This is a genomic window from Sphingorhabdus sp. (assembly GCF_044374345.1).
GTDB lineage: Bacteria > Pseudomonadota > Alphaproteobacteria > Sphingomonadales > Sphingomonadaceae > Sphingorhabdus_B.
The window spans coordinates 1-57,671 of record NZ_JBILOS010000002.1; the positions used below are offsets into that span (position 1 = coordinate 1).

Annotated in this window: 47 protein-coding genes, 1 tRNA gene and 1 riboswitch (1 of these 49 running past the window's edge); of the genes, 31 read left to right on the top strand and 17 right to left on the bottom strand. The window is 57.1% G+C overall.

The window, feature by feature from the left end:
* From ACIQ5B_RS00295 to ACIQ5B_RS00400, 22 genes are all read left to right on the top strand, one after another.
* Positions 1-967: penicillin-binding transpeptidase domain-containing protein (locus tag ACIQ5B_RS00295; protein WP_397597259.1), on the top strand; the 967-nt coding region annotated here is incomplete at its 5' end.
* Positions 967-2,394, top strand: a complete 1,428-nt coding sequence (locus ACIQ5B_RS00300) for a UDP-N-acetylmuramoyl-L-alanyl-D-glutamate--2,6-diaminopimelate ligase (RefSeq protein ID WP_397597260.1) — start codon at positions 967-969, stop codon at positions 2,392-2,394. The genes ACIQ5B_RS00295 and ACIQ5B_RS00300, both read left to right, overlap by 1 nt.
* Complete coding sequence (murF, locus tag ACIQ5B_RS00305) at positions 2,391-3,776, top strand: UDP-N-acetylmuramoyl-tripeptide--D-alanyl-D-alanine ligase (RefSeq protein ID WP_397597261.1); 1,386 nt, start codon at positions 2,391-2,393, stop codon at positions 3,774-3,776. The genes ACIQ5B_RS00300 and murF overlap by 4 nt, the downstream gene beginning before the upstream one ends.
* Positions 3,776-4,846, top strand: coding sequence for a phospho-N-acetylmuramoyl-pentapeptide-transferase (gene mraY, locus ACIQ5B_RS00310; RefSeq protein WP_397597262.1), 1,071 nt, complete (start codon positions 3,776-3,778; stop codon positions 4,844-4,846). Before murF ends, mraY begins: the two co-directional genes overlap by 1 nt.
* Positions 4,843-6,132 carry a UDP-N-acetylmuramoyl-L-alanine--D-glutamate ligase gene (gene murD, locus ACIQ5B_RS00315; RefSeq protein ID WP_397597263.1) on the top strand — a complete coding sequence of 430 codons (1,290 nt, stop codon included), beginning with the start codon at positions 4,843-4,845 and terminating at the stop codon, positions 6,130-6,132. The genes mraY and murD overlap by 4 nt, the downstream gene beginning before the upstream one ends.
* Complete coding sequence (locus tag ACIQ5B_RS00320) at positions 6,129-7,343, top strand: FtsW/RodA/SpoVE family cell cycle protein (RefSeq protein ID WP_397597264.1); 1,215 nt, start codon at positions 6,129-6,131, stop codon at positions 7,341-7,343. Before murD ends, ACIQ5B_RS00320 begins: the two co-directional genes overlap by 4 nt.
* 5 nt (positions 7,344-7,348) lie before the next feature.
* On the top strand, positions 7,349-8,530 hold the full coding sequence (gene murG, locus ACIQ5B_RS00325; protein WP_397597265.1) for an undecaprenyldiphospho-muramoylpentapeptide beta-N-acetylglucosaminyltransferase: 1,182 nt from the start codon (positions 7,349-7,351) through the stop codon (positions 8,528-8,530).
* Positions 8,527-9,933 carry a UDP-N-acetylmuramate--L-alanine ligase gene (gene murC / locus ACIQ5B_RS00330; protein ID WP_397597266.1) on the top strand — a complete coding sequence of 469 codons (1,407 nt, stop codon included), beginning with the start codon at positions 8,527-8,529 and terminating at the stop codon, positions 9,931-9,933. The genes murG and murC overlap by 4 nt, the downstream gene beginning before the upstream one ends.
* A complete protein-coding gene (gene murB / locus ACIQ5B_RS00335) occupies positions 9,930-10,826 on the top strand; it encodes a UDP-N-acetylmuramate dehydrogenase (protein WP_397597267.1) in 897 nt (298 codons plus the stop codon). Before murC ends, murB begins: the two co-directional genes overlap by 4 nt.
* The gene (locus ACIQ5B_RS00340; RefSeq protein ID WP_397597268.1) at positions 10,823-11,746 is read left to right on the top strand and encodes a D-alanine--D-alanine ligase; all 924 of its coding nucleotides are present in this window, start codon (positions 10,823-10,825) and stop codon (positions 11,744-11,746) included. Before murB ends, ACIQ5B_RS00340 begins: the two co-directional genes overlap by 4 nt.
* Positions 11,746-12,660, top strand: coding sequence for a cell division protein FtsQ/DivIB (locus ACIQ5B_RS00345; protein WP_397597269.1), 915 nt, complete (start codon positions 11,746-11,748; stop codon positions 12,658-12,660). Before ACIQ5B_RS00340 ends, ACIQ5B_RS00345 begins: the two co-directional genes overlap by 1 nt.
* A complete protein-coding gene (gene ftsA, locus ACIQ5B_RS00350; RefSeq protein WP_397597270.1) occupies positions 12,657-13,922 on the top strand; it encodes a cell division protein FtsA in 1,266 nt (421 codons plus the stop codon). The genes ACIQ5B_RS00345 and ftsA overlap by 4 nt, the downstream gene beginning before the upstream one ends.
* Positions 13,923-14,026: 104 nt before the next feature.
* The gene (ftsZ, locus tag ACIQ5B_RS00355; RefSeq protein WP_397597271.1) at positions 14,027-15,535 is read left to right on the top strand and encodes a cell division protein FtsZ; all 1,509 of its coding nucleotides are present in this window, start codon (positions 14,027-14,029) and stop codon (positions 15,533-15,535) included.
* Between the two features lie 118 nt (positions 15,536-15,653).
* Positions 15,654-17,249: a hypothetical protein gene (locus ACIQ5B_RS00360; RefSeq protein ID WP_397597272.1), complete on the top strand. Its 1,596-nt coding sequence runs from the start codon at positions 15,654-15,656 to the stop codon at positions 17,247-17,249.
* Between the two features lie 37 nt (positions 17,250-17,286).
* The gene (locus ACIQ5B_RS00365; protein ID WP_397597273.1) at positions 17,287-18,438 is read left to right on the top strand and encodes a deoxyguanosinetriphosphate triphosphohydrolase; all 1,152 of its coding nucleotides are present in this window, start codon (positions 17,287-17,289) and stop codon (positions 18,436-18,438) included.
* Positions 18,435-19,091 (top strand): NAD-dependent epimerase/dehydratase family protein, encoded by a 657-nt coding sequence (locus ACIQ5B_RS00370; RefSeq protein WP_397597274.1) that lies wholly within the window; start codon positions 18,435-18,437, stop codon positions 19,089-19,091. The genes ACIQ5B_RS00365 and ACIQ5B_RS00370 overlap by 4 nt, the downstream gene beginning before the upstream one ends.
* Positions 19,092-19,125: 34 nt before the next feature.
* Positions 19,126-19,214: riboswitch (glycine riboswitch) on the top strand.
* Between the two features lie 182 nt (positions 19,215-19,396).
* Positions 19,397-20,545 carry a glycine cleavage system aminomethyltransferase GcvT gene (gene gcvT, locus ACIQ5B_RS00375; protein WP_397597275.1) on the top strand — a complete coding sequence of 383 codons (1,149 nt, stop codon included), beginning with the start codon at positions 19,397-19,399 and terminating at the stop codon, positions 20,543-20,545.
* Positions 20,542-20,913: a glycine cleavage system protein GcvH gene (gene gcvH / locus ACIQ5B_RS00380; protein WP_395628780.1), complete on the top strand. Its 372-nt coding sequence runs from the start codon at positions 20,542-20,544 to the stop codon at positions 20,911-20,913. Before gcvT ends, gcvH begins: the two co-directional genes overlap by 4 nt.
* A gap of 38 nt (positions 20,914-20,951) precedes the next feature.
* Positions 20,952-22,310, top strand: coding sequence for an aminomethyl-transferring glycine dehydrogenase subunit GcvPA (gcvPA, locus tag ACIQ5B_RS00385; RefSeq protein ID WP_397597276.1), 1,359 nt, complete (start codon positions 20,952-20,954; stop codon positions 22,308-22,310).
* Positions 22,307-23,878, top strand: coding sequence for an aminomethyl-transferring glycine dehydrogenase subunit GcvPB (gene gcvPB / locus ACIQ5B_RS00390; protein WP_397597277.1), 1,572 nt, complete (start codon positions 22,307-22,309; stop codon positions 23,876-23,878). Before gcvPA ends, gcvPB begins: the two co-directional genes overlap by 4 nt.
* On the top strand, positions 23,875-24,504 hold the full coding sequence (locus tag ACIQ5B_RS00395; RefSeq protein ID WP_397597278.1) for a DUF938 domain-containing protein: 630 nt from the start codon (positions 23,875-23,877) through the stop codon (positions 24,502-24,504). The genes gcvPB and ACIQ5B_RS00395 overlap by 4 nt, the downstream gene beginning before the upstream one ends.
* 156 nt (positions 24,505-24,660) lie before the next feature.
* Positions 24,661-26,220 (top strand): fatty acid--CoA ligase, encoded by a 1,560-nt coding sequence (locus ACIQ5B_RS00400; protein WP_397597279.1) that lies wholly within the window; start codon positions 24,661-24,663, stop codon positions 26,218-26,220.
* A gap of 10 nt (positions 26,221-26,230) precedes the next feature.
* Here the strand turns inward: ACIQ5B_RS00400 and ACIQ5B_RS00405 are convergent, their stop codons facing one another.
* From ACIQ5B_RS00405 to ACIQ5B_RS00435, 7 genes are all read right to left on the bottom strand, one after another.
* Entirely contained in the window at positions 26,231-27,532 is a 1,302-nt protein-coding gene (locus ACIQ5B_RS00405; RefSeq protein ID WP_397597280.1) for a UDP-glucose dehydrogenase family protein, read from the bottom strand.
* 102 nt (positions 27,533-27,634) lie between these two features.
* Entirely contained in the window at positions 27,635-28,765 is a 1,131-nt protein-coding gene (gene wecB, locus ACIQ5B_RS00410; protein ID WP_397597281.1) for a non-hydrolyzing UDP-N-acetylglucosamine 2-epimerase, read from the bottom strand.
* A gap of 117 nt (positions 28,766-28,882) precedes the next feature.
* Positions 28,883-31,987 carry an efflux RND transporter permease subunit gene (locus tag ACIQ5B_RS00415; protein ID WP_397597282.1) on the bottom strand — a complete coding sequence of 1,035 codons (3,105 nt, stop codon included), beginning with the start codon at positions 31,985-31,987 and terminating at the stop codon, positions 28,883-28,885.
* 12 nt (positions 31,988-31,999) lie between these two features.
* On the bottom strand, positions 32,000-33,046 hold the full coding sequence (locus ACIQ5B_RS00420) for an efflux RND transporter periplasmic adaptor subunit (protein WP_397597283.1): 1,047 nt from the start codon (positions 33,044-33,046) through the stop codon (positions 32,000-32,002).
* A 159-nt stretch (positions 33,047-33,205) separates the two neighbouring features.
* Entirely contained in the window at positions 33,206-34,756 is a 1,551-nt protein-coding gene (gene ahpF / locus ACIQ5B_RS00425) for an alkyl hydroperoxide reductase subunit F (protein ID WP_397597284.1), read from the bottom strand.
* A gap of 107 nt (positions 34,757-34,863) precedes the next feature.
* Positions 34,864-35,427, bottom strand: coding sequence for an alkyl hydroperoxide reductase subunit C (gene ahpC, locus ACIQ5B_RS00430; protein WP_397597285.1), 564 nt, complete (start codon positions 35,425-35,427; stop codon positions 34,864-34,866).
* A gap of 148 nt (positions 35,428-35,575) precedes the next feature.
* Entirely contained in the window at positions 35,576-36,898 is a 1,323-nt protein-coding gene (locus tag ACIQ5B_RS00435) for an ABC1 kinase family protein (RefSeq protein WP_397597286.1), read from the bottom strand.
* Positions 36,899-37,120: 222 nt separating this feature from the next.
* On the opposite strand from ACIQ5B_RS00435, the gene ACIQ5B_RS00440 reads away from it, so the two are divergent.
* Positions 37,121-38,557 carry a S41 family peptidase gene (locus ACIQ5B_RS00440; protein ID WP_397597287.1) on the top strand — a complete coding sequence of 479 codons (1,437 nt, stop codon included), beginning with the start codon at positions 37,121-37,123 and terminating at the stop codon, positions 38,555-38,557.
* A 37-nt stretch (positions 38,558-38,594) separates the two neighbouring features.
* Here ACIQ5B_RS00440 and ACIQ5B_RS00445 read toward each other — a convergent pair whose 3' ends face one another.
* The 3 genes from ACIQ5B_RS00445 to cysD are packed head-to-tail and all read right to left on the bottom strand — an operon-like array spanning position 38,595 to position 42,201.
* Positions 38,595-39,347 (bottom strand): 3'(2'),5'-bisphosphate nucleotidase CysQ, encoded by a 753-nt coding sequence (locus ACIQ5B_RS00445; RefSeq protein WP_397597288.1) that lies wholly within the window; start codon positions 39,345-39,347, stop codon positions 38,595-38,597.
* Entirely contained in the window at positions 39,344-41,266 is a 1,923-nt protein-coding gene (gene cysN / locus ACIQ5B_RS00450; protein WP_397597289.1) for a sulfate adenylyltransferase subunit CysN, read from the bottom strand. The genes ACIQ5B_RS00445 and cysN overlap by 4 nt, the downstream gene beginning before the upstream one ends.
* Positions 41,266-42,201, bottom strand: coding sequence for a sulfate adenylyltransferase subunit CysD (gene cysD / locus ACIQ5B_RS00455; protein WP_397597306.1), 936 nt, complete (start codon positions 42,199-42,201; stop codon positions 41,266-41,268). Before cysD ends, cysN begins: the two co-directional genes overlap by 1 nt.
* 329 nt (positions 42,202-42,530) lie before the next feature.
* Between cysD and ACIQ5B_RS00460 the strand changes: the two genes are divergently transcribed.
* The 8 genes from ACIQ5B_RS00460 (at position 42,531) to ACIQ5B_RS00495 (ending at position 52,242) form a co-directional block, all read left to right on the top strand.
* Entirely contained in the window at positions 42,531-43,685 is a 1,155-nt protein-coding gene (locus ACIQ5B_RS00460; protein WP_397597290.1) for an acyl-CoA dehydrogenase family protein, read from the top strand.
* Between the two features lie 3 nt (positions 43,686-43,688).
* A complete protein-coding gene (locus ACIQ5B_RS00465) occupies positions 43,689-44,891 on the top strand; it encodes a CoA transferase (protein WP_397597291.1) in 1,203 nt (400 codons plus the stop codon).
* Positions 44,888-46,102 (top strand): acetyl-CoA C-acetyltransferase, encoded by a 1,215-nt coding sequence (locus tag ACIQ5B_RS00470; protein WP_397597292.1) that lies wholly within the window; start codon positions 44,888-44,890, stop codon positions 46,100-46,102. Before ACIQ5B_RS00465 ends, ACIQ5B_RS00470 begins: the two co-directional genes overlap by 4 nt.
* Positions 46,099-47,688 carry an acyl-CoA dehydrogenase family protein gene (locus ACIQ5B_RS00475; RefSeq protein WP_397597293.1) on the top strand — a complete coding sequence of 530 codons (1,590 nt, stop codon included), beginning with the start codon at positions 46,099-46,101 and terminating at the stop codon, positions 47,686-47,688. The genes ACIQ5B_RS00470 and ACIQ5B_RS00475 overlap by 4 nt, the downstream gene beginning before the upstream one ends.
* On the top strand, positions 47,688-48,545 hold the full coding sequence (locus tag ACIQ5B_RS00480) for a MaoC family dehydratase N-terminal domain-containing protein (RefSeq protein ID WP_397597294.1): 858 nt from the start codon (positions 47,688-47,690) through the stop codon (positions 48,543-48,545). The genes ACIQ5B_RS00475 and ACIQ5B_RS00480 overlap by 1 nt, the downstream gene beginning before the upstream one ends.
* Before the next feature lies 1 nt (position 48,546).
* Complete coding sequence (locus ACIQ5B_RS00485) at positions 48,547-49,704, top strand: acyl-CoA dehydrogenase family protein (protein WP_397597295.1); 1,158 nt, start codon at positions 48,547-48,549, stop codon at positions 49,702-49,704.
* A 66-nt stretch (positions 49,705-49,770) separates the two neighbouring features.
* Positions 49,771-50,937 (top strand): acyl-CoA dehydrogenase family protein, encoded by a 1,167-nt coding sequence (locus ACIQ5B_RS00490; RefSeq protein ID WP_397597296.1) that lies wholly within the window; start codon positions 49,771-49,773, stop codon positions 50,935-50,937.
* Between the two features lie 87 nt (positions 50,938-51,024).
* Positions 51,025-52,242: a saccharopine dehydrogenase family protein gene (locus tag ACIQ5B_RS00495; RefSeq protein WP_397597297.1), complete on the top strand. Its 1,218-nt coding sequence runs from the start codon at positions 51,025-51,027 to the stop codon at positions 52,240-52,242.
* A gap of 231 nt (positions 52,243-52,473) precedes the next feature.
* On the opposite strand, the gene ACIQ5B_RS00500 is transcribed toward ACIQ5B_RS00495, so the two are convergent.
* From ACIQ5B_RS00500 to ACIQ5B_RS00530, 7 genes are all read right to left on the bottom strand, one after another.
* Positions 52,474-52,549 (bottom strand) — tRNA-Lys (locus tag ACIQ5B_RS00500).
* 39 nt (positions 52,550-52,588) lie between these two features.
* On the bottom strand, positions 52,589-53,122 hold the full coding sequence (gene folK / locus ACIQ5B_RS00505) for a 2-amino-4-hydroxy-6-hydroxymethyldihydropteridine diphosphokinase (RefSeq protein WP_397597298.1): 534 nt from the start codon (positions 53,120-53,122) through the stop codon (positions 52,589-52,591).
* A complete protein-coding gene (gene aguB, locus ACIQ5B_RS00510) occupies positions 53,106-53,972 on the bottom strand; it encodes an N-carbamoylputrescine amidase (RefSeq protein ID WP_397597299.1) in 867 nt (288 codons plus the stop codon). Before aguB ends, folK begins: the two co-directional genes overlap by 17 nt.
* 7 nt (positions 53,973-53,979) lie before the next feature.
* Entirely contained in the window at positions 53,980-54,135 is a 156-nt protein-coding gene (locus ACIQ5B_RS00515; protein ID WP_397597300.1) for a hypothetical protein, read from the bottom strand.
* Between the two features lie 7 nt (positions 54,136-54,142).
* Positions 54,143-55,003 (bottom strand): class I SAM-dependent methyltransferase, encoded by an 861-nt coding sequence (locus ACIQ5B_RS00520; RefSeq protein WP_397597301.1) that lies wholly within the window; start codon positions 55,001-55,003, stop codon positions 54,143-54,145.
* A gap of 65 nt (positions 55,004-55,068) precedes the next feature.
* A complete protein-coding gene (locus tag ACIQ5B_RS00525) occupies positions 55,069-56,049 on the bottom strand; it encodes an agmatine deiminase family protein (protein WP_397597302.1) in 981 nt (326 codons plus the stop codon).
* A 4-nt stretch (positions 56,050-56,053) separates the two neighbouring features.
* A protein-coding gene (locus ACIQ5B_RS00530) for a M28 family metallopeptidase (protein ID WP_397597303.1) crosses the window boundary here: on the bottom strand, positions 56,054-57,671 show its 3' portion. 62 nt of this gene lie beyond the right edge of the window; the window shows 1,618 of its 1,680 coding nt (coding positions 63-1,680); its start codon lies beyond the right edge, outside the window; it ends in the stop codon at positions 56,054-56,056.

Below are 57,671 nucleotides of genomic sequence, written 5' to 3' on the forward strand. Positions count from 1 at the left end.
GTTCGCAAATATTCCGGACCTTGGACAGCCGATTGTCGATGGCCGCTATCCCATTTCGCGGCAAACGAACAACGTCACGAACCGTGTCTATGAGCTTGGCTCCACCTTTAAGCCGCTGACCGTGGCTGCTGCATTGGACGCAGGCACCGTGCGCGACCTTTCGGTTCGGTATGACGCGACCAAGCCGCTGCAATTCGGGCGGTTTAAAATTCGGGATTCGCATCCGTCGAACCGCTGGATGAATACGCCAGATGCGTTGATTCACAGTTCGAATATTGTGACCGCACAAATTTCCGACAAATTGGGCGCTGCCCGTATGGATGCCATGTTGCGCACTATGCATTTTAATGCGCGTCCCGACATCGAATTGGCAGAAAAGGCCATGCCGCTATATCCCAAATCATGGGATCGCCTGACCAATATGACGGTTGGATTCGGGCATGGTATCGCGGTGACGCCCATGCATTTGGCCAGCGCATATGCTGCGATGGTCAATGGCGGCATTTACCGCCCGGCGACGATGTTCAAGACGAAATCGGATGCCAAAATCCCCGGCAAGCGCGTCTTTACCGCGGCGACCAGCGCACGGATGCGCCAATTGATGCGCATGATCGTCGTCGACGGCACGGGCAACAAAGCCGACGCCTTGGGCTATCGCGTGGGCGGCAAGACAGGTTCGGCCGAAAAACCCGGCGTTGGCGGCTATAACCGTACGCTGGTTGTTTCGACCTTTGCGGCAGCTTTCCCGATGGATAACCCGCGTTATGTGGTGCTGGTCATGCTGGATGAGCCACAGGGCACAGAAGCATCAAGCTTTCAACGGACGGCAGGCTATACCGCAGCGCCCGTGGTGCGGAAGACGATTACGCGCATCGGTCCGTTGCTGGGAATTATCCCTGACGTGAAACGCGATGTTGATGTATCGGAACTGATGCCTTTATTGTGGAAGGCGAAGGGAGAACAATAGTGAAGCTCGGGCAATTGGTAAGCGATGCCGATCCGGCATTTGCCGACAGAACAGTGACCGGCTTTGCCATCGACCATCGGAAGATTGCGCCCGGAACGGTTTTTGGTGCCTTTGAGGGTGCCAGTTTCAACGGTGAAGATTTCATCGATGCCGCGATTGCCGCCGGTGCGGTCGCTATCGTCGCGCGTCCCGAGGCACAGGTCACAGGCGCATTGCATATCGCCGATGCGGAGCCGCGCCGCGCCTTTGCCCAACTGGCGGCCAACTATTTCCGTCCCTTTCCCGGGCAGATTGCCGCCGTCACGGGCACAAATGGCAAGACATCAACCGCCGAACTCACCCGCCAGCTGTGGCGCATGGCGGGGCATAATGCCGCGTCGATCGGCACATTGGGCATTACGACGGCGTCAGACCAAACAACCACCGGCCTGACAACGCCCGATATTGTGACCTTTCTTGCGAACATGTCCGGTCTGGCCCGCGAAGGCATAAGCCACGCGATATTTGAAGCATCCAGCCACGGCCTCTCCCAATATCGCAGCGAAGGCGTTCGGGTTTCGGTCGCTGCATTCACGAATTTGAGCCGCGATCACCTGGATTATCATGGCACGATGGAACGCTATTTCGACGCAAAGATGCGTTTGTTCGACGAGGTGGTCGATGAAAATGGCTGCGCCGTTATCTGGGCAGATGATGTCTGGTCGGACCAAGTCATTGCACGGGCGCGCAAGCGCGACCTGCGGATGATTACCGTGGGTGAAAAGGGCAAGGGCGTGCAACTGCTCTCGCGCGAAGCCACGCAGCTTGGCCAGACGCTTGAGCTGCGGATTCAGGGCGACGTGTACAAAGTGAAACTGCCGCTGATCGGTGCCTATCAAGCCGCCAACGCGCTTGTCGCCGCAGGCATTGTGATGGCAAGTGGCGGCGACGTGGAAAGCCTGCTGTCACATCTCGCGCGGTTGCAGCCCGTCCGTGGCCGACTGGAGCGCGCCGTTATCACCAAAAGCGGCGCACCCGTCTATGTCGATTATGCGCACACGCCCGATGGCTTGCGCGCGGCAATCGCGGCATTGCGTCCGCATACAAAGGGCAAGCTGATTACCGTCTTTGGCGCCGGTGGGGACCGCGACACCGGAAAACGTCCGGAAATGGGCGCGGTTGCGGTTGCCGATTCCGACGTCGTGATCGTGACGGACGATAATCCGCGTAGCGAAGATCCATCGCTTATTCGTGCGGATATCATGGCGGGCGCGCCCGGCGCGCATGAAATTGGCGACCGGCGCTATGCTATTGCCTTTGCCATCGAACATGCCGAACCCGATGATATCGTCCTGATCGCGGGCAAGGGGCACGAACAAGGGCAGATCATCATGGGCCGCGTTTTACCGTTTGACGATGTCGAAGTGGCGCGGGAATGCGCAGCATGACGCCCTTATGGACTTTTGAAGAATTGCTCGCCGCGACCGGCGGGACGGCTGCGGGACATTTTGACGTCCATGGCGTTGCGTTCGACTCCCGCGAAATCGGCGCTGGGGATTTGTTCTTTGCGCTCAAGGGTGCCGAGACGGACGGGCATCGGTTCATCGAAACAGCATTTGCCAATGGTGCCGCCGGCGCGATTGTGTCGCAGCCCGTGCCTTTCCCGCATATTCTGGTCAGCGACACGATGCAGGCGCTTGAGGCACTTGGCCATGCGTCACGCGCACGGACCAAGGCCAAGATTATCGGCGTAACGGGATCTGCGGGTAAAACGGGGACGAAAGAAGCGCTCTATGCCGCGCTGGACCGCTATTCACGCGGGCGCGCGCACCGGTCGGTCAAAAGCTATAACAATCATGTCGGCGTACCGCTTAGCCTCGCGCGCATGCCCGCTGACTGCGACTTTGGCGTTTTCGAAATGGGCATGAACCATGCCGGTGAAATGCGGGCGCTCAGCAAGATTGTGCGTCCTGACGTCGCGATTATCACCACCATTGCCCCGGCGCATATCGAATTTTTCAAGGATGAGAGCGGCATTGCAGATGCCAAGGCGGAGATATTTGAAGGCTTGGCCGACGGTGGCACGGCCATCCTGCCCGCCGATAGTCCTCATTATGCGCGGCTTCGTGCGGCGGCCGAAAAATATACCGGCAATATCATGACCTTTGGCTTTAGCGCGGATGCCGATGTCCACGTGGTCGACCATATGCCTGCAGAGGGCGGCACGCTGATCACCGCAAAAGTGCGCGAGAATATGCTGTCCTTTACGTTGTCGCAGCCCGGAGAGCATTGGATTGGCAACAGCATGGCGGTTTTGGCCGCAGTTTCCGCAGCCGGCGGCGATCTGGCTTCGGCAGGGCTTGCCATGGCGGAAATGGGCGGTCTTGCTGGGCGCGGCGCGCGTCATGTTATTCGCATTGGTGATGGTACCGGCCATCTTATTGACGAAAGCTACAACGCCAACCCTGCATCGATGCTGGCGACGATTGGCCAATTGGGGCAAGCATCCGGCGGCCGCCGGATTGCCGTTTTGGGTTCGATGAAAGAACTTGGTGTCAAAAGTGCGCAATATCATAGCGAACTCGCCGCACCCTTGGCGGCGGCAAAGGTGGATTTTGCACTGCTCGTCGGTCAAGAGATGGAAATTCTCGCCGAAGAGTTGAAGGCAGGGGTTGAGGGGCCAGCCAATTTCGCGCATTGCGCGACCGCGCAGGAGGCATTGGCCCTTCTGCAAAATTATCTTTGCGCATCAGACACGATATTGGTCAAAGGTTCCAACAGTATGGGACTTTCCTCCATCGTCAGCGCGCTGACGGGTGGGAAAAACTAATGCTATATATATTGGCCGAATATCTTGGTTTTCCCGGTATTTTGAACCTTATCCGCTATCTCAGTTTCCGTTCGGGGGCAGCCGTTGCCACCGCGCTGATTATCGGTCTTCTGATCGGTCCGCGCTTCATCAGCATGCTGCGTGTCCGTCAGGGCAAGGGCCAGCCCATTCGCAGCGATGGCCCGCAATCCCACCTCGCCAAGGTCGGCACGCCGACCATGGGCGGCCTGATGATATTGGTGTCGGTCGGTATTTCTATGCTGCTGTGGATGGACCTGACCAATGTGTATGTTTGGGCGTGTCTGCTGGTCACCGCAGGCTTTGGCACCGTCGGGTTCCTTGACGATTATGACAAGGTCAAAAAGCGCAGTCACAAGGGCGTTTCAGGCAGGGTCCGGTTGCTTATGGAGTTTGCGATTGCGGGCGTTGCGGTATCGCTGATTGTCTCGCAATCGGGTGGCATGTTGTATTTGCCCTTCGTCAATGGCCCCGTTGTTGATCTGGGTTGGTGGTATGTGCCCTTTGGCGCGTTTGTCATCGTGTCCTTTGGCAATGCGGTGAACCTGACCGATGGTCTTGACGGATTGGCCACCATGCCCGTGATTATCGCGTCAGTCGCGTTCATGATCATCGTCTACATGGTCGGTAACGCCAAATATGCGGCTTATTTGGGTATCCCCTTTTACTTGGGCGCTGGCGATCTTGCGATGTTGTGCGGCGCAATCGTAGGCGCTGGTCTGGCGTTCCTGTGGTTCAACGCGCCGCCTGCTGCAGTGTTCATGGGCGATACCGGTAGCCTTGCCTTGGGTGGCACATTGGGCGCCATCGCCGTTGTCGCACATCATGAATTCGTGCTCGCCATCATCGGCGGCCTTTTCGTGATTGAGGCGCTGTCGGTCATCATTCAGGTATTCTGGTTCAAACGCACCGGAAAGCGCATCTTCCGCATGGCACCCATCCACCATCATTTTGAACAGCTTGGCTGGTCGGAACCAACCGTTGTTATCCGTTTTTGGATTGTCGCTTTCGTACTCGCGCTTGCAGGTCTATCAACGCTCAAGCTCAGATGATTACAACACCCGCCTTCAAAGACCGTAAGTTTGCGATACTGGGGCTTGCGCGCTCCGGCCTTGCAGCTGCGCGGTCGCTTGTTGCGGGCGGGGCGGAAATCCTTGCATGGGATAATGACGAAGGCGCACGGGCCAGAATTGCCGATATTGCGAATATTGGCGATCCGTTGCTGGCGGACCTGTCGGGCTATGATGCGATTGTTGTGTCGCCCGGCGTGCCCATCAACCGCCATCCCATAGCGGACAAGGCAAAGGCCGAAGGCCTGTCGCTGATCGGTGATATTGAATTATTCGCAATGGCGCGGCCAAGCCTGCCGCCGCACCATGTCGTTGGCATTACCGGCACAAACGGGAAATCGACGACGACCGCCTTGGTCCACCATATTTTGGAAAGCGCTGGTTTGCCCGTTCGCATGGGCGGCAACATTGGCTTGCCAATTTTGTCACAGGCGCCGTTGCCAGCAGGCGGCGTTTATGTGTTGGAGCTTTCCAGCTACCAAATCGACATTACCCATTCCCTGTCGTGCGATGCGGCGGCGCTGATCAACCTGTCGCCCGATCATTTGGACCGCTATGATGGCTATGCCGGCTATGTCGCCTCCAAGGCGCGCCTATTCGACATGCAGACCGGAAATACACATTCCGTGTTTGGTAAAGGCGACGCCGATACCGAGCAGGTGTATCGCGATGTGCTGGCGCGGCGTGGCGCGGATTTGGTCCATTTGGCAGATGCGGCTTCGGTTACGGGGCAGGCGGATTGGCCGACGTTGCAAGGCCCCCATAATCTGCAGAATATTGCCGTCGCCATCGCGCTGGTGGAATCGCTCGGGCTGACGGAGGCGCAATGGCGCCCGGCAATGGCGACATATCAGGGTCTTGCACACCGGATGGAGGTTGTTGCCGAACGCAATGGCGTCTTGTTCGTCAATGACAGCAAAGCCACCAATGCCGCATCTACCGCACCCGCGTTGGCCGCCTATCCGCGCATTCACTGGATTGTTGGCGGTCTGCCGAAATCAGATAATTTGGATGAGTGCATTCCCAATTTCGGCCATGTCGTGAAAGCCTATACCATTGGTGAGGCCGGACCATTGTTTCACGAACTGCTGTCACCTTATATGCCGGTCGAGCGTAGCGAAATGATGGGCACTGCGGTCTGTTCCGCCGCCGCCCAGGCCGAACCAGGCGATGTTATCATGCTGTCGCCCGCTTGCGCGTCGTTCGACCAGTTCAAAGATTTTGAGGCGCGCGGTGATGCGTTCCGGGCGATTGTTGAGGCACTATGAACGGCGAACCTAAAGAAGTTCCGTGGGTCCTGGCCGCAAAGACCGGCAAAATCGGTTTTGCGAACCGGCTTGGCCGCGGCGACCGATCGCCGCTTGGCGTGTGGTTCTGGGAACTTGACCGTGTGCTGCTGTCCTTGATGATGGTGTTGATCGCGATAGGATTGTTGGCGGTTGCTGCGGCCTCACCTGCGGGTGCGCAGCGCCTGTCGTCGTCCACAACGCAATTGTCGTCTTTATATTTCTTTTACCGGCAACTGATGTGGGTGATGGTCGGGGTACCATTGATGCTTCTGATATCGATGTATCCGCGCGAACAGGCACGCCGCTTTGGGGTGTTTTTCTTTTGCGTTTTCTTTGTGCTGCTGGCGCTGGTTCCGATCATTGGCCGCGAAGTGAACGGGTCGCAACGCTGGATTGGTGGGGGTTTTGCGGGGCTTCAGCCTTCCGAATTTCTGAAGCCCTTTTACGCCGTTGCAATGGCATGGATTATTAGCTGGCGTTTGAAAGACCCTAGCTTGCCGGTACTTTTCTTAAGCAGCATCGTGACGGGTTTTGTCTGCGTCCTCTTGTTGTTGCAGCCTGACCTTGGCCAGACCATCTTGTTCATGGGCACATGGTTTGCGTTTATGATGGTATCCGGCGTCCCGGCATCACGGCTGTGGGCGTTAATCATCAGCGGCGTGGTGTTTATCGTGCTGGCCTATAATTTCTATCCGGTCGCAACGCAGCGTATCGATGCATGGATTTTCGGAACCGAAGGGCTCACCCATGACAAAATGGCGATGGCAACATTGACCAATGGTGGTTTCTTTGGTCTTGGCCCAGGCCTTGGTATCAAGAAATATTCGCTGCCTGAAGGGCATACCGATTATATCTTCTCCGTCATTGGGGAAGAATTCGGTCTGTTGGCGTGCATGCTTATCGCCATTTTATATTTCGCCATATTGGTCCGCATCATCATTCGCTTGCTGGATGAAAAAGACCAGTTTGTGGTTCTGGCCGTGACCGGGCTTGGCGCGCAATTCATTGGTCAGGCGATGATCAACATGGCCGTGAACCTTGGCGTATTTCCGTCAAAGGGCATGACCTTGCCATTTATCAGTTACGGTGGATCGTCCATTTTGGCGCTGTCGGTAACCTGCGGTCTCATCCTCGCCCTGACGAAGCGAAACCCTTATCTTGACCGGTCGATATATATGGTGAAGGGATAGCGTCCATGACGATTTCTCGGCATTATGTGTTGGCCGCTGGCGGCACAGGGGGGCATCTTATCCCTGCGTTCGCGCTGGGGCAGGAACTTCTGAATAGAGGCCACCATGTTGCTTTGATAACCGACGCGCGCGGTGCGAAAATTCCGGGCTGCCCGGAACAGATGGCAACGCATATTTTGCCCGCAGGCCGTATCACGAAAAGCCCGCGCAGCTGGCTGCCCGGCATGCGGGCTATCGCGCAAGGTCGCACGATGGCGCGGCGCTTGTACGCCAGCTTTGAACCAACGGCCGTTGTCGGCTTTGGCGGATATCCGGCATTCCCCGCCTTGTTGGGTGCATTTGCCGAAAAAATTCCGACGATCATTCATGAACAAAATGCCGTGCTCGGCCGTGTGAACCGATTCACCGCGCGGCAGGTGAACGCTATTGCGACGGCCTATCCCGACGTGCTGCGGCTGTCGCCGCGTTATGCCAGCAAGGTGCATCTGGTTGGAAATCCGGTGCGCGAAGACGTCTTGGCGCTGCGAGATGAGCCCTATCCGCCGCTTTTGGCCGACGGCATTTTCCGGGTGCTTGTGACGGGGGGAAGCCAGGGCGCGACCATATTGTCCGACATTGTCCCCGATGGCCTTGCGCGTCTGCCGCTGGATTTGCGCCGCCGTCTTCAGGTTACGCAGCAGTGCCGCGAAGAAGATATTGAGACGGTCCGTCAGGCATATGCCGCACATGACATTCCGGCAGAGCTTGCAACCTATCTGCCGGACCTGCCCGAACGTTTGGGCTGGGCGCATATGGTCATCGGACGTGCGGGGGCATCAACGGTGTCCGAACTGACCTGCGCCGGACGTCCAGCGATTTTGGTGCCACTGCCAAGCGCGACCGATGATCACCAAAGCTATAACGTCAAAGAAATGGTCGCAGCCGGCGGTGCGCGCGCGATTGCGCAGCCAGCCTTCACCGCGGTTGAACTCGCCAAGCAAATAGAGAAAATTGCACTTGAACCCGGCGCGCTCGAAAATGCGGCAAAGGCAGCGAAAAGCTGTGGTCGTCCCAACGCGGTTGCCGATTTGGCGGACCTTGTGGAATCCTTTGGTCGCGCGCCAATCATGCATGGCTTGACCACAAAGCCCGACACATCGGCATCCTTTGGTGCCGCACCCGCACTCGCACGAAAGAGCATATCATGAAGGGTGTCCCAACGGATATTGGCATCGTCCACTTTGTCGGCATTGGCGGCATCGGCATGTCCGGCATTGCCGAGGTCATGCACAATCTTGGCTATCAGGTGCAGGGCAGCGACATTGCCGACAGCTATGTTGTCGATGGCCTGCGCAAGCGTGGGATCAAGGTGATGATCGGGCATAGCGCGGATAATCTTGGCGATGCGGCTGTTGTGGTGACGTCGACTGCGGTCAAAAAAGGCAATCCCGAACGCGATGCTGCGCTTGAACGCCGCATTCCGCTGGTGCGCCGCGCAGAGATGCTGGCCGAGCTGATGCGGTTGAAGAACACCGTTGCCGTGGCAGGGACGCATGGCAAAACAACGACGACGTCCATGATTGCCGCGATGCTCGATCATGGCGGCATTGACCCCACCGTAATTAACGGCGGTATCATCAACAGCTATGGTTCAAACGCGCGTCTGGGTGCGAGTGACTGGATGGTTGTTGAGGCCGACGAAAGCGACGGCAGCTTCCTGCGTCTTGACGGTACGCTGGCGGTTGTCACCAATATCGATCCAGAGCATCTTGACCATTATGGCGATTTTGATGCCATCAAACGCGCCTTTGTCGAATTTGTCGAAAACGTCCCTTTTTATGGCGCGGCAATCATGTGCCTCGACCATCCAGAGGTTCAGGCAATCTTGCCCAAGATCCGCGATCGCCGGATTATCACTTACGGTTTTTCGGCGCAGGCCGACATTCGCGGCGAAAATGTTACGTCGTTTCCCGGTGGCAACCGCTTTGATGTCGTTGTCCGCGCGCGCGACGGATCGCAACGCACGATAGAGGGCGTCGTCTTGCCAATGCCCGGACGGCATAATGTGCAAAATGCTTTGTCTGCCATCGCGGTCGGCCTTGAAATGGGCATGAGCGATGAAGCGGTCGCGCATGGCTTTGACAAATTTGGTGGTGTCAAACGGCGCTTTACCAAGGTTGGCGAAGTTGATGGCGTGACCATAATCGACGACTATGGCCATCACCCCGTTGAAATCCGCGCGGTTCTGTCTGCCGCACGCGAAGGCGCGCAGGGCCGCGTAATTGCCGTGGCACAGCCACATCGCTTCACCCGCCTGCGCGACCATATGGATGATTTCCAACAGGCGTTTAACGATGCCGATATGGTGTTCATTTCGCCCGTCTACGCCGCAGGCGAAGCGCCTATTGAGGGTATTGATTCCGAAGCGCTCGTGAACGGCATAAAGGCACGCGGGCACCGTTCGGCGGCGACCATCGCCGATGCGCAGGCGCTTGCAGTGAAGCTTGCAGAAACGGTGCAGGAAAATGACATGGTTGTCTGCCTTGGCGCGGGCGACATCACCAAATGGGCAGCGGGACTTGCGGACGCCATTAAGGCAGCCCGTGCATGAGCGTGAATATCCTTCCAAAGGTTGAAGGCAAGTTGACGGCCGATGCGCCGCTTGCGCCATTGGTGTGGTTCAAATCGGGCGGCAGCGCGGAATATCTTTTCGAACCCAAAGACATCAACGACCTGCAAGAATTTCTGCGTCAGCTTGATCCAGCGGTACCCGTCATGGCGCTTGGCCTTGGCTCCAACCTGATTGTGCGTGATGGCGGCGTTAGGGGCGTTGTCGTTCGCCTTGGTAAAGCCTTTGCCAAAGTGACGCCTGTTGACACAGTTACGCTAAATTGCGGGGCAGGGGCATCGGGCATATTGGTATCGTCAACCGCGCGGGACAATGGCATTTCGGGGCTTGAATTTCTGCGGTCCATTCCCGGCACGGTCGGCGGCTTTGTCCGCATGAATGGCGGCGCTTATGGCGGCGAGGTGAAGGATATCTTGGTCGATTGCGATGTCGTGATGCGCGATGGCGCGCTTGCGACCTTGCCGGTTGATGAGCTGCATTATAGCTATCGCCATTCGGATCTTCCCGATGGCGCCATTGTGGTCGGTGCACGCTTTCGGGGGGTGCCGGGTGTGTCAGACGCCATTCAGGCCGAGATGGACCGGATCAGCGCCGCGCGCGAAGCATCGCAGCCGCTGCGTTCAAAAACGGGTGGTTCGACATTCAAAAATCCGGATGGACATAAAGCATGGCAGCTGGTTGACGAAGCCGGATGCCGCGGATTGCAAATCGGCGGCGCGCAGGTTTCGGAAAAGCATACCAACTTTTTGATTAACACAGGCGATGCGACAAGCGCCGATATTGAGGCGTTGGGCGATGAAGTTCGCCAGCGTGTAAAGGCAAAGTCAGGCATTGACCTGCATTGGGAAATACAACGCGTGGGTGAAACAAAATGAGTGAGCAAATCCACGTAGCGGTGTTGATGGGTGGCTGGTCAAATGAACGGCCTGTGTCGTTGATGAGCGGCAACGGCGTGGCCGATGCGCTTGAGAAACTGGGCTATAAGGTCAGCCGTGTCGACATGGACCGCAATGTTGCGCAGTTTTTGGCCGCGCTGCGCCCTGATGTGGTGTTTAACGCGTTGCATGGCGTTCCGGGTGAAGATGGGTCGGTGCAGGGTATGCTCGACCTGATGGGCATTAAATATACCCATAGCGGCATGGTGACGTCGGTGATTGCCATCGACAAGGAATTGACGAAGCAGCGGCTGGTGCCCGCTGGCATTCCGATGCCAAAGGGTACGATGGTGGATAGCGAAAGCCTGTTCGCCGCCGACCCATTGCCGCGGCCTTATGTGCTGAAACCTGTCAATGAAGGCAGCTCTGTTGGCGTGGCGATTGTCACTGAAAACAGCAATTACGGAAACCCCATCTCGCGCGATGCCAAGGGGCCTTGGCAGGAATTTGAAACTTTGCTGGCCGAACCTTTTATCAAGGGCCGCGAACTGACGGTCGCGGTGCTGGGTAATAAGGCGCTGTGTGTTACCGAGTTGAAGCCAAAGAGTGGCTTTTACGATTTTGATGCCAAATATACCGACGGCCTGACCGAGCATATTTGCCCGGCTGAAATACCTGCGGATATTGCGCAGTATATGTTGGATGTCGCATTGGATGCGCACCGGTTGCTGGGCTGCAAAGGGGCATCGCGCACCGATTTCCGTTGGGACGATGAATTGGGCAAAAATGGTGTGTTCGTGCTGGAAACCAACACGCAGCCCGGAATGACGCCGCTGAGCCTCGTGCCCGAACAGGCGCGGCACGTTGGCATCAGCTATGAACAACTGGTCGACATGATCGTAAAAGAGGCGTTGGCATAATGGCGACTGCTGCACGAAAACCCGCTGCAAAACGCAAGGCATCGTCGCCGAACCCGCGCAAGAAGGTGCTGCAAATATCCTGGGTTGACCGGATCATGCGCATCCTGCCGATTTCGGAAGAAGATGTGCAGCGCGCGCTCACATGGATTTTTGTAACCGCGCTTGCGGTGCTGCTATTTGCCATTGCCCAATATACCGGCGTTACGGCCGCTGCGTATCAGCAATATGCAGCGCTCGCCGCAAAGGCCGGCTTTCAGGTGCAGCGCGTTGAAGTCACCGGTATGGAACGTGTGGACCAAGTTCGGGTCTATCAACTTGTCCTTGCCGAAAAAGACCGTGCGATGCCGTTGGTCGATATCGACAAGGTCCGCGCAGACTTACTGAAATATGGCTGGATCAAAGACGCCCGCGTGGCGCGCCGTTTGCCCGATACGCTTGCGGTTGAAATCGTCGAACGCACGCCGGCGGCGATTTGGCAACGCAACGGCAAATATTCGCTGATCGATGCCAACGGAATTGTCCTGCAAAATATTGCGGCGGGCGAAGGTGGTGATTTGCCGACATTGAACGGCGTTGATGCGAACCGGCATGCTGTCGCGCTCAACACCCTGCTCGACAATGCCTCCGCACTGAAAGCGCAAGTGATTGGCGCAACATGGGTGGGCAATCGCCGTTGGGATTTGCAGTTCCAGACCGGTGAAACATTGGCCTTGCCCGAAGGTGAAAAGGCAGCGGCCGAGGCGTTGCTGAATTTTGCGCGGATGGATGGCATTCACCGGCTGCTTGGCCGCGACCTGATCCATTTCGACCTGCGCGACCCCGAACGTGCATATTTCCGCAAGGCGCCCAAAGTTGAACCTGTTAAAGTAGAGAGCGGCGACGCAACGTCGACCACCAGCGGAAGAGAAGTATGAAAGCTGCACGCGTTGAAAAACTGATTTCGGCCATTGATATTGGCTCTTCAAAAGTTTCGGCACTCATTGCCGGGTTGACCGACAGCGGCGAGCTGCTGGTACTGGGAACCGGCCAACGCGAGAGCAGGGGCGTGACACGCGGGTGCATTGCGGACGTCGAACAAGCTGAATTGTCCGTGCGCCATGCCGTTGAACAGGCCGAGCGGATCGCCGGGCTGAACATCGACCGCGTGTGGGTGGGCATGTCCGCAGGCGGGCTTGATAGCTTGCTCGCGCCGGTTGAAATTGAACTGGGTGGCGATCGCATCACGCAGGAAGATATCGACGAATTGCTGCAGGCTGGACGTGCGAACATTCAGACCGGCGGCAAAATTGCGCTTCATATTCAGCCGACATTATATTCGCTGGATGGTGTTGGCGGTGTTGCGAACCCTTTTGGGTTGCATGCCGATCGCCTTGGTGTTGATGTCCATGTCGTTCTGGCGGACCAGTCGCCTGTTCGGAACATGGATATGACGGTGCGCGCGGCGCATCTTGATGTTGAGTCGCTCGTCGTTGGTCCAGTGGCCACTGGCCTTGCGTGCCTGACGGCGGAAGAACGGGAGCTTGGTGTCGCCCTTGTCGAATTTGGCGCGGCGGTGACCAATGTGTCGGTCTTCATCGGTGGCATGCTCGTCGGACTGGAAACCATTCAAAAGGGCGCATCTGATATTACCGACGACATCGCATCGGCCTTCGGTATTCGCCGGGCGCAAGCCGAACGGCTGAAATGCTTCCACGGCTCTGCCTTAACCAGCCCGCGTGATCATCAAGAAGTGCTCGACATTGGCCCTGATGAAAATGGCGTTGAAGCCGGCGCTAACGCACCGCGCATCACCAAGGCGCAGTTGAACGCCGTCGTCTGCCAGCGCGTGGATTCCATCGTCACCGAAATCGCACAAGCGCTGAAAACTTTGGGCTTTTCCGGTCCATCCGGGCATCAGGTGGTGTTGACCGGCGGCGGCGCTGAACTGAAGGGCGCAGCGGAACATATGCAAGGCGCGCTCGGCCGCACGGTCCGCATTGGCCGTCCATCTGGCCTTAATGGTATTCCGGAGGCACATTCGGGACCGGCATTTTCAACCCTCGTCGGATTGATTCATTATGCCGCATCGGAACGTGTTGACCTGAAATCAGGTTATGATTTGCGGGTCGAGCAGATGGCCGGGACGATGCCGGGGTTAATCGAACGTATAAAACGCGCTATACGAGAGAATTTCTGACAGAAACCTGTGCAAAAGCGGTAATTTTTGAGTGTGCACTTTGTCCTTTTGTGTCAAAAGCGTGAAAATTTCGAACAAGCCACAGAGGCTAAGGGGATAAACTTATGAGCATCAATATCGGTCCACCCATGGTTGACGAGTTGAAGCCAAAAATTGCCGTTATTGGTGTCGGTGGAGCAGGCGGTAACGCCGTAGCCAACATGATTAGCGCAAGGGTAGAAGGCGTCGACTTCGTTGTTGCCAACACCGACGCACAGGCGCTGAACGCGTCGCCTGCTGAATATCGCATTCAGCTTGGACCTGAAATCACACAGGGTCTTGGCGCCGGTTCACGGCCCGAAGTTGGTCGCGCTGCGGCTGAAGAAACGCTGGAGCAAGTGAAAGCGGCGCTTGTCGGTTGCCACATGTGCTTTATCGCGGCTGGCATGGGTGGCGGCACCGGAACGGGCGCTGCACCTGTTATCGCCAAGGTTGCGCGCGAAATGAACGTTTTGACGGTCGGTGTCGTGACCAAGCCGTTCATGTTCGAAGGTTCGCGCCGCATGCGGTCCGCAGAATCGGGTATCATCGAATTGCAGCAGCATGTTGATACGCTGATCGTTATTCCGAACCAGAATCTGTTCCTGGTCGCCAACCCGAACACAACATTTAAGGAAGCATTCCAGCTTGCCGACGAAGTGTTGCAGCAGGGCGTTCGTGGCATCACCGACCTGATGGTTATGCCGGGGCTCATCAACCTCGATTTTGCCGACGTCCGTTCAGTCATGCACGAAATGGGCAAGGCCATGATGGGCACGGGTGAAGCCGAAGGCGACGGCCGCGCGCTCGAAGCGGCGGAAAAAGCCATTGCCAACCCGTTGCTCGACGGCGTGTCGATGCAGGGTGCAAAGGGCGTTATCGTATCGATTACCGGTGGCGAAGATATGCGCCTGATGGAAGTTGACGAAGCGGCCAACCATATTCGTGAACTGGTTGATCCTGACGCGAACATCATTTGGGGTTCGGCATTCAATGAGAATCTGAACGGCAAGATCCGCGTTTCGGTTGTCGCAACAGGCATTGATAGCGAAGGCTTGACCGCGACACCGGCAGTACAAAGGACGCCATTCTCATTCAGCCGTCCTGCACCTGCACCTGAACCTGCCCCTGAGCCTGTCGTTGAAGTTGCACCTGCTGCGACATCTTTGTTTGAAAACACAGCCGATACAGCAGCAGTGGAAGAAACGGCCACCGCTGAATTCGAAAACGAAGCAGACGATGACAGCTTGGAACTGGGTAGCGACTTTGTTGCAATCGAAGAAGATGAAGCAGAAGACGTTGCACCATCGGAATATGCAGGCGACAATGACAGCCCACGGGATTCCTGGGCAAATGCCGACGCACTTGACCTCGATACGCCTGCGACCGAAGGCTATCCGTCTGCGCAGCCAGTCGACGTGACTGAGCCGCCCGTTCGCGCTGCACCACGCATTCCCACAGGCGGCACATTGTTTGAACGCATGTCCAACCTGTCGCGTGGTCTCACCCGTTCGGAAGACGATGAAGAAAAGCGCAATGAAGGCGGCAATGGTATCGGCTTCCCAAGCTTTCTTGACCGTCAGAACAACTCATAAGACGCGCGGCAAGCGCACCGTCATCTTGTCGTTTCTATGCAACCGTTTGTCGGACCAAAGCGTGAATGCGCTTTGTGTTCGGCAGCCGGCGGCTACATAGAAAGTCATGGATGTTATAATGTTACGTAGACTTGGCTTCTGCAGCGCGCTGGCATTTTTGGCCGGTGGGCTTTCACCCGCCGTGCATGCACAGGCTGTGGATGAAAGCGCACTCGAGGCGCTTGATCAGCAAACGCCTGCGGTCGTACCAAATATTGTCGAGCCCGCTGGCGCGGTGGAGCTGCGTGACGCGATGCGGCGCATTTCTTTTAGCCCAAGCGATGCAGATGCCTTGGCGGATGCGGGTAATGCCTCTTTGCTGTTGGGTGATGCCAATGCCGCGCTCAACTTCTTCACGCGCGCCAATGCGACACGGCCGAATAACAGCCGGATCGTGTCCGGCCTGGCCATAGCAACGGTGCGCAAAGAAAACCCGTTTGAGGCTTTGCGCCTGTTTGATGATGCCGTCCGGTTGGGCGCGAGCGAACGTTCGATTGCCGCCGACCGCGCACTGGCGTTTGATTTGCTGGGCAATTTCGGACGCGCACAGCAGGATTATCAATTGGCGCGGACCGTGGCATCAACGGATGACATCATCATCCGTCAGGCCGTCTCTCTTTCGCTGGCGGGGCAAAAGGAACAGGCCGACGCCATGCTCGTGCCGCTTTTGCAGCGCAATAGTCCGACGGCATGGCGCGCCCGGGCGTTTATGTTGGCCGCGCGTGGTGACTTGCGCGAATCCAACAAGGTTGCGCTGGGCTTCATGGATGCACCATCGGCGCAAAAGATGGAGCGGTTCTTCCGCTTGATGCCAAATTTAACCGGCGCGCAGCAGGCCGCCGCCATTCATCTGGGACATTTTCCAACCAGCCAATCGGTCGGACGTGACAGCGAACAGGTCCGCCGTGTTGCCGCAACCGCGCAGCAACCTGCCATCGCCCCCGGTCAAAACCGCCTCATTCCATCAGGCGCGCCGCTTGGAACAAACCCACAGAGCAAGCCAGACCGTAAACCGCAGGAACGTGTGGCAGTTCAGGCCGCGGTTCCAACAACGCCCCGGCCCGATCCTGTTATTGCAAAGGTTGAACCGGCCGTAACGGTCGCGGCAGCAACGCCAACCGCGCAAGAGCCGCTATCGCTTGCGGCGACAACGCCCCCGCAACCCGCTCCCGCTATAATCATGGCGGCACCAACAGCTGTGCCGGCTTCCACTGCCTCGGCGGGCTTCAGTCTGGATGCCATTGTTGGCGCCATCGAAATTCCGGAGAGCGAGCAACGGCCTTCGGAAATTCCGGTCGATTTGAAAAAGCTGAAGCCCGTGACGACCAAGGCAGCGGCCGACGTCAGCAAAGCCGCCAAAATTGACCCGAAAGCCGCCGCTAAAGCGAAGTTAGAGGCCGCAAATCCAGCGCGCATCTGGGTGCAAATCGCAACGGGTGAAGCCAGTGGGCTTGGTTTCGACTATCGCAAGCTAACGAAGAACAACCCCATATTGTTCAAAGCGCAGAAGCCGTGGACATCACCCTGGGGCAGGACCGCGCGACTGCTGGTTGGCCCGTTCCCCGATGTTAAGGCCGCCAAAAAGTGGGAAGGCGACTTTAAGAAAGCGGGCGGCGACGCATTTATGTGGAGAAGCGAGATTGGCGTTCCAGTGAATGCCTTAAAAGTAAAATAGGCTTCCTGTCGCGGCGGCTTGGTTGCATAAGCGCTGCATGTCGCAACTGGCTTCCTACGCATCACTTCCCGGCAACAGCCGCGGCCGATTCCATCCCGAGCCCGACCGCGATATTCGGGGCCCGCGTGATATATTCCAGCGTGACCGTGATCGTATCATTCATTCGATTGCGTTCCGGCGGCTGCGCCACAAAACGCAGGTGTTCATCTCACCCGACGGCGACCATTATCGTGTGCGCCTGACGCACAGCCTTGAAGTCGCGCAAATTGGCCGCACCATTGCCCGCGCGCTTGGGCTGAATGAAGATCTGACCGAGGCATTATGTCTGGCGCATGATATCGGGCACCCGCCCTTCGGCCATGCTGGCGAAGATGCGCTGGAGGCGACGATGAAGCCATTTGGCGGGTTTGACCATAATGCGCAGACGTTGCGCACACTCACGCAGCTGGAATCGCCTTATCCGTCATGGCCGGGCCTGAACCTCAGCTGGGAATTGCTGGAAGGGCTGGCCAAGCATAATGGACCCGTTGCCCGTCCGGGCTGGGCATTGTCCGAAGTCAACGCACAGTTTGACCTGAGCCTGACCGACTGGCCATCGCTTGAGGCGCAGATTGCAGCGATCAGCGACGATATTGCGTATGATAATCACGACATTGATGATGGCATCAGGGCAGGGTTGCTCGACATCGACCAGCTGCTGGATCTGCCTTTTGTGGCACAGCGTTGGGAAGCGATTTTGGACCGCTATCCGGGCGTGCCCCAACGCCGCTTGATTGGCGAGCTGACGCGCCAGCAGATTGGCGTCATGGTCAATGATGTGATTGAATCGACACGCGCCAGAATCGCACAGGCGGGTATCAAAACCGCTGATGACGTCCGCAAAGCCGGTGTCATGATCGGTGGGTTTTCGGCCGAAATGGCGGCGCGCGAACGGCAGCTTAAATCATTCATGTATGAAAAGCTGTATCACCATCCCACGCAACTGGCGGCGGCGGAAGAAGCAACCAAAATTGTCCGTGAACTGTTTGCCGCCTATCGCGACGATCCTGCATTATTGCCGGATGAATGGCGCGGCAGCCTTCCCAGCGAAGAACCCCAGCGCAGCCGCCATATCGCGGATTTTCTTGCGGGCATGACCGACCGTTATGCCACCGACCGGCACCGCGAAATCTGTGGAACCATCGCATGAGCCGCAAGATCGTCATCGCGGGCGGTTCAGGCCTAGTGGGCAAACAGGCGGCGGAGAACTTGGCGCGCGCGGGATTTGCGGTCCACCTCGTGTCGCGCCGACCATCGCACACATTTGCGCCGGATATAGAGGAGCATGTCGCGCCAACCGCTGACTGGCCAGCGATTGTGGCACGCATACAGCCTGACGTAGCCATTTCCGGTTTAGGGACGACGATACGCACAGCCGGATCGCGCGAAGCCTTCCGGGCGGTTGACCATGATCTGGTGCTCGCCTTTGCCAAGGCAAGCCATGAAGCCGGCGCGCTGCATTTCATTACGATATCGTCGGTCGGCGCGATGCCCGCGAGCAGCAGTTTCTATTTGCGAACGAAAGCGGAAATGGAACAGGGGCTGCGCAACATCGGCTTCCAACGCCTTGATATCATGCGGCCCAGTCTGCTGACGGGCGGGCATCGTGATGACCGCCGTCCCGGCGAGGCATTGGGTATATTGCTGTCGCCATTGGTGGACATTTTGATGTTTGGACCGATGCAGAAATTTGCGTCCACGCCGTCCGGCAAAGTCGCAAAGGCCATCGCCAATTTGGCAAAAGCGGGCGACGATGGCGTGTTTGTCCACGAAAATGAATCGATAAACACGCTGGCTGGTTGACTCTCCAAGGCCGTAAGGCCAATGCAGAGTCGTCGCTGACGAAGCGGGAGAGCGTCCCTTTCAGGGACCGCCGAAGGAGCAACCGCCCCGGAATCTCTCAGGCAAAAGGACCGCTTCGGCTTTTGCGACACTCTGGAAAGCGCATGTCTTTGCCATTTGCAACGACATGCCACCGAAGGTGTAACCTGCCTTTGCCATCGTTGATGGCAACCAAGGCGGATAAAGCTCTCAGGTACCCGTGACAGAGGGGGCAGCAGACTATGCGCCAACCGGCGTCGGTCGCTGCGACTCTTGAACGGACTGATATGAGCGAAGAAGACGAATTCGAACTAGAACCCATCGAAATATTGGAGCTGCCGCTCGACGCATGGCACCGCGACAAAGGCGCGCGCATGGTCGAGTTTGCCGGCTATCACATGCCGATCCAATATGAAGGCATCATGGCCGAACATATCTGGACGCGCGAGAATGCGGGGCTGTTCGATGTTAGCCATATGGGGCAGCTGATGCTGACCGGTGACGGCGCGGCCGAAGCACTTGAGGCGATGGTCCCCGGCGACATATCCGCGCTTAAAGAAGGCAAGATGCGTTACTCGCTGCTTCTGGATGAAGACGGCGGCGTGCTGGACGACATGATGATTACGGCCGTGCCTTTGGGCCTTTATGTGGTCGTCAATGGCGCGGTGAAATGGGACGATATGGGCCATCTGCGGGAGCATTTGCCCGATGAGATCACCATCAACCACATGGATGACCGCGCGCTATTGGCGTTGCAAGGTCCAAAGGCCGTGGATGCATTGAAACGCGTGGTGCCCGGTGTCGACGCGCTCTACTTCATGGAGGCCGGTTCATTCTTCTGGGGACCCAAGACCGATCCCGAGCCGCTGTGGATCAGCCGTTCGGGGTACACCGGCGAAGATGGCTTCGAAATTTCGGTGCCGGCGGCCCATGCAAAGGCACTTGCGGACCAAATCTGTGCGCAGCCTGAAGTAAAGCCCATTGGCCTTGGTGCACGCGATTCCTTGCGGCTTGAGGCAGGCCTGCCGCTGTACGGCCATGACATGAAGCCCGAATTTGACCCTGTCGAAGCCAGCGCAGCATTCGCAGTGTCGAAGCGCCGCCGTGCCGAGGGCGGGTTTTTCGGGTCTGACCGCATCCTGAATGCCTTGGCCAATGGCCCCGCACGCAAGCTGGTCGGGCTTTCGGTCGACGGCAAAATGCCCGTGCGCGAAGGCGCACCTGTTTTTGCAGGCGATGCGCAGGTTGGCGTCATTACGTCCGGTGGATTCGCCCCAAGCGTCGGCGCACCGATTGCCATGGGCTATATTGACGCTGGCCATAACGCCACCGGCAGCACGCTTGAGGCGGAGGTGCGCGGCAAGCGTGTGTCCGTCACGGTTTCACCCTTACCCTTCGTCCCACATCATTATCATCGCAAAGGAGCGCACACATGACCCGTTATTTCACCGAAGATCATGAGTGGATCGAAGTCGACGGCGACAGCGCCACTGTTGGCATCACGGACTATGCACAAAGCCAGTTGGGCGACATCGTGTTCGCTGAAGTCCCCGCGACTGGCGCGACGCTGAAAAAAGGTGGCGATGCTGCGGTTGTGGAATCGGTCAAGGCCGCGTCGGATGTCTACGCACCCGTCAGCGGTACCGTGATTGAGGGCAATGGCGCGTTGGAAGGCGACCCCGCGTTGGTGAACAACGATCCCGAAGGCGAAGGCTGGTTCTTCAAAATCACGCTCAGCGACACAAGCGAGCTCGACAGCCTGATGGATGCCGCCGCGTACAAGGCATTTGTCGACGGACTTTAAGCTAATCCGTCCGCAACCTGCGGGCCATGGAGATTGAAATGCGTTATTTGCCGCTCACCCCATCCGACCGTCAGGCCATGCTTGGTGTCATTGGGGCCAAATCGATTGATGATTTGTTCGCCGATGTGCCTGCGGAGGCGCAGCTGGACGGGCCAATCCATGGCTTACCCAACCATGCCAGCGAAATGGCGGTGGAGCGGCATTTTTCCAATCTCGCGCGGCAAAATATGACCGCGTCGCACACGCCGTTCTTTTTAGGCGCAGGCGCGTATAAGCATCATGTCCCGGCCAGTGTTGACCATATCATCCAGCGCGGCGAATTCCTGACGGCTTATACGCCGTATCAGCCCGAAATCGCGCAGGGCACGCTGCAGATGCTGTTCGAATTCCAGACGCAGGTTGCGCGGCTGTTTGGCTGCGATGTGGCCAACGCCTCGATGTACGATGGTTCGACCGCATGCTGGGAAGCCATTGGCATGGCTGGCCGCATCACGAAGCGCAGCAAAGCTGTACTCTCGTCGGGGCTGCACCCGCATTATGTCAGCGTGGCCAAAACGATGGCCCAATATACCGGCGATACGCTGGACACGGCCTTGCCAGAGCTTTCACCTGCCACGGATAGCGCACGTTTGCTGGATGCTATCGACGGCGAGACAAGCTGCGTTGTTGTGCAATATCCGGACATCCTTGGCCGTATTGAAGATCTGTCGGCGGTTGCGGCCAAGGCGCATGAACATGGCGCGCTGCTGATTGCTGTCGTGACGGAACCCGTCGCATTGGGTGCCATCAAGGCACCGGGGGAAATGGGCGCAGACATTGTTGTGGGTGAGGGGCAGTCGCTTGGCGTCGGCCTTCAGTTCGGCGGGCCTTATGTCGGACTATTTGCGTGCAAGGAGAAGTTCGTTCGCCAAATGCCCGGTCGCTTGTGCGGTGAGACCGTGGATGCCGAGGGCAAGCGCGGTTTTGTGCTGACGCTGTCCACCCGCGAACAGCATATCCGCCGTGAAAAGGCGACATCAAATATCTGCACAAATTCAGGCCTTTGTGCATTGGCCTTCAGCATTCATCTGACGTTACTGGGTGAAAAAGGGCTGCGTGGATTGGCGGAACTCAACCACGGCCTAGCTGTTCAAGCCGCCGACAGGCTTTCGCAAATCGCTGGCGTTGAGCTCGTCAACGACACATTTTTCAACGAATTTACGTTGAAGCTGCCAAAGGAAGCACGCCCCGTCGTGCGGGCATTGGCCGACCGGAAAGTCTTGGGCGGCGTCTCCTTAGGCCGCTTATATCCGGATGCAGATGCGCTCGCCAAGGGTCTGGTCGTCGCGGTGACCGAAGCCGCGACCATGGAGGATGTCGAAACATTTGCGGCCGCATTGCACGAGGTATTGGCATGAGCACGATCAATCAAAGCGGTTGGAAGCCGGAAATGGGCAGGGCGGGCGAAGCCGGCCCCGCGACATATACCGGCAACAAGGCGCTGATGCTGGAAGAGGCGTTGATTTTCGAAATCGGCACGACCGGAACAACCGGCGTTGATCTGGCCGACGCGCCGAAGGTCACGCCGCGCCTTGGCAATTTGGCCCGCAATCGCGACATTGGCCTTCCCGGCCTGTCTGAACCCGAAACGGTGCGGCATTACACCCGCCTCAGCCGTCAGAATTACGCCATCGACCTGGGCTTCTTCCCGTTGGGCAGCTGCACCATGAAGCATAATCCACGGCTCAACGAGAAAGTCGCGCGGATGGAGGGCTTTGCCGATGTCCACCCGCTGCAGCCGGTTGAAACGGTGCAAGGCGCATTGGCGGTGATAAACGAGCTGGCGGTTTGGCTGATAAAACTGACCGGCATGCATGGCGTAGCCATGACACCGAAAGCCGGCGCGCACGGCGAATTGTGCGGTATCCTTGCTATCAAAGCGGCACTCGAAGCGCGCGGCGACCCGCGCAGCGTTATCCTCGTCCCCGAAAGCGCGCATGGCACCAACCCGGCCACGGCTGCATTTGCCGGTTATGCGGTCGAGAATATTCCGGCAACGTCAGAAGGCCGTGTCGATTTGGCGGCGCTGAAGGCGCGGCTTGGCCCCGATGTTGCGGGCGTGATGATTACCAATCCGAACACCTGCGGCCTGTTCGAGCGGGACATGAAAGCCATCTCAGATGCGGTCCACGCTGCTGGCGGATATGTCTATTGCGATGGAGCAAACTTTAACGCCATCGTCGGCCGGGTACGTCCGGGCGATCTCGGTATCGATGCCATGCACATCAACCTGCATAAGACTTTCTCCACCCCGCATGGTGGTGGTGGTCCGGGTTCGGGGCCGGTCGTTTTATCGGAAGCATTGTCACCTTTTGGTCCGATACCATTTACCGAGCGCCACGCAGACGGGCACTATACGTTGGTCGAAGAAGAAACTGCCAGCGCGCGCCATCCGCACAGCTTCGGCCGCATGGTTGCCTTCCATGGCCAAATGGGCATGTTCACGCGCGCTTTGTCCTACATCATGTCGCATGGCGCCGATGGTTTGCGTCAGGTGGCCGAAGACGCCGTGTTGAACGCCAATTACATCCTGCGCAGTCTTGAGGATGTCCTTGATGCGCCCTTCGCGCATAGCGGGCCATGTATGCATGAGGCGTTGTTCAGCGATAATGGCTTGGCCGAGGGCTTTTCAACGCTCGACATCGCCAAGGGGCTAATCGACGAAGGCTATCACCCGATGACGGTCTATTTCCCGCTCGTCGTGCATGGCGCGATGTTGATTGAGCCGACCGAAACCGAGAGCAAGGCCACGCTTGACCAGTTTATTGGCGCGATGCGCTCGGTCGTGCAACGGGCGAAGGCAGGGGATCCGATGCTGAAATCGGCGCCACATCATGCGCCACGCCGTCGCTTGGATGAAACGCAAGCTGCGCGAAAGCCCGTGCTCGTGTGGCGCGAACCTGAACAGGCAGTTGCGGCGGAATGACCACGCCGCAGCCTTTTGTGTTTGAACGCGGCCCCGAGGTAAAGCGGCACGCGCCAGCGACCGTGCGTAACCGCGATGTGATTGCGCAAGCGCTTGCAAAACTGCTGCCCGACCACGGGCTCGTGCTCGAAATCGCGAGCGGCACAGGCGAACATGTGGTGCACTTTGCCAAGCTGTTCCCCGCGTTGACATGGCAGCCGACTGACCCTGATCCTATCGCTGTGGCGTCGATTGAGGCGTGGCGTGCGGATGAGAATGCCGCGAATGTCTTACCCGCGTTGTTGCTCGATGCCGCGTCCGATTGGCCCGTTACGAATGCCAATGCCGTGCTGTGCATCAACATGGTGCATATCAGCCCCTGGGCGGCCACCGTCGGATTGCTGCGCAATACAGCCCGAACGCTTGGCCCGTCCGAACCACTGTGCATTTATGGGCCATTCCGCCAGCGCGATGTTCCCCTCGCGCAGAGCAATGCTGCATTTGATGCGTCATTGCGCCAACAAAATCCCGAATGGGGTTTGCGCTCCGTGGAGAAAATCAACGAAACCGCCAGCGAGAATGGCTTGCGCCTCGACCAGATCGTCGAAATGCCCGCGAACAATCTACTGCTGATATTCCGCGCTTAGCCAGATTTGATCGCCGATAAATATTGGCTTCGCCTTAATCCTCGCATTCTAAGGCGGAAACCGAGACGTAATCCGTTTGTTGACAACTGGCTATAATCTCTCGACAAAATACATCAGGGCCTCTGCCAAACGCGGCCCGATCTTGGGAGAGATGACATGGCCGTGGCCGATTTCGACATATTGACCTTTGACGGTTTTCTAACCCTTTGGGCAAAGGACCGCCCCGATGGGCCGGCTTTATCGCAAGATGACCGCGCTTTTACATATGGCGGGCTCGAAGAGCACACCGCAAAAATTGCGTCGATGCTGATGGCTATGGGCCTTAAAAAAGGCGACCGCATTGCGTGGATTGGCAAAAACAGCGACCTGTATTTCTCGCTGTTTTACGGTGCGGCACGCGTTGGCATTGTCATGGTGCCGATTGGCTGGCGGCTTGCGCCTGCTGAATGGGCATATATTGCGAAAGACACCGGCGCACGCGTTTTGTTCGCGGGGCAGGGGTTTGACGCGGGCGTTCAGGCACTTGCCAAAGACGTTCCGGGTGTTGAGCGTGTCATTGCGGAAGATGACGCGCGGCGGATGATCGATGCGACACCGCGCGCTGCGTTTGAACCTGCTGGCCCGGATGATGCTGTGCTGCAGCTCTACACTTCAGGGACGACGGGTAATCCGAAGGGCGCGGTGCTGTCGAACCGCAACCTGTTTGCCCTGCGCAAGCATTCTGCCGATTCCGAACATGCCTATACCAAATGGGAGGATGATGAAGTCGTCCTTATCGCCATGCCTTGCGCGCATATTGGCGGGACGGGGCTTGGCATCATGGCACTTGCGTCTGGCTTGCCGGGGTTGGTTCAGGCTGAATTTTCGCCGGATGCGGTTTTTGACGCGATCGAAAAAGGCGGCGCGACGCGGTTGTTCATTGTGCCTGCCGCCTTGCAAATGATGGTCAATCACCCGCGCTGCCGCTCGGTCGATTACAGCCGTCTGAAATATATTCTGTACGGCGCAGCGCCGATTCCGCTCGAGCTGCTGCGGCAATCTATGGATGTGTTCAACGCGCAGTTCATTCAAGTTTATGGCATGACCGAAACGACCGGCACAATCTGCATGTTGCCGCCCGAAGACCATGACCCCAATGGCAACAAAAGAATGCGCTCGGCCGGAAAGCCTTTGCCCGGCGTTGATCTGCGCATTGTTGATGGCGCGGGCAACGACATGCCGGTGGGAGAGGTCGGTGAAGTGTGGACGCGGTCTTCGAACAATATGATCGGCTATTGGAATTTGCCTGATGCAACCAAAGGCACGGTCGCCGATGGCGGCTGGATTAAAACGGGCGATGCCGGATATCTGGATGAAGACGGCTATTTATACATTCACGACCGCGTCAAAGACATGATCATCACAGGCGGCGAAAATGTCTACCCCGCTGAGGTCGAGAGCGCGATTTACGGCCATCCCGATGTTCTGGAAGTCGCCGTCATCGGCGTGCCAGACGCCAAATGGGGCGAGGCGGTGAAGGCTGTCTGTGTGCCCAAACCCGGCGCGCAGGTTGATGTTGAAAGCGTGATGAACTGGGCCCGCGAACGCATCGCAGGGTTCAAGGTACCGCGTTCGGTGGATGTCATCGAAGCCCTGCCGCGCAACGCATCGGGCAAGATTTTGCGCAAGGATTTACGCGCACCTTATTGGGCGGGATATGACCGGCAGGTAAATTAAGTCCGTTGGCTTAGCGGCCAACGCTGACATAATTGAACCCTGCGGCCTGCGCTTCTTCCGGGCGATAGATGTTGCGTAGGTCGACCAGCACGTCGCCTGCCATCGCGGTATGCAGCTTTTTAAGGTCCAACGCACGATAGGCATCCCACTCCGTGACTAGCGCGACGGCATGCGCATCTTGCGCTGCGCTGTAGGCGCTGGCGGTCATCACCACGTCGGGCAAGATCTTGGCGGCCTCCTCCATGCCTTCGGGATCATGGGCGTGCACGATGGCGCCGGCATCCAGCAGCGTCTGGACAATCGCAATCGACGGGGCATCGCGCATATCGTCGGTATTGGGTTTGAACGTCAGGCCAAGCAACCCAACCTTCATGCCGCGCACATCACCGCCCAAGGCGTTGATGATTTTGCGGCCCATGGCACGCTTTCGAAGGTCATTTGCCTGAACGACCGCTTCCACCACGCGAACGGGGGTTTCATTATCCTGTGCCGTCTTGAGCAACGCCAGCGTGTCTTTTGGAAAGCAGCTGCCGCCATAGCCGGGCCCTGCATGCAGGAACTTTGGTCCAATACGGTTATCCAAGCCAATGCCGCGCGAGACGTCTTGCACATTGGCCCCCAGTTTTTCACATAGATCCGCCATTTCGTTGATGAAGGTGATCTTGGTCGCGAGAAATGCGTTTGCGGCATATTTGATCAGCTCCGACGAACGGCGGCTGGTGAACAGCAAGGGCGATTCATTCAGGAACAAGGGACGGTAAATCGCGCGCATGACATCGCGGGCCCATTCGACATCGCTGCCCACAACAATGCGGTCGGGGCGTTTGAAGTCACCAATGGCCGCGCCTTCGCGCAGGAATTCCGGGTTGGAAACAACGGCAAATTCAAGGTCAGGGCTGGTTTCGCGAATGATGCGCTCAACCTCGTCACCTGTGCCAACAGGAACCGTGGACTTCGTCACAACAACCGTGCCCGGATCAATTGCGCGCGCCAATTCTTCGGCTGCGGCATAGACATAGCTTAAGTCCGCATGGCCATCGCCGCGGCGTGACGGCGTGCCAACGGCGATGAAGATCGCGCCGCACCCTTTGACCGATTGCATGACATCGGTTGAAAAGGTCAAGCGGCCGGCATCGACATTGGTCTTGACCAAAGTATCAAGCCCCGGTTCGTAAATCGGCATGATATTGGCATTCAGACGCGCAATCTTGCCCTCATCCTTGTCGACACAGATAACTTCATGCCCGAAATCTGCAAAACATGCGCCAGATACAAGGCCAACATAGCCCGAACCGATCATTGCGATTTTCATTACGATACCCTTTTGGAGGCGACTGCCGATTGCTTGCGCCTTATGCCTTTATCATGACAGGAACAAGTCTTGCGTCGGCAGGTTCAGCCGACCACGCATATGTCAGCCTTCTCGACGACGGGCATGATCGATGATCTCCGCTATGCGCTGGCTTGCGTGACCATCCCCAAATGGATTGTGCGCGCGCGCCATTGCTGAATAAGCGGCATCACTGTCCAAAAGCGTGAGAATTTCGGAAATGATGCGGTCTTTATCGGTGCCGATTAGCTTGGCTGTGCCCGCTGTGACGCCTTCCGGGCGCTCGGTGGTGTCGCGCATGACCAACACCGGTTTTCCAAGCACGGGGGCCTCTTCCTGAACGCCGCCGCTGTCGGTTAACATGATGTGCGATAGCGACAGCAAGCGGGCGAAGTTGGGATAGTCCAAGGGTTCGATCATCGCGACATTGGGTAAATCATCCAGCGCGGCTTCCATCACTGCCCGCACATTTGGGTTCATGTGCACGGGGAAGATGCATGCGACATCGTCCCGCGCCGCAATGGTCCGAATGGCCGATGCGATATTGTCCATACCATCGCCGAAATTTTCCCGCCGGTGCGCGGTGATGCCAATGATCTTGCGGCCACGGAACCGTTCTTCATATGGCGCAAGGTTTGCTGCCAATGCTGGGTTTTGCGCGATGCGATCCGTTACCCAGTGCAGCGCATCAACCCCTGTGTTGCCGGTGACAAAGATGTTTTTAGGCAATACCGCCTCTGCGGTAAGCGCAGCCGCAGACACAGCGGTTGGCGCGAAATGCTGATCCGCAATCGTGCCGATAATCTTGCGATTCACTTCCTCAGGCCATGGCTGATAAATGTTATCGCTACGCAAACCCGCCTCGACATGGCTCACGGGAATTTGGCGATAATAAGCGGCGAGTGCGCCAGCCATGGCGGTTGCGGTGTCGCCTTGGACGATCACACGGTCCGGTTTTGCGGAATCGAGCACACGGCCAATAGCCTCCAACAAGCGCGCTGTGAGCGCATCAAGCGACTGCCCGGGTTGCATGAGGTCGAGGTCATAATCCGGAACGATGCCGCTGATGGCCAGCACTTGATCAAGCATCTGCCGGTGTTGCGCGCTCACTAAAACTTCAGTGTGCATGTCAGAGTAACCAGCCAGCGCATTGACAACAGGAAATAACTTTATGGCTTCTGGCCGCGTGCCAAAGATAACCATATTTTTGTGCATGTCGGGGTCCTGCAGTCGATGCGCCTGTGCAGGTCGCCATCTAATCCGAACATGTTAAGAAGTGACGAAGTCACAGCGTCAAAGGGCGGGCCCATTGAGAGGCCCTTGCGGTAACCGTCAGGCCGTGCCTTTTTCCTGTTCAGCCAGTTCCTGCTGCAAACGACGCGTGACCGCTTCTGGTGATCCCGTATATTTCGCAAGCCGCGCATAAATGAGCGGGATGAGAACAAGCGTAATCAGCGTGGCGAGCGTTACGCCGAAGACAATGACCACCCCGATAGAGGCCCGTGCTGCGCCGCCTGCGCCACTGGCAATAGCAAGCGGGATTGCGCCGAATACCGTCGCAATCGAGGTCATCAGAATTGGCCGCAAACGGCGCGCTGCAGCTTGCTGGATCGCCTCCAGAATTTCCAAACCTTCATCGCGCAGCTGGTTTGCAAATTCGACAATCAGAATGCCGTTCTTTGCCGCAAGCCCCACGAGCATGACGATACCGATCTGGCTGTAGAGGTTGAGCGTCATCCCGGTCAGCGCAAGTCCAATGATACCACCGCCGACGGCCAATGGAACGGTGGTGATAATGGTTGCAGGGTGCACGAAGCTCTCGAACTGCGCCGCCAAAACAAGATACACCAACAGGATTGTGAGGAAAAACACGAGGATGATGGATCCGCCGGTTTCCTTATATGCTTGGCTTTCACCGCGATAGCCAACGGCGAGCACTTCTGGCGATGCTGCGGCTTGCTCTTCAAGGAATGCCAGTGCTTCCCCCATTGAATAGCCCGGTGCCAATCCGCCCGACAGCGTAATGGCGCGCAGCTTGTTATAACGGCCAAGGTCGCGTGCGCCGGCGGTTTCTTTATAGGTGATGAGGTTGGCGAGCGGCACCAAGGATCCATCGCGGCTCCGCAGCTGGATAGCCGCCAAATTCTCGGCGGTTGCGCGGTTTTGCGCATCGGCCTGAACAATCACGCGATACTCTTCGCCGCGATCAACATAGGTTGAGACTCGGCGCGACCCCAATAGCGACTGGAGCGCCTGGCTGACGTCGGCAACGGATACACCCAGGTCGCCAGCGCGTGCCGTGTCGACCTGAATCTCCATTTGCGGCTTCGTCTCCTTATAGTCGGAATCGAGGTTCACAATGCCGGGATTTTCCCGCGCCGCGGTCAATATCCTGTCACGCGCAACGCTTAGGGATTCATAAGTGGACCCTGCGATGACGAAGTTCAGCGGCTGACCGCGCCCCCGTCCGATAGACGACCGCGCCGCGCCATTGCCGCGCACAGCGGGAAGATCGGCAAGGATTTTATTGACCTGTGCGACGACATCTTCGGTCTTCTCGGTGCGTTCTTCCCATGGTTTCAGGAAGATAAGGAAGGTGCCCGAGTTAAAGTCATCACTTGCGGAAAAGCCGCCAGGCGTGCGTTGAATGATGGACCGAACCGTACCCTTTTCGAGCAGCCCCAAAACCGGTTTGGACGCATCCAACATATATTTGTCCATGGCGTTGTAGCCAGTGCCCTCTGGCGCTGCAATGTTGACGCTTATGACGCCCACATCCTCGGCTGGTGCGAGTTCGGACTGAAGCGTCGTGAACAAAAGGCCTGCAACAACCAAAAAGCCAATGACGCCAAGCATCGCCGCCAACGGCTTGGCAATCGCGCGGGACAACATATCCGAATAGCGCGTTTCCACGCGTTGGAATTTATCGTCTACCCAAGATGCAACACGTCCGCGCTTTTCCTGCTTGAGCAGCTTCGAACACAGCATCGGCGCAAGGCTGAGCGCGACAAAGCCTGAAAAGGCGATGGCGGCAATCATTGCGGCTGCAAGCTCGCGGAATAAAAGGCCGGTCTGGCCTGCCAGAAACATGACGGGCACGAAAACAGCGCAGACGACGATGGTGGTTGATACGACCGCAAAAGCGACCTGCCGCGTGCCCGTCACCGCGGCGACAAGGGGAGGCTCGCCTTGTTCGATCCGGTGATAGACATTTTCCAACACGACGATGGCGTCATCGACGACCAGCCCAATCGCAAGCACGAGCGCTAGCAACGTCAACAGGTTGATGGAAAATCCGAACATCCACAGTACCGCAAAGGTCGCGAGCAAGCAGATGGGCACGGTGATCGCCGGAATAAGCGTTGCGCGCCAGCTGCCCAAAAACAGGAAGATGACCAAGACCACCAATGCCGCCGCTTCTGCCAAGGTGGTCCACACGCCGCTGATCGCCTTGCTGATGAACAGCGAGTCATCCGACCCAACGGTAATTGTCATTCCCTGCGGTAAATCGCCTTTGATTTGTTCGGCGAGCGCCTTTGCGCTTTCGGCGACGGCCAAAGTGTTCGCGCCCGACTGGCGAACGATGCCCATGCCAAGCGCAGATTCGCCGTTCAACCGGAATGCCGCATAGGGATTTTCCGGACCGGTTTCGACGCGCGCCACATCCGCCAGACGAATGAGCGAACCGTCGGCTCCGCGTGCGACGATAAGCTGCTGAAACTCGGCTTCATTCCCAAATGGTCGGCTGACGCGCAGGGTTACGTTTTGATCAGTAGACTCCAAGCGACCGGCGGGCAGTTCGACATTTTGGCTGCGCAGCGCATTTTCCACATCAAGCGGCGTGAGGCCCAATGCCGCAAGGCGGTCTGGCTGCAGCCAAATACGCATCGATGGCCGCGCTTCGCCGCCCACAAACACACGCGCGACGCCATCGACGGCGGAGAAGCGGTCTACCAGATTGCGGTCGACATAATCGCTGAGTTCAAGCCGCGACCAACCCGGTTTTGACACCACGAGAAACAATATCGGCGATGCATCGGCATCGACCTTGCGCACTTCAGGCGCGAGCACTTCTTCGGGCAAATCATCCGCCACCCCGCCGACACGGTCGCGGACATCGTTCGCAGCGCTGTCGACGGTTCGGCCCGGCGCGAATTCGATGGTGATTTCGGACTGCCCGTCGCGCGAACGGGACGTAATCGTTTGAATGCCCTCAATACCGGCAAGCGCATTTTCCAGCACCTGTGTCACCCGCGTTTCGACGACACTGGCGGCAGCGCCGGTATAGGCGGTTCCAACCGACACAATCGGGGGTTCCGTGTCGGGATATTCGCGCACGGGTAAGCTTAAAAAGCCGACAATGCCGACCAGCACCATCAGAATCGCAATTACGGCTGCGAATACGGGTCTGCGGACCGAGATGTCGGAAAGTGTCATCTCAACCTTGCATCATTTATTTTTTGCGGGGGCTTCGCCAGTTTTGGCTTTTCCAGTGCGCACTTTGGCACCATCCGACAGCTTCACGACGCCTTCGGTTACGATTTTGTCGCCGACTTTAAGCCCGCTGACGATTTCGACCAGATTGCCGTCGCGTGTGCCGGTCTTAACCTCAATACGCTTCGCCTTTTGATCAGCATCCAGCGTGTAGACAAAACTCACATCGCCTTCACGGACGAGCGAGAGTTCGGGGATAGCGGGGGCGGTGCGCGTTTTCGATGTGATCGTGACCGACAGCAACATTCCCGGTTTTAACTGTCCGTTGCGGTTCGGCAATATCGCGCGCAGCGTGGCGGTTCGCGTTTGCGGGTTCACCACGGGATCGATCGCAATGATTTTGCCTGAAGCGACATAATCGGGGAAAGCCGCAGCCTTCGCACTGATGTCTTGGCCAACGCGGACGTTCGCCAACATCGTTTCGGGTATCGTGAAATCCAGTTTAATTGCACTCAGGTCGCTGATGGCGGCAATTTCGTCTCCGGCGCTGACAACTGCGCCAACCGATATGCGCCGCAGCGACACTTGGCCGGAAAAGGGTGCCCGCACAACGCGGTCGCCAATCGTTGCGCGCGCTTCATTGGCGGCGGCTTTTGCCGATGCGGCTGATGCGGTTTGCGCCTCAAGATTGGCGTTGGTTGCAAAGCCGCGGCGGTGAAGCTCACTAATCCGGGCCAGTTGCTGATCGGCTTGGCGCGCACGCGCTTGCGCGCTGGCGAGTGAGGCTGTTTCCTGCCCTTGCGCCAGAACGGCGAGCATCTGGCCCTGCCGCACATAGTCGCCGTCCGAAAAACCAAGCTGCGTGATGCGTTCAGTGACTGGCGCGCGAACCGAAACCTGCTCATTGGCGTTTGCAGTGCCAACGGCAACGTAGCGGTCCGAAAAGACATGCTCCGTTGCGGCACCCAGTGTGACCAATGGCGCAGGGCGGTCGCGTTTTTCTTCACCGCCGCCACAGGCAGCGACACATAGCATCAACGACAGAATGAGTAGCTTGCGCATTTTTTCACCTGTGAGGGGAGATGGATATCGAAGTTCGCGTGATGGCGGAACTTAACCCATATTAACAGCATATTTCGACGAAAGCATTTCTAAAGGCGAAACATTATCCCGTCGCCGCGAACCGAGAACGCATGTTCCCAGTCCGCAGCGCCAGTACCATCAATGCCTGATGATGTGATCGAACGCAGACAGGCCTGCCTTTGTGCCTTCGCCCATTGCGACGATAATTTGCTTGTACGGGACAGTCGTAACGTCGCCAGCAGCGAAAACGCCCGGGATATTCGTTGCGTTATGGGCATCGATTTCGATTTCCCCGCGGGGCGAAAGCTGCAGCGGTCCTTTTAACCACTCGGTGTTCGGAACCAGCCCGATTTGCACGAAGATGCCTTCAAGGTCGATGCGATGCGAATCCCCGGTCAGACGGTCGGTGTAGACCAGTGCCTCAACCTTTTCGCCGTCGCCCAATACTTCCGTGCTCAATGCCGACGTGATGATGTCGACATTGGGCAGGCTGCGCAGTTTGTTTTGCAGCACCGCATCTGCGCGCAGTTGCGAGTCAAATTCGACGAGCGTGACGTGGGACACAATGCCTGCAAGGTCGATGGCCGCTTCAACGCCGGAGTTACCACCACCAATGACGGCGGTGCGCTTGCCCTTGTACAACGGACCATCGCAATGCGGGCAATATGCCACGCCCTTGTTGCGATATTCTTCTTCGCCGGGAACGCCCATTTGCCGCCAACGGGCACCTGTCGACAATATGATCGTCCGTGCCTTTAACGTTGCACCGCTCGCGAGCTTTACTTCATGCAAGCCGCCTTCGGCAGCGGGGATGAGCTCTGTCGCGGCCTGAAGGTTCATGATGTCGACGTCATATTCGCGGACATGCTGTTCCAATTGCGCCGCCAGTTTTGGCCCTTCAGTGTGCTGGATCGAAATGAAGTTCTCAATGCCCATCGTATCGAGCACCTGACCTCCAAATCGTTCCGCGACAACGCCGGTGCGAATACCCTTGCGCGCCGCATAAATCGCGGCCGCTGCGCCGGCTGGACCGCCGCCGACGACGAGAACTTCAAACGGTTCCTTGGCTGCGATCTTTTCCGCAGCGCGGGCAACGGTGCCGGTGTCGAGCTTCGCCATGATCTGCGCGAGGTCCATCCGGCCTTGGCCAAAGGGTTCACCATTCAGGTAAATGGCAGGGACAGCCATGACCTTGCGGGTCTCAACTTCTTCGCGGAACATCGCGCCATCAATTGCGACATGGCTGACGCTTGGATTGAGCGCGGCCATGATGTTGATAGCCTGAATAACGTCAGGGCAATTCTGGCACGACAACGAAAAGAATGTTTCGAAGTGGAAGTCGCCTTCAAGCGCCTTCACTGAATCGAGTAACTCGGCCTCTTCCTTGGGCGGGTGTCCGCCCATGTGCAGCAGCGCGAGGACCAAAGATGTGAATTCATGCCCCGAAGGCAGGCCCGCAAAATGCGTTTCAGCAGTACCATCGGCGCGGCGGATGGCGAAGGAAGGCACGCGATCCGCATGGCCATCAAAACGCGCGGTCAGCAGGTGCGACTGTTCGACGACGGTTTCAACCAGCGCGCGCATTTCCGCAGACTTGGGGCTGTCGTCGAGGGTCGCGACGAGCTCAACTGAGGTGCGCAGGTTTGCCAAATATGTTTTCAACTGGGCAGTGGTGGCAGCATCAAGCATCTTGGGTCTCTTTCAAACAAGCACGGTCACGCCGCGACGGATGGCGGCTAAATTGGTCGGCTATCGGGGTGGGTGCCGCGCTAAAGAACGCGGCACCCGAATATATATTAGATCTTACCGACGAGGTCGATCGAAGGCGCAAGCGTTTCGCTGCCTTCTTCCCACTTCGCAGGGCAAACCTGACCGGGGTGCTCGCGCACGTAGATCGCAGCTTTGATCTTGCGGACGAGTTCAACCGCGTTGCGGCCAACGCCTTCACAGGTGATTTCCATGACCTGGATCACGCCGTCTGGGTCAACGACGAAGGTCGCACGGTCGGCAAGGCCTTGGCCTTCGCGCAATACGCCGAAGTTGTTGCTGATGACGTGGTTCTGGTCGCCAAGCATGTGGTAGTTGATCTTGCTGATCGCTGGCGAGCTGTCATGCCATGACTTGTGGCTGAAATGCGTGTCGGTCGACACTGCGAATACTTCAACGCCCATGGCTTGCAGGTCCGCATATTGGTCAGCAAGGTCTTCCAGCTCGGTTGGACATACAAATGTCCAGTCAGCAGGGTAAAAGAAGAAAACGCCCCACTTGCCCTTTACGTCGGCGTCGGAAACTTCAACGAACTTGCCAGCCTTGTACGACTGCGTTGTGAACGGCTTAATGCTTGAACCGATGATACCCATGTAAAATCCTTTCGATGGTGGTTTTTGAAATTCTGACGCTCCCCAACACCAATTCTATCATTTAGTCCAGCAACCGTTTTTGCAATGACTAATCGTTTTTTCCGATAATTCGATGTGTGCGGTCGCCGTGCAGTGAATCCGGGATGTATTACACATAACTATCCAACATGCTGCGCACATCAACACGGGCCTTTAACCGGCTTGCCAGCAGAAACACGCCGCCTAACTTGCGTTGCACAAATAGCATTTCGGACGGCGGGATGTGCCAGTTGCGGCGGTCGGCGGCTATATTCATGCCTTCGTCGCGCATGTCGCCCACGAACCCTGTCTGACCGAAATCGAACGGGCCTTGCTGCTGCACCATGTTGATTGCCGTCGCGACAATCGTCTTGATCTCGCGGCTATTCAGCTTTGCCGTCTGGGCATTCATAAAGCCCATATCGATGACCGCCGCCAAAACGCCATCATGGTCACCGGCCAACCCCATCTGAAGCAGATGGCGATATTGGTCGACGACCGTTTTCGGTAATGGGCGGCTTGCCCCAAAATCGAGAAGCACGACTTTCCCTGTTACCGGGTCGTAACGGTAGTTGGCGAAATTCGGATCGGTTTGCATGACATGGAATTCAAACAGTTCACGCAAGACCAGTTCAATCAGCAACGTCATGATCCGGTCGCGTTCTTCCTGTGGGGCAGTCACTGTCGATTCTATCGCGACACTTTCCATGTACGACATAACCAGCACGTTTTTGCCGCTTAAGGCCGAATGCAGCGCTGGAACTTTGTACGCCGCGTCATCGGCCAAAAGCGCCCCGAACTGTGCCAGATATTCGCCCTCGCGGATGTAATCGGCTTCCTCATGCAACTGGCGCTTTGCCTCGACCAGCAATGGCGCGATGTCGAGTGTGCTCGGCAAGAGATGCGACAGCTTCAACAGCGTAGCGACATTATCGACATCGCTATCGATGCTGCGGCGGACGCCGGGATATTGGATCTTGATTGCGACATCTTCATTGTCGAGGGTCAGCGCGCGGTGGACTTGCCCGATGGAGGCTGCGGCAATGGGGCGGTCGTCAAAGCGAATGAATTGTTCGCGCCAATTCCTGCCCCAATGCCCTGCAAGCACCGCGTTCAACTGGGCTGGTGGCATGTGCTGCGCATCGGCACGTAGTCGCGCGAATATATCCGCAAGCTCGGGCGGAAGGAAGTCGCCGGTATCCATGGACACAAGCTGACCCAATTTCATCGCCGCGCCACGCATTTGTCCCAATTGCAGGGTAACCTTTAATGCGTTTGCTGGTGTCAGAAGCAAATCCGCCATCGTCGGCCGCCGCCCAGATGCAAACTGCTTGGCACCATCAAGCAACATGCTTCCCGCAATGCCCGTCGCCATGTTGCCAAAACGGGCGATGCGCGAAAGCCGCCCGCTGGGTACACGCAGTCCTTTGGACCGAAATTCTTCAGGTGGCATGGGTGAGGGTCTCGATGAAGTAACACTTCAATATGAGGGGCGTGACGATTTAGACAAGGCAAGTGACCCAAATTATCTCTTGGCCCAATGAATAGGCCGACCAAGAATGACGTTTGAAAATTTTACATGAAGTTGCGTTATTATGCGAAATCCACCTTGCCGACGGCCGCCTTCCCGTGCACCTGTTACTGCATAAACCGATCTGAGGGGGAGATGCGTGGTATGAAAAACGACGCGTTGAAAAATGTCATTGTCATCTTGGCTGCGGGCCTAACGGCTTGCGGCGGTGGCGGTAGCAGCTCTGGCGGCGGAAACGTTACAGTTCCGCAAACGCCGCCCACTTCACCACCGACATCGTCGGCGTGCAGCCTGAGCAGCCGGCAAGATTTTGCCTTTTCGGTTTTGAATGAATGGTATTTGTTTCCAGAAACCCTTCCGGTGTCATTGGCAACGGCGCCTTACACATCTGTGCAATCCTATATTGATGCGCTCACCGCCAATGCGCGTGCGCAGGGACGTGATCGAAACTTTACCTATGTGACGTCCATTCGGGAAGAAAACGCCTATTATGCATCGGGTGCGACGGCGGGTCTGGGCGTGCGTCTGGCGTATCAGGGCAACCGGATTTTCGTGATTGAGGCGTTTGAGGGTGCACCTGCGCTTGCTGCGGGCATTGATCGCGGAACCGAAATTCTGGCGATTGGAACCGACGCCGCAAATCTAACGCCCGTCGTTGATATCATCACCGCGCAGGGAACAAGTGGTATTTCGAGCGCGCTTGGACCGAGCACGGTTGGCACAAGCCGGGTCTTGCGCATTACCGACGCGGGCGGCGCGCGAAATGTGACGGTGGCGAAGGCCAACTATAACATCGATCCATTGTCACCGCGTTATGGCGTGCGAGTCATCGATAATGGTGGTCAGCGCGTTGGCTACATCAACATGCGCACGTTTATTTCAACTGCTGATAATCAGTTGCGAACCGCATTTGCCGATTTCCGGGCTCAGGGTATCACCAATTTTGTTATCGATTTCCGGTACAATGGCGGCGGGCTGGTTTCGACGGCCGAACTGATGGGCGACCTGATGGCTGGCAACCGCATGCCCAGCGACATCTTTACGGTCACGCGTTTTCGCGCGTCAAAATCATCCAACAACGAAACCCGTCGCTTTGCGCCACAAACGCAGTCGGTTTCACCCATTAAAGTTGCCTTTATTGCAACCGGTGCCACCGCTTCGGCCAGCGAGTTGGTGATGAACAGCTTCGTGCCCTATTTGGGCGTGAATGCGGCACTGATTGGTAGCAACAGTTTTGGCAAACCCATCGGACAAATCGCGGTGGACCAGTCCGCGTGCGATGACCGCATTCGCGTTGTTGCCTTTGCCAAGGAAAATGCGGCCGGACAGGGCGACTATTATTCCGGACTGGCGGGCACGATGCGCGCCACATGCGCGGCAGCGGACGATATCAGCCGGCCATTGGGCGATCCGCTCGAGGCATCGTTGCGGACAGCGTTGGACTTTGTGGCTGGGCGCAGTTGCACGCCGGTGGTCGTAGGCCAAACCACGCAAAGCACCTCCACCCGCACCGAACGCCGGGTGCTTCCGGTGCCAGTAGATGCGCGCGCTGCCCAACGCGAAGTGCCAGGTTTGTTTTAAAGGTTCCGAACGGCAATACAGACGTCAGCGCGCCGGGTCAGTTCTTTTCCGCTGATAACTGCACCAGTGCCAACACATGCGGCGCATGTTCTTTGCGGCAAATCAGCAGGTCGGGCATGTACACATCACGCTGGTTATAGACCAACGGACTGCCGTCGACACGGCTAACGTGCAGGCCACAGGCAGCCGCGACCGCAACGGGTGCGCAGCTATCCCATTCATATTGCCCGCCGGTGTGCAGATAGATATCGGCCTCGCCGCGGACCACGGCCATCGCTTTGGCGCCTGCAGACCCCATGGGAATGAGCTCAGCGCCCAATGCTTCGGCAACGGCCACAGCCTCCGGTGCCGGGCGCGTCCGACTAACCACCATGCGGAGTTGTGCAGGGGCCGGGGGGATGATGGCTGGTTGATCCGTGCGCAGAACCAAATCCAATGCCGGAAGCGCAACGGCGCCAATGACGGGCGCACCGTCGATTGCCAGCGCGACATGAACCGCCCAATCGGACCTGCCTTCGCTATATTCGCGGGTGCCATCGACCGGGTCGATAATCCAAACGCGCGATTTTGAAAGGCGGGCGTCGGTGTCTTTGCTTTCTTCCGACAAAAGACCGTCATCAGGGCGTTGTTCCGCAAGCGTGCGGATCAGATATTGGTTGGCGGCTTGATCGCCCGCGTTGCCCAATTCCTTCGCGACCAACCCACTGGTCTCACGCATTTCGAGAACCAGCGCGCCTGCGGCCTTTGCCAAATATGCGGCAAGCTCTGTATCGTCAGCGATGATCGTCATTTGAGCGGCATCAACTGGCGGACGATATACTCTGCGGCCTCGGCCGGGCTCATCTCGACGGTGTTCACGCGAATGTCGGGATGTTCAGGTGGTTCATAGGGGCTGTCGATGCCGGTGAAGTTTTTAAGTTGGCCAGCGCGGGCCTTTTTATACAAGCCCTTCACATCGCGCGCTTCGGCGACCTCCAGCGGTGTATCAACGAAGATTTCGACAAATTCGCCCTCGGGTAACATCGCCCGCACCATGTCGCGCTCGGCGCGGAATGGTGAAATGAACGCGGTCAGGACAATCAGCCCCGCATCCGCCATCAGTTTAGCGACTTCGCCTACACGGCGGATATTTTCGATCCGGTCGGTTTCGGTGAAGCCCAAATCCTTGTTCAACCCGTGCCGCACATTGTCACCGTCAAGCAGGAAGGTGTGCCGGTTCATCAAGTGAAGCGCCTTTTCCACCTCGTTCGCGATGGTGGATTTTCCTGACCCCGACAGGCCGGTGAACCACAAAATCCTCGGCTTTTGGTTCTTCAACATGGCGTGCGCGTCACGACTGATGTCGGTGGCCTGCCAATGGACATTTTGTGCGCGGCGCAGCGAAAAGTGCAGCATTCCGGCAGCAACGGTTGCGTTGCTGATCTTGTCGATCAGGATGAAACCACCGAGTGCGTGGTTGTCCGCATAAGGCGCGAACACAATGGGCTTGTCGGTCGAAATCTCCGCAACACCAATCGCGTTTAGCTCCAGCGTTTTGGCCGCCATATGCTCCATGCTGTTCACATTGACGGTATATTTCGGCGCTTGCACCGTCGCTGAAACCATCTGCGTTCCAAGCTTCAACCAATAAGAACGGCCAGGGACAAGCGCGTCATCCGCCATCCACACAATGGTGCTTTCGAACTGGTCGGCGACTTCTGGCGGATTGTCAGCCGCGGCGATCACATCACCGCGTGAACAATCGATTTCGTCATTAAAGCACAAGGTGACTGATTGGCCGGCAACGGCTTCCTGAAGCTCGCCATCAAGTGTTACGATTTTCTTGATCGTTGTCGTCTTACCCGATGGCAAAACACGAATGGCGTCGCCCGGGTGCACGGTCCCCGTCGCAATTTGGCCGGAAAACCCGCGGAAATCGAGATTTGGCCGATTGACCCATTGGACCGCCATGCGCAGCGGTTTGGCCTGGTCAGCGTCATTATCGAGCGCAACCGTCTCCAGATGCGCCATTAGCGGCAGGCCCGTATACCAAGGGGTGTTTGCCGATGTGTCGGTAATGTTGTCGCCCTTGAAACCCGAAATGGGCATCGGCGTGAAATCGCTGATGCCGATACTGGCCGCAAATTCGGTATAATCGGCCACGATGGCGTCATATTGGGCCTGATCATAGTCGATCAGGTCCATCTTGTTCACCGCGAGCACGACGTTCCGTATACCCAGCAGCTTCGCAAGATAGCTATGCCGGCGCGTCTGCACGAGGACACCCTTGCGCGCATCAATCAAGATAACCGCGAGGTCAGCCGTCGATGCTCCAGTGACCATATTGCGGGTATATTGCTCATGCCCCGGGCAATCGGCGACGATGAATTTGCGTTTCTCTGTGGCGAAGAAGCGATAGGCGACGTCAATCGTGATGCCCTGTTCGCGTTCGGCGGCCAGCCCATCCACCAGCAGCGCAAAGTCAATGTCCTGACCTTGGGTGCCCATGCGTTTGGAATCGGACTCCAGCGTCGCCAGTTGATCTTCAAAGATCATTTTTGAATCGTACAGCAACCTGCCGATCAGTGTGGACTTGCCATCATCAACCGAACCGCAGGTGATAAAGCGCAGCAGCGATTTATGCTGATGTACATCCAAATAAGCATCAATATCCGAAGCAATCAGGTTATCGGCTTTATAGACGACAGGGCTGTCTAGGGACGTAGTCATTAGAAATACCCCTCCTGCTTTTTCTTTTCCATGCTTGCGGCCTGATCATGGTCAATGGCCCGACCTTGGCGTTCGGAGGTGGTGGTCAGCAGCATTTCTTGAATGACTTCGGGTAATGTGGTTGCCGTGCTTTCGACCGCACCGGTCAATGGGTAGCAGCCCAGCGTCCGGAACCGGATGGACCGTTCCACCGGCACTTCGCCATCCTGCAATGGAAAGCGTTCGTCATCAATCATCAACAGCATGCCATCGCGTGTTACCGTGGGACGCGGCGCGCTGAAATATAGCGGCACAATCTCGATATTTTCGAGATGGATATATTGCCAGATGTCCAGCTCCGTCCAGTTCGAGATCGGAAATACCCGGATGCTTTCGGACTTCGCCTTGCGGGCATTGTACAGGTTCCAGAGTTCCGGGCGCTGGTTTTTGGGGTCCCAACCATGCGTCGCTGTCCGGAATGAAAAGATGCGCTCCTTGGCACGGCTTTTCTCTTCATCGCGGCGCGCACCGCCGAATGCGACATCAAAACCATGCTTATCGAGCGCTTGCTTCAGGCCCTCTGTCTTCCACATATCGGTATGCAGCGATCCATGATCGAACGGATTAATGCCCCGCGCAATTGCCTCGGGATTTTGGTGAACGATTAACTCCATACCCGCATCGCGGGCGGATTTTTCCCGCAGCGCATACATTGCCTTGAATTTCCACGTTGTGTCGATGTGTAGCAACGGGAATGGCGGCGGCGAGGGGTAGAACGCCTTGCGCGCTAGATGCAGCATAACGGCGCTGTCTTTTCCGATGCTATACAGCATCACGGGCTTTTCCGCCTCGGCAACAACTTCGCGCATGATGTGGATCGCCTCAGCCTCAAGGCGCTCAAGATGGGTCAGCGTTTTCGTCATAATCTGGTCACTTCCTGCAGACGTTACTGTCAGAACTGGACGCAGCGCGCAAACAAGACATTCTTGCTCCCTCAATCAACTCTGTTTCAGCATTTGCTTAGCAAGTCACAAGAGCTTTTCCTATGCGCAGATTATGATGTTCCGATTGTGCGCAGCCTACCGACGATTATTGGATGGCGGACCACGGCGAAACTGCGTTCTCAACGGATTTTTATACATCAAAGCGATGGAAAATCCGCATTTCAGTCGACAAGCGTTCAACGCAATGTCACGGTTTTGTCGAACGGGTACTTTTGAATTTCAAAAACTAACAGTAATCCATGGTGAAGCGCATATTTTCCATGGGAGCGGAGACGAACATAATGGATAACGACATTTTCGAACAATTCACGGAACAGCTGCGGCGCTATATTCGCGAACGGTTGATCCCGGCGGAAAAGGAAGTGCTTGAAACGGAAATGATTCCTGAAGCCATCATGGCCGAAATGCGCGACCTCGGGTTGTTCGGGTTGACCGTTCCGGAAAAATATGGCGGCGCTGGTATGAATATTCAGCAATATATCCGCACCATGCGTGAATTCAGCTACGCGGCACCATGCTTTCGCTCGGTCACGTCCATCAACATCGGGATGGTGTGTTCCGCGTTCAAAAATGGCGGAACCGATGCGCAAAAGGCGGAATGGCTGCCGCGTTTGGCGGCTGGCGAAATTGCGTCCTTTGGTCTGACCGAACCCGGTTCCGGATCCGACTCAGCGGCGATGCAGACCACAGCGGTGAAGTCAGGCAATGGCTGGGTATTGAACGGTACAAAGCGGTATATCACCAATGCGCCATTCGCGAATGTCGCGTTGATCATGGCGCGGACAAGCAAGGAAGCCTTACCCAAAAACGCGCATGTCTCTGCCTTTATCGTTCCCATGGACACCGCTGGCATCACCGTTGGCAAGTCCGACAAGAAAATGGGGCAGTCCGGCAGCCATATCGCCGATATCATTATGGAGGATGTGAAGTTGCCTTCGGACGCCATATTGGGCGGTGAAGAGGGCAAGGGCTTTGCCTTTGCCATGAAGAGCCTCGACAACGGACGCATGTCGGTCGGCGCAGCGGCGACGGGCTATGCCCGGCGTGCGCTCGACAGCGCGCTGCGTTACGCCAATGAGCGCAAGGCATTTGGCGAACCGATTGCCAATTTCCAGCTGATCCAACAAATGCTGGCGGACAGTGAAATCGAGATTTACGCTGCGGAATGTATGTTGGATGACGCGGCCCGCCGGGCCGATGCCGGTGAGAATGTGCTGCGCAAAGCCGCTGCGGCCAAGGTATTTGCGTCCGAAATGTGCGGCCGCGTGGTTGACCGCGTGGTGCAGATTTACGGTGGTGCCGGTTATCTCGCGGAATATGATGCCGAGCGTTTCTACCGTGACGCACGCATTTACCGGATTTATGAAGGCACAACGCAAATCCTGCAGCTTCAGATTGCCAAACATATGCTGCGTGAATGGGCGGCGCAGGCCTGATACATGTATAATTTGCTCGATGGTCTCAAGATTATCGAGGCGTCGTCCTTTGTGGCGTCGCCGACAGCTGGCCTATATTGCGCGCAATTCGGGGCAGAGGTAATCCGTGTCGATCAGATTGGCGGCGGCCCGGATTATCATCGCTGGCCAGTGACGGAGGCGAATGACTCGCTCTATTGGGAAAATCTAAACCGCGCCAAAAAATCAGTCGCGCTTGATCTCTCCAGCCCGCAGGGGCGCGAGTTGTTGCAAGAACTGGTGCGGGCCACCGGTCAGTTCATCACCAATTTCCCTGCAGAAGGTTTTCTGTCGCACGCAAAATTGGCCGAAGGACGCGCCGATCTCGTAACCGTGCGGGTCATGGGCTGGGCCGACGGGGCGCCTGCGCTTGATTACACGGTGAATAATGCGGTTGGCTATCCCATGATGACTGGGGCTGGCCCCGAACCCGTCAATCATGTGTTGCCCGCTTGGGATGTCATCAGCGGCGCTTATGCGGCGTTCGCTATGCTGGCGGCCATTCGTAGGCGCGAACAGACGGGCGAGGGCAGTGAGGTGCGCATTCCCCTGTCTGACGTCGCCATTGGCACCGTTGCCAATCTGGGCGGTGTCGCAGAAGTGTTGCACAATAATGCCAATCGCCCTCGGCTCGGCAACGCGGTCTATGGTTTGTTCGGGCGTGATTTTGTGACCAAAGACAATGTGCGCACGATGGTGGTCGTTGTGACCCACCGCCAATGGGCGAACCTTGTTGGTGCGCTTGGTTTGAACGCGCAGGTGGAGGCGATAGAGGCGGAGCGCGGCGTTAGCTTCGCCAAAGACGATGGGCTTCGCTTTCAGTACCGCGATGCGCTTTATCCGTTGTTTGAAAGGGCAATTGGTTCGCTCGATCACGCGGTGATGGCGTCAACGCTGGATGAGGCTGGAATTGTGCATTCGGCCTATCGAACGATGTTGGACGCTGCGCATGATCCCCGCTTGGTCGGCAATAACCCAATGTTTAGCGACTTTGACGCAAACCCATCGGGCTTCAATTATCCTGCGGCTGGTGCTTTTGGCACTATTCCCCAATTGCCGCGTGGTGACGCAAAGGCCGCCCCGCGCAATGGGGCGCATAGCGAGGAAATATTGAGCACTACGCTCGGCCTGTCCTCGGGCGAAATTGCCCGTCTCATCGACTCTGGAATATTAGGAATTGCCAAATGAATAAGCTTCGCCGTGCCGCAATCGTCGCCCCCATCCGCACGCCCGTTGGCAAGTTCGGCGGTGCGCTCTCGTCCTTAAATGCAGGTGAGTTAGGTGGCATCATATTGAAAGCGCTTGTCGAGCGGACGAAGATTGACCCGTCCCGCGTGGATGATGTTGTGTTCGCGCAAGGATATGGCAGCGGTGAGGCGCCGTGCATCGGGCATTGGTCATGGCTGGCCGCTGGCTTGCCAATTGAAGTGCCCGGTTACCAGATTGACCGTCGTTGCGGTTCCGGGCTTCAGGCGATCGTGAATGCCGCGATGATGGTCCAAACCGGGGTGAGCGACATGGTGGTCGCAGGCGGATGTGAAAGCATGTCCAATGTTGAACATTACACGACCGACATCCGCAAAGGCGTTCGGGCGGGCAATCTGACCTTGCATGACCGGTTGACCCGCGGACGTGTGATGAGCCAGCCCGTTGAACGCTTTGGCGTGATTTCGGGGATGATTGAAACTGCCGAGAACCTAGCCAAGGACCATGATATCAGCCGCGAAGCGTGTGACGCCTATGCGGCCCGATCGCACCAGCGTGCGGCGGCGGCATGGGCAAATGGTCTGTTTGACGATGAATTGGTTCCCGTCAGCATCGCGCAAAGGAAGGGCGACGCAATCGTCTTTGATCATGACGAGGGCTATCGCGCGGACGCGACGCTCGAGACAATGGCTGCGTTGCGCCCGCTTGAGGGCGGCGTGGTCACGGCGGGCAATGCCAGCCAACAAAATGACGCGGCAGCCGCCTGCCTTGTCGTTGCAGAAGACAAGCTTGAAGAGCTTGGGTTGGAACCCATCGCCTATTTCCACAGTTGGGCCGCAGCGGGTTGCGAGCCATCACGCATGGGCTTTGGCCCTGTTCCCGCGACGGAGCGGCTCTTTGCCCGCAATGGCCTTTCCTGGGATGACATCGGCCTGATTGAATTGAACGAGGCATTTGCGCCGCAGGTGCTTGCTTGCCTCAAAGGATGGGGCTGGGCGGATGATGACAGTCGTCATGACATGCTTAACGTCAACGGTTCCGGCATTTCGCTTGGCCACCCAATCGGCGCAACCGGCGGCCGGATATTGGCGAACCTTACCCGCGAAATGCAGCGGCGCGATGTGCGCTTCGGGCTTGAAACAATGTGCATTGGCGGTGGTCAGGGCATAGCGGCGGTGTTTGAGCGCGCATGAGTTTTGCGACCGCTCTCGAAGCTGCTGAGGGCTACCGCGATGCGGCGAAGGCGGCGCTTGCCGACTGGTTAAAAGAGCGGTCGATGGACGCCGACCAACGAGCGGCCCACGGCTTTTCGTGGATTGCGACAAGCGTTGCTGCACTTGCGGCCGTCGCTGATTGGCTTCGCCTGCATGATGGCGGAACCGAAGTTGATCGAAACATTGCGACGCTGATTTTTGCCGAAACGCTTGGGCAATTGACCGGCGGATTACCGATGGGGCAGAATGAAATATTCCGTCCGGTTGATCTTGGCATTGCGCCCCAGGCGGCACTGTTGGCCGCACGTTGCGAAGATTTATTGGGCGCAGATCATGCCGCGGTGCGCGCCGATGTTGCGCAGGCGCTGGCGTCAGGTGCGATGCCGAGCGAAAGCCTTCACGATGCCGAGCTTGATGCCATTCGCGATCAATATCGCCGCTTTACCAACAGCGAGATTTTGCCGCACGCGCATCGCTGGCATTTGGCCAATGATTTGATCCCCGATGACACGATTTCGGCGATGGCGGCGCTTGGCACTTTCGGCGTCTGCATCCCTACCGAATATGGCGGTCTTGGTTTATCCAAGCTGGTGATGTGCGTGATAACCGAAGAGCTCTCGCGTGGCTGGATCGGCGCGGGTTCGCTGAGCACACGGTCTGAAATCGCCGGTGAATTGATTTCCATGGGCGGCACAGAAGCGCAAAAGGCGCATTGGCTGCCGAAAATCGCGAGCGGAGAAGTCTTGCCGACCGCCGTGTTTACCGAACCCGACACAGGGTCTGACCTCGGCGCGCTGCAAACCCGCGCGCAACGGACCGCTGATGGATGGACGATTGATGGCGCAAAGACATGGATTACGCATGGCAGCCGTTCCGATCTGATGACCATGCTGGTCCGCACGGTGCCCGATGCGAAAGGCTATGCCGGGTTGTCGATGCTGCTTGTTCCCAAGCCGCGCGGAACGGATAGCGACCCGTTTCCGGCGATGGGCATGTCCGGCAGCGAGATTGAAGTGCTGGGCTATCGCGGCATGCGCGAATATGCGTTGCAATTTGATGGCATGCTTGCCCCTGCCGATGCCTTGTTGGGCGGCGAAGAGGGGCAGGGGTTCAAGCAATTGATGCGCACATTTGAAGGCGCACGTATTCAGACCGCCGCCCGCGCCGTGGGCGTTGCCAAACGCGCATTGGAGCTTGGCCTCGACTATGCCGTTAACCGCAAGCAGTTTGGCAAAGCGATCATGCACTTTCCCCGCGTTGCGGATAAATTGGCCATGAGCCTTGCCGATTTCGTGATGACCCGTGAACTGACCTATGCTGCTGCCCGCGCCAAAGATTCCGGTAAACGCTGCGATATTGAGGCGGGCATGGCGAAGTTGCTGGCCGCCCGCGCGGCGTGGAGCAATGCGGACGCGAGCCTACAAATTCATGGCGGCAATGGCTATGCGTTGGAATATGAAATTAGCCGCGTTTTGTGTGATGCGCGCATATTGAATATCTTTGAAGGTGCCGCAGAAATTCAGGCGCAGGTGATCGCCAAAGGCTTGATGGGAGGCGTAAACTGATGGGGGCATGGGATGCTTGGATTGGCCGCGAGGAGGTCCGGACAGACAGGGTCGATGTTGGGCTGGTTTCGCGCTGGCTTGCAACCTTTGACCGGGATGCGCCGAGCGATGGCAATGTGCCGCAAGGGTTGCACTGGTGCCTTTGTGTGCCAGACGCACCAACCGCAAAGCTTGGCCCCGATGGGCATCCGTTGCGCGATGATGGCGTAGAAAGCTTCCTACCCCCCGTGCCGCTGCCGCGCCGTATGTGGGCCTCAAGCAAAGTCGCGTTTTTGAAGCCATTGCATGTTGGTGCGGTCGTGACGCGGACGTCGCGCATATTGTCGATATCCGAAAAGTCCGGCAATTCAGGGCAATTGGTATTTGTCGATGTCGCGCATGAAACATCCACTGAAAACGGACTGGCCGTGCGCGAGGTGCAAAGCATCGTGTATCGCGCGGCCGTGGGGTTAGAAACGCCGCTATCGCCGCGCGTGGAAAGCGCGGGCAGCTTTGATGCCAATGGCTGGGACGCTCAGCGCGTTGTTGTCCCCAGCGAGCCGTTGCTTTTTCGCTATTCCGCGCTCACGTTCAACGGCCACCGGATCCACTATGACTTGCCCTATGCGCGGGATGAAGAACGCTATCGCGGGCTGGTGGTCCATGGTCCGCTGACCGCGAGTTTTCTGCTGGACCTCGCCCGCCGGGCGTTGGGGGACAACGCATTGGCCAGTTTTGCATTCCGGGGCCTATCGCCAGCGATTTGCGGAGAGGCCTTGCATCTGGTGATGCGGGGATCAGGCAACGAGATTGAACTGGCCGCCTTTGCAGGCGACGGACGACAGATCATGGCAGCTTCGGCGCAAGGACGTAATTGAAATGAGTGAGAGTGAAAATATCGCCGAAATCCGCCGTTCGGTTCAGGCATTATGCGCCGATTTTCCAGGTGCATATTGGCGGGAAAAAGACAGCGCCCGCGCCTATCCGGGCGAATTTGTGGACGCGCTGACCAAGGCAGGGTTCCTCGCTGCGTTGATACCGGAAGCTTATGGTGGGTCAGGGCTCACACTCTCTGACGCGGCCATTATCATGGAGGAAATTCAAGCCTCAGGCTGCAACGGCGCGTCCGCCCATGCCCAGATGTACATCATGAACACGTTGCTGAAATATGGCAGCGAAGCACAGAAGCAGGAATATCTGCCACGTATCGCGACAGGCGAGCTGCGCCTGCAGGCCTTTGGTGTTTCTGAACCGACCAGCGGTACCGACACGCTTTCCTTGCGGACGGTGGCTGTGCGAGACGGCGACGAATATGTTATCAACGGCCAAAAATTATGGACGAGCCGCGCGGAATATTCCGACCTTATGCTGTTGCTCGCGCGCACGACGCCGCGTGAAAATGTCACCAGCAAGACGGAGGGGCTCTCGGTTTTCCTCATCGATATGCGCAAGGTGGTCGGAAACGGTATGACCATTAAACCCATTCGCACGATGATGAACCACTCGACGACCGAGATATTCTTTGACGATATGCGGATTCCCGCGTCAGCCTTGGTTGGCGAGGAAGGCAAAGGTTTCCGCTACATCCTGTCGGGCATGAATGCCGAGCGCATCCTCATTGCCGCAGAGTGCATTGGCGACGCCAAATGGTTTATCAAAAAAGCCAGCGATTATGCCAGCGAGCGCAACGTCTTTGGTCGCGCCATTGGCCAGAACCAAGGCGTGCAGTTTCCTATAGCGCGCTGCTACGCCCAAATGTGCGCAGCGGAACTGATGGTGCATCATGCAGCGCAGGTATTTGACGCAGGAGGTAACCCGGGCGCAGAGGCGAATATGGCAAAGCTCCTTGCGTCAGAAGCCAGCTGGGCCGCCGCGGACATGTGCGTCCAAACGCACGGTGGCTTTGGCTTTGCCGAAGAATATGATGTCGAACGCAAGTTCCGTGAAGCACGGCTTTATAACGTTGCCCCGATCAGCACCAACCTGATCCTAAGTTATCTTGCCGAGCATGTTCTCGGTCTTCCCCGCAGCTATTGATTGACATGATTTCGGACATGAAAATCGACAACACAGCCGCCACATCAGTCGATAAAGGCCCAATGGATGAATTTTGAACTCGCAGAAGAACATCGGATGTTAAAGGATCTGGTCCGCAAATTTGTGGACTCCCAATTGGTGCCGCTCGAAAGTGAGGTTCTGGCGCGCGATACTGCAGGCAAAGGCAGCTATCTGACCAAGGATGAACAGGCCAAGGTTGATGCTGTCTCGAAAGACCTTGGTCTGTGGGGACTGGATGCGCCTGAAGAAGTCGGCGGCATGAATTTGCCGATGGTGGCGATGGTTGGGGTCGGTGAGGAATTGGGTCGTACCGCGACGCCATATACACTTCCCCCAGACTCTCCGAATTTGCGTATGATGATGGCCGCTGCGGACGAAAAGCAGCGCGAACATTATCTGGCGCCTTATGTGCGCGGTGAAACCATTTCTGCCATTGGCATTTCGGAGCCTGGCGCTGGCGCTGATCCGCAATTGATGAAAACTACCGCCGTCCAAGATGGCGACGACTGGGTCATTAACGGCCGCAAAATCTGGATTACCAAAGCGGATGAGGCCGATTTTACGATCTTGATGGCCGTAACCGACAAGAATGCCAATGGTCGCAATGGCATGTCGGCATTTTTGGTGGACCGCGACACGCCCGGGTTCAACGTGTTACGTAAAATCCCGATGATTGACGGCACCGCGACCTATGAAATCGCGCTGGACGATTGCCGTGTTCCGGGCTGGAAATTGCTCGGGACGCGCGGGCAGGGTTTTCTGCCCATGCAGGTGCGGCTTGGCACGCGGCGTATTGAAATGGCGTCCTGGTCGATCGGCATGGCGCAGCGCGCATTGGACATGATGGTTGAATATGCGCCACAGCGCGTCACATTTGGCAAGCCTTTGTCTTCACGCCAGACGGTTCAAAACTGGATATCCGATGCCGCCACGCGCATTCATGCCATGCGTTTGATGACCTATGACTGTGCATGGAAAATCGATGAGGGGCGCGACACGCGGCAGGAAATTTCGATGATCAAATCCTATTGTACCGAAGCCGCATATGACATCGTCGACCATGCGATGCAGATGTTCGGTGGCATGGGCATGACACGCGAAATGCCGCTATATCTGCTTTCAAACAAGCTACGTACGATGCGCATTTACGATGGGCCAAGCGAGATCCACAATTGGGTGGTTGCCCGCGATTTGCTTGGAACGCGTGAATGACCCATGCTTCATGCATGGACGACGCCGTCAGCTAACATCATAGAACACGGGTAAACATGCAAAGTCGCTTTGCGCGGAGGGAATAAAATGGCCGAAAAGAAATTTGATATCATCGTATATGGCGCCACCAGCTTTGTGGGCCAGATCATCGTACGTTACATGCAAGAGCAGTTCGCCGATGGATCGGTTAAATGGGCTATCGCAGGGCGTTCGCTCAGCAAGCTTAAGCAGGTTCGCGATACCATTGGACTTTCGGGTATAGAGATTATCGTTGCTGACGCTGCGGATGAAGATGCGCTCAAGAAAATGTGCGCGCAGACCACGGTCGTCATGTCGACGGTCGGCCCCTATGCGCTCTATGGTGACGTGCTCGTTCAGGTCTGCGCCACCACGGGGACCCATTATTGCGATCTAACAGGCGAGCCGCAGTGGATCCGCAAAATGCAATTGCGGCATGAAGCTGACGCCATCAAAAGTGGCGCGCGGATTGTGCATTGTTGTGGCTTTGACAGCATCCCATCCGATCTGGGCGTCCATTTCCTGCAACGCGGCGCATTGGAACAATTCGGGCATAGTTGTGACCGGATAAATATGCGGGTGGTCAGCATGAAGGGCGGCGCGTCCGGCGGCACCATCGCAAGCATGATTAACATGGTCAAAGAAGCGGTCAGCGACGCCGATCTGCGGCGCGAACTTAAAGACCCCTATAGCCTTTGCCCGCAAAGCCATGGGTTCACAATCGCGCAGCCCGATGTGCAGATCGCATATGACAATGTCTATGGCGGTTGGATTGCGCCGTTTATCATGGCGGGTATCAACACACGGGTTGTGCATCGGTCAAACGCCCTCAGCAACAACAGCTATGGTACTGAATTCAAATATGAGGAAGCCGTGGTGACGGGGCAGGGCGGTTCCGGCAAGCACAAGGCGCGCGCGGCGCATTGGGGTGCCAATGCCCTTATGATCGGATTGGCCGTGCCCCCAATCCGCTGGCTGCTGGAAACTTTTGTGTTGCCAAAGCCGGGTGAGGGGCCAAACGAAAAAGCGCAGCTTGAGGGGAATTTTGACATTGTTTTCCTCGGTTCAACGGCCAAGGGCGAAACGATCCGATGCCGCGTCACGGGAGACAGAGATCCAGGCTATGGATCAACGGCAAAGATGCTGTCCCAGGCCGCCGCCTGCCTTGCCAAAGACGTGCCTGACGATGTTCCGGGCGGCTTCTGGACACCAGCAACGATTTTAGGGGATAAGCTGATCAAACGGCTTGAGGCGCATGCCGGGCTGACGTTCGAGAGACTGCCTTAGTCTGTCACTATGAACGTCTAACGGTTACCGGACGACTTGAAGGCAAAGGCGGATTATGAGCTGAAATGTTCGCGATAATGGTGCGTGCTTCTTTAACAGACACCCACCTCAACCTCTTGAGGCTCACAACGTTTGGGAGGATTCCTAGTTTCTGTGAAATCTATGTGATGCCTAGCGCCGCCGTATCGACAACAGCGAATCCAAAATGTTTAGCTAAACCATTGAAATATATGGTGAGCCCTGCTGGGTTCGAACCAGCGACCTACTGATTAAAAGTCAGTTGCTCTACCGACTGAGCTAAGGGCCCCAACCAGACCGCGAATTGGTCCGTGCGAGAGCGCTCCCCCTAATGGCGGGAACTTGTGCGGTCAAGCGCCTTTGGTCGGTTAAATCGCGATTGTAGCTGCCTTATGGTCAGGCCCGTCAGTGGCTCACGCCAATCGGGGGCAATCATGGCTGCGGGGGTCAGGACAAATCCCCGCGAACATAGTCCGGGATGGGGAATGGCCAAGGCTGGATTGCTGTCCGCCCACACGCCGCCGGACCATAACAGAATATCCAGATCGAGCACGCGCGCGCGCCAGCTTTGGCCGCGCCGGACGCGTCCGAAGTGGTGCTCAATCTCTTGCAGGCGCGCCAGCAGAGCAGGGGGTTCAAGGTCGGTGGACACAAGCGCCGCGGCATTTGTAAACTGGCGTGACGAGGGCCCCATGGGGCTCGATTGGATCGTCGCCGAATGCGCGAAGACGTCGATGTCGTCCATCTCCAACGCGGCGACCGCTTGCACGATGATCTTGCTTGGCGCGCCAATGATTGCATGTGGCTGATTAGAGCCAATGCCGATGAGGTAGAGATGTGACAGCTTAGATATCCTCTGCAAGCCTGCTGTATAATTGCGGGCGCCGGTCGCGGAAGAAGCCCATGCTTGCGCGGTGGGCGCGGGCTTGGTCCAGATCGAATGTTGCGACCAATATGCCGGTTTCAGCATCATCCAAATCGCACACGACATCGCCCCATTCGTTGGCGATGAAGCTGGTGCCATAGAATTTTTGTGCCAGACCGCCATGGTCGTTTTCCGCGCCGATGCGGTTTGCGGCGATGACGGGCATGCAGTTTGATACCGCGTGGCCCACCATTGCCCGGCGCCACATATGGCGTGTATCCAACGTTGCATCCTGTGGCTCTGCGCCAATGGCGGTGGGATAGAACAGCAGCTCAGCGCCCATCAATGCCATGGCGCGTGCGCATTCGGGGTACCATTGGTCCCAACATATGCCGACGCCGATTTGCGTGCCAAAGACTTCCCAAACTTTGAACCCGGTGTTTCCAGGGCGGAAATAATATTTCTCCTGATAGCCCGGGCCATCGGGAATATGACTTTTGCGATAGATGCCGATGATTTCGCCATCGGGACCAATCATCGCGACGCTGTTGTAGAAATGCGCGCCATCACGTTCGAAAAAGCTTGTGGGAATGGCAACGCGAAGTTGCTTGGCAAGTTTCGCCATGGCGATAACGGATGGGTGTTCACGCGTTGGCCGCGCGAGCGCGAAATGTTCTTCTTCCTGCGTTTTGCAGAAATATGGGCCTGAAAACAGCTCAGGCGGCAGGATGATTTGCGCGCCTTGCTCTGCGGCCTGTGACACGAGGTCGCATACAGCATCGATATTTTCGGCTTCGCTTGCCGACAGGGGCAGTTGCAACGCAGCAACGGTGATATTTCGGGTCATACCGCGTCTATAGCCGGACGCCGAAACGCGCTGCAATCACCATTGTTACCAGATACAATAATATTGTCGTTGCTATGCCAGCAACCAGCGTGCCCACCGGCGATGCCCCAACCGCAAAATCCACGGCATTAAGAGGGGCATCGGCTGGCTGGGCAGCACTCATGCAACAATCAGGGCCGTTTTTTGAACAGCAACGTCATGCGGTCGGTTTCACCGATGGCTTCATACTTTGCGCGGTCTACATCTTTCAAACGCAATGCCGGCGGAAGCGTCCAAACGCCATCGGGCCAATTTGCGCTGTCCTTGGGATTGGCGTTGACTTCGCTTTTGGCGACCAGCTCAAATCCGTTCACTTCCATGAACTTGATGATATCGGCCTCACGCATATAGCCCTTGGTGCCATTGGCGTAGCTGAACGGCGCGTCTGGCTTGGCGCGATGCTGTTCGATGCCCAGTAAGCCATCATCTTTTAACAGGTCACGCATCGCCTTAATTTCGGCGTCCGCGATGTTCCAGTTCATCATATTGTGCATCATGCGCATGACAATGATGCGGTCAAACGATCCCTTTGCGCCGTCTGGAATTTCGCTGAGCGAAAACGCGTTGAAATCTGTCGCCGGACGTCCGGATACGGCCGCGACATCAGCAGGGAACTTTGCAATGCTCGCGGCGATGCCGGCTTTCTGTTGATCGCTGAAATGGCTTTTCGTGCCGAAATACAGGCCGGTATATTTCCCTTTTTCGTTCACATAACGGCCAAGGATACGCGAAACCCATGCACCGCCCGGGGCATATTCGCCAATCACATGGTCAGGGTGCAAACGGAAGAATTCGAACGTTTCGGCAGGGTGGCGATATTGGTCGCGCTTGGCATCGGCACCGCGCGACGGGTCGGCGAGGATTTTTGCAAGCCGTTCGCTATGTGCCTTATGCATTTTGTCATGCTCGGCTTTGCTCATGCTGTGATGGTCAGCAAAGGCAGGTGCTGCAAGCGCAGTGGCGGCGAGGGCAATTAGAAAAGTCTTTTTCATTGGGGGCGTCCTCTTGGTTGGTTGTTTTGGGATTATGCAATGTTTTGCGTCGATATCCAATATCATCAAACGGGCACTTGCTGGCTTGAACAATGAAAGCTTCCGCCGCCAGTCAATACCGCATCGGCCATGACACCGATAACGTCGCGTTCGGGGTAGATATTTGCCAACACTTCAATCGCGGCATCATCGTTAGCGCCGCCATAGATCGGTACGACGACTGCGCGGTTGCCGATGTAGAAATTCATATAACTTGCCGGCACGATTTCCCCGTCTTGTTCAAAACGGCCAACCGAGGGCATCAGCGTCACTTTGCAGCCGAACGCTTCTGCGCGCGCGCGGGCATCTTCAAAGACGGCTTGGTTTGGATCATCGGGTCCAGCGCTGCTTGGAACCAGAATATGGTTCGGGCCAACAAAGCGGGCCAAATTATCAATATGCCCGTCGGTATGGTCGTTGGCGAGGCCGTCGCCGAGCCAAAGCAATCGGTCGATCCCCAAATCAGCGCGCAGCCGGTCTTCAATCGCGGCTTTATCAAGCATTGGGTTGCGGTTGGGGTTTAACAGGCAATCGACGGTCGTCGCGGCAAGGCCTTCACCGTCGACGTCAATCGATCCGCCCTCCAATATCCAATCCGCCTGTGCAATTTCAAAACCGAAATCCGCCGCCAGTTCATGGCCAATGGTTGTATCGCCGGGATAGTCGAACCGGTTTCCCCAACCATTGAAACCAAAATTACGGGCAATCCGTCGGTCCCCATCTTTCAGTATGATGCAGCCTGTATCACGCAACCAGACATCGCCAATGTGGCGCAGTTCCACATGGACGCCGGCGTCAACGAGTCCCTGGGCAACGGCCATGGCCTCTGCATTACCGGCAATCACATGCACGCGTTCACCCTGACCCGATGCGTGCACCGCATTGGCAAAGGCGGCCATCTGCTGCTGTGCACGTTGCAGCGGCGCACCCCAATATTCCGCAGAACTGGGAAAGCCAATCCAGACGGCTTCATGGGGCGCCCATTCGGCGGGCATATGGAACGTCATTGGCTTATTTCCCGTTGCGGCTCTTGTCGCGGACAGCGCGGAATTCGTCGCCGTCGTTCCAGTTTGGCCATGCGTCGGTCATCGCCAACATCCGCCCGACGCGATAATATAGTTTCAAATCGGACATGACGCCCGACCAATCCCATTTTTCGTCAAATTCGTCGCCGGGGGCATGGTAACGGTTCTTTTCATAATCTTCCGCGGCGGCCATTGCAGCGGCCTTACCGCCGGTGACAAGATCGTCTCCGCCTTCGAAATACACCATAGGCACGCCAAGCTTGGCAAAGCTGAAATGGTCAGAGCGATAGTAAAAGCCCTTTTCCGGTGTCGGTTCCGATTCAGGTGTTCGTCCTTCGGACTTTGCGGCAGCCTCAAGATAGAGATCCAGTTGCGATTTGCCCTTGCCGATGACGGTCAAATTCTTCGCGGGGCCAGACATGGAAAACGCATCCATGTTCACGCCGCCGACGGTTTGCGACAGCGGGAAGACGGGGTTTTCGGCGTAGAATTTCGAACCAAGCAGGCCGCTTTCTTCAGCCGTCACCGCAAGGAACACGACCGAACGCTCCGGCGCGCCCGCTTTGGCAAAGCCTTCTGCCAAAGCGACCAGTGCCGCAGTGCCTGTGGCGTTGTCGACTGCACCGTTGCAAATGTCATCGCCATCGGCCGCGGCGGTACACCGACCGAGATGGTCCCAATGCGCCGTGTAGAGCACATATTCATCGGGGCGCTTGGTGCCTTTCATGACACCAATGACGTTCTTGCTCGCCTTGCGCGCGATGTCATTTTCGAAGTTCATCGACGCGGTCAGGTTCAGCGGAACCGCCTTAAAGCCTTTTTGCTTGGCCGCGGCCATTTGCTTGTCGAGATTCTGACCAGCGGCGGCAAAAATTTCCTTCGCTACGGATTTCTGGATCCAGCCATTGGCTTTTGTCTGGCTTTTTCCGCCATCCTTTGACTGCGCCAGGAATTGCGTGCCTGTCCAACTGGAGTTGACGACATTCCAGCCATATGCCGCAGGGGCAGTGTCGTGGATGATCAAAACGGCAGCAGCGCCCTGACGCGCAGCCTCTTCAAATTTATATGTCCAGCGTCCGTAATAGGTCATGGCCTTGCCACCGAACGGGCCATCAAGACCTTCATTTTCGAAATCGGGGTCGTTGACCATGACGACGACGGTTTTGCCCTTAACATCGACGCCAGCATAGTCGTTCCAGCCTTTTTCAGGGGCGACAATGCCGTGGCCGACAAAGACCATTTCGCTTTGCTTGATATCGGTTTTGGGTGTCTCGCGGTAACTGCCGATGACATATTCGTTGCCATAGGCGAATGACATGGCTTTGCCGTTGCGGTCGGCAATTGTGAGCGCCGATACATTTTTCGCAGTGATTTCGATCAACGGCACATCCTGCGTCCAGCTGCCATTATTGCCGGGCTCAAGTCCTGCCGCTTTAAATTTGGCTATCAGATAGGCGACGGTTTTCTCTTCGCCGACCGAACCGGGTGCGCGGCCTTCATAGCTGTCGAGTGACAATTCGCGCGTCACGTCCTTCATTGTCGCTTCGGAAAGCGCAGGGACTTCGACTTGCGGCAGGGCGTCCACGGCGACGTCCAGCGACGCA

Excerpts from the sequence above, each read along its gene's own strand:
- murB (WP_397597267.1), top strand. The coding sequence starts at position 9,930 with ATGAGCGTGAATATCCTTCCAAAGGTTGAAGGCAAGTTGACGGCCGAT.
- ACIQ5B_RS00475 (WP_397597293.1), top strand. The coding sequence starts at position 46,099 with ATGAGTTTTGCGACCGCTCTCGAAGCTGCTGAGGGCTACCGCGATGCG.
- aguB (WP_397597299.1), bottom strand. The coding sequence starts at position 53,972 with ATGACCCGAAATATCACCGTTGCTGCGTTGCAACTGCCCCTGTCGGCA.
- ACIQ5B_RS00465 (WP_397597291.1), top strand. The coding sequence starts at position 43,689 with ATGTATAATTTGCTCGATGGTCTCAAGATTATCGAGGCGTCGTCCTTT.
- gcvH (WP_395628780.1), top strand. The coding sequence starts at position 20,542 with ATGACCCGTTATTTCACCGAAGATCATGAGTGGATCGAAGTCGACGGC.
- ACIQ5B_RS00485 (WP_397597295.1), top strand. The coding sequence starts at position 48,547 with ATGAGTGAGAGTGAAAATATCGCCGAAATCCGCCGTTCGGTTCAGGCA.
- ACIQ5B_RS00445 (WP_397597288.1), bottom strand. The coding sequence starts at position 39,347 with ATGACGATCATCGCTGACGATACAGAGCTTGCCGCATATTTGGCAAAG.
- ACIQ5B_RS00360 (WP_397597272.1), top strand. The coding sequence starts at position 15,654 with ATGTTACGTAGACTTGGCTTCTGCAGCGCGCTGGCATTTTTGGCCGGT.
- ACIQ5B_RS00435 (WP_397597286.1), bottom strand. The coding sequence starts at position 36,898 with ATGCCACCTGAAGAATTTCGGTCCAAAGGACTGCGTGTACCCAGCGGG.
- ACIQ5B_RS00520 (WP_397597301.1), bottom strand. The coding sequence starts at position 55,003 with ATGAAAAAGACTTTTCTAATTGCCCTCGCCGCCACTGCGCTTGCAGCA.
- ACIQ5B_RS00470 (WP_397597292.1), top strand. The coding sequence starts at position 44,888 with ATGAATAAGCTTCGCCGTGCCGCAATCGTCGCCCCCATCCGCACGCCC.
- gcvPA (WP_397597276.1), top strand. The coding sequence starts at position 20,952 with ATGCGTTATTTGCCGCTCACCCCATCCGACCGTCAGGCCATGCTTGGT.
- gcvT (WP_397597275.1), top strand. The coding sequence starts at position 19,397 with ATGAGCGAAGAAGACGAATTCGAACTAGAACCCATCGAAATATTGGAG.
- ACIQ5B_RS00400 (WP_397597279.1), top strand. The coding sequence starts at position 24,661 with ATGGCCGTGGCCGATTTCGACATATTGACCTTTGACGGTTTTCTAACC.
- ACIQ5B_RS00395 (WP_397597278.1), top strand. The coding sequence starts at position 23,875 with ATGACCACGCCGCAGCCTTTTGTGTTTGAACGCGGCCCCGAGGTAAAG.
- ACIQ5B_RS00495 (WP_397597297.1), top strand. The coding sequence starts at position 51,025 with ATGGCCGAAAAGAAATTTGATATCATCGTATATGGCGCCACCAGCTTT.
- ACIQ5B_RS00525 (WP_397597302.1), bottom strand. The coding sequence starts at position 56,049 with ATGACGTTCCATATGCCCGCCGAATGGGCGCCCCATGAAGCCGTCTGG.
- ACIQ5B_RS00490 (WP_397597296.1), top strand. The coding sequence starts at position 49,771 with ATGAATTTTGAACTCGCAGAAGAACATCGGATGTTAAAGGATCTGGTC.
- ACIQ5B_RS00460 (WP_397597290.1), top strand. The coding sequence starts at position 42,531 with ATGGATAACGACATTTTCGAACAATTCACGGAACAGCTGCGGCGCTAT.
- murD (WP_397597263.1), top strand. The coding sequence starts at position 4,843 with ATGATTACAACACCCGCCTTCAAAGACCGTAAGTTTGCGATACTGGGG.
- wecB (WP_397597281.1), bottom strand. The coding sequence starts at position 28,765 with ATGCACAAAAATATGGTTATCTTTGGCACGCGGCCAGAAGCCATAAAG.
- ftsA (WP_397597270.1), top strand. The coding sequence starts at position 12,657 with ATGAAAGCTGCACGCGTTGAAAAACTGATTTCGGCCATTGATATTGGC.
- ACIQ5B_RS00515 (WP_397597300.1), bottom strand. The coding sequence starts at position 54,135 with ATGAGTGCTGCCCAGCCAGCCGATGCCCCTCTTAATGCCGTGGATTTT.
- ACIQ5B_RS00405 (WP_397597280.1), bottom strand. The coding sequence starts at position 27,532 with ATGAAAATCGCAATGATCGGTTCGGGCTATGTTGGCCTTGTATCTGGC.
- ACIQ5B_RS00415 (WP_397597282.1), bottom strand. The coding sequence starts at position 31,987 with ATGACACTTTCCGACATCTCGGTCCGCAGACCCGTATTCGCAGCCGTA.
- cysN (WP_397597289.1), bottom strand. The coding sequence starts at position 41,266 with ATGACTACGTCCCTAGACAGCCCTGTCGTCTATAAAGCCGATAACCTG.
- gcvPB (WP_397597277.1), top strand. The coding sequence starts at position 22,307 with ATGAGCACGATCAATCAAAGCGGTTGGAAGCCGGAAATGGGCAGGGCG.
- ACIQ5B_RS00420 (WP_397597283.1), bottom strand. The coding sequence starts at position 33,046 with ATGCGCAAGCTACTCATTCTGTCGTTGATGCTATGTGTCGCTGCCTGT.
- murC (WP_397597266.1), top strand. The coding sequence starts at position 8,527 with ATGAAGGGTGTCCCAACGGATATTGGCATCGTCCACTTTGTCGGCATT.
- ACIQ5B_RS00340 (WP_397597268.1), top strand. The coding sequence starts at position 10,823 with ATGAGTGAGCAAATCCACGTAGCGGTGTTGATGGGTGGCTGGTCAAAT.
- ACIQ5B_RS00480 (WP_397597294.1), top strand. The coding sequence starts at position 47,688 with ATGGGGGCATGGGATGCTTGGATTGGCCGCGAGGAGGTCCGGACAGAC.
- ahpC (WP_397597285.1), bottom strand. The coding sequence starts at position 35,427 with ATGGGTATCATCGGTTCAAGCATTAAGCCGTTCACAACGCAGTCGTAC.
- mraY (WP_397597262.1), top strand. The coding sequence starts at position 3,776 with ATGCTATATATATTGGCCGAATATCTTGGTTTTCCCGGTATTTTGAAC.
- murG (WP_397597265.1), top strand. The coding sequence starts at position 7,349 with ATGACGATTTCTCGGCATTATGTGTTGGCCGCTGGCGGCACAGGGGGG.
- ACIQ5B_RS00320 (WP_397597264.1), top strand. The coding sequence starts at position 6,129 with ATGAACGGCGAACCTAAAGAAGTTCCGTGGGTCCTGGCCGCAAAGACC.
- ACIQ5B_RS00370 (WP_397597274.1), top strand. The coding sequence starts at position 18,435 with ATGAGCCGCAAGATCGTCATCGCGGGCGGTTCAGGCCTAGTGGGCAAA.
- ACIQ5B_RS00440 (WP_397597287.1), top strand. The coding sequence starts at position 37,121 with ATGAAAAACGACGCGTTGAAAAATGTCATTGTCATCTTGGCTGCGGGC.
- murF (WP_397597261.1), top strand. The coding sequence starts at position 2,391 with ATGACGCCCTTATGGACTTTTGAAGAATTGCTCGCCGCGACCGGCGGG.
- ACIQ5B_RS00345 (WP_397597269.1), top strand. The coding sequence starts at position 11,746 with ATGGCGACTGCTGCACGAAAACCCGCTGCAAAACGCAAGGCATCGTCG.
- ahpF (WP_397597284.1), bottom strand. The coding sequence starts at position 34,756 with ATGCTTGATGCTGCCACCACTGCCCAGTTGAAAACATATTTGGCAAAC.
- ACIQ5B_RS00365 (WP_397597273.1), top strand. The coding sequence starts at position 17,287 with ATGTCGCAACTGGCTTCCTACGCATCACTTCCCGGCAACAGCCGCGGC.
- ftsZ (WP_397597271.1), top strand. The coding sequence starts at position 14,027 with ATGAGCATCAATATCGGTCCACCCATGGTTGACGAGTTGAAGCCAAAA.